Raw genomic sequence first — 57223 nt, 5'->3', positions numbered from 1 at the left:
GTTTCAAGGATTTCAGAGGGACTGAACATATTGCTGTTTATAAGAAAATTGTGAGTCTTTTAAAGCTTTCTTCCATTCCTCAACAAGGAACTATTGAGATCATGTATGATGAAAATGATCCGAAGAAGATTATGATTCCCAGAGGGTTGTAGAGAGTAAAAGACAAAACAGCAAAAAGCAAAAACGCTAAATCTGATAATAATACATCAGAATAATTACATGTTTTCAGACTTTAGATGTAAAGTCTCTGTTTGACATTGACCATTTAACATATAAAAAAATATTCAGATGAATTTTTTTAATGAATGCATTTTGTTTAAGTAACAGGATAAAAATCAATTCAATTTTATACAGAAATTTTTAAGTAAAAAATATGTTTTTATCAGATAAACAATTATTTAACATAATGAAAAATATCCTTCAGATGTGAGTTAGTTGTATATATTTGAGACTTAATTTAAAAAACATATTTTATGAAAAAAATTAAAAAATTGACTCGTGAAGACCTTAAAACTGTAAAGGCAGGTCAAGTTTGGTATGCTGAAACTTCTTGTGGAGTAAAAGCTACAACTACTCAAGATTGGACCGCTGAGCAAGCAAATGCTTGGATTGATGCTCTTGAAACAAATTATTGTAAGCCAGCTTCTCACTATGGACCTAGTAATAATCTAGCCTAATTAATGTAAATGCACTTATAGTAATAGTTAATACTATAAGTGCAATTTATAAAAAAAAATCTCTTATGCATTACCATAAAAAACTAATACAAATATTCATTTTATTTTATAGTGTTTTATTTTATACACAATCATACAAACAGGATACTCTGCGTGGGGAATTTACCTATCAATTAAAAGCAAAATTCGATACACGGACTGATTATCGGCATGAAGAACAATTCTCATTACAGATAGGAGATAACCGTGCATTTTTTGCAAGTGTTATATCGCTAAAAGGTGATTCGGTAATGGCCACTTCAGGAACAAGTACAAAGAATGCTGATGGCAGTATAACTCTTGGCTGGAAAAAAGGGGTAGTGATTCCAAAAACAGGTTTATCTTTTGCCATAATTCAATCCAACGAAAATATACAATATTTTAGATCAGCTGGAATGTCTTTACTTACCTATAAAGAACCAATAATAAAGAACTGGAGGCTTGTGGATGAGACCAAAGTAATCAATACAATTATTTGTAAAAAAGCAGAAGTTACTTTTAAAGGTCGGAACTGGATAGCATGGTATGCTCCCGAAATTCCGTTGCCTTACGGTCCATATAAATTTAGCGGATTACCAGGACTGATTGTTAAAATAACAGATGATAAAGGAGATTTTGATTTTGAATTGGTAAAATCTATACCTGCATCTAAATTAAATGGTAAATTAATTACCATTAAAAAGAGCAGATATACAGATGCTATAGAAACCACACAACAAAAATTAAAACAAGCAGTTAGAAATAATGAAGCCAATGCCGCTGCTGTACTCGCAAGTTATGGAACAACCATTATACAAGGTCAAGAAATAATAAGGCAAAGACAAAAAGAACGGGAAGAAAATAAAAAATACGAAAACCCATTAGAATTAGAAAAAGATTAGTAACAGCTAATCTTTTTTTCGTTTGCTAATATCTATTCGTTTTTTTACCTTATTCATTATCTTTGTCTTCTTAGCTAAATCATATGAAAACAAAAATTGTCGATCTGACAAAGCCTATCCAATACAATGCAGGAGATCCGTGGTTTATGCGGGTGAAAATTAAACATAAAGCACATAGAAAATCACATTGGCTCATTCGTCTGGCATTAAAACTTCCATCAAGACTTTTTCCTAAAAACTGGACAGGCTGGGCTGATGACACGATCAAAAATATGGGGCTTCATGCTACAACACATATTGATGCTCCCTGGCATTATGGCCCTGTAGTGGAAGGAAAGCCTGCTAAAACGATAGACCAGATTCCACTGGAATGGTGCTACGGAGATGGAATTGTGATTGATTGTTCGCATAAAGAAGATTTTGTTGCTATCACTGTTGAGGATTTGAAAAAAGATCTCGATAAAAACGGAATTACCATTCAGGAAGGAAATATTGTTCTGATCAGAACGGATCGTGACAAAATGATGGGCACTCCGGATTTTGTGGAAAAAGGAACGGGAATGAGCAAAGAAGCTACAGAATGGCTGATTGACCAGGGTGTAAAAGTACTGGGAATTGATCAGTGGGGCTGGGATCTTCCTCTGAAATATATGGCTCAGAAAGCGAAAGTACTCAATGATCCTGAATTCTTCTGGGAAGGTCATCGTGTAGGAATCGAAAAAGAATATTTACACATCGAACAGCTTACAAATCTCAGTGCATTACCTCCATCCGGATTTAAAATCTGTGTATTTCCGTTAAAAATTGTTGGCGGCTCTGCAGCTCCGGCGAGAGTGGTGGCGATGATGGATGCATAAAAAGAAAAAATCATCTCTGACAAAAAATAAAAAGGGCGAATTTGAAGATTCAAATTCGCCCTTTTAAATGTAGCATCCTTATTTTCTCGGGTTAATTCTTCTTTCTGAAAAACAAGGCCCTGTTATATTCAAAATTCATTCTGGCAATATTCAGGACAGAAATTCCCTGAGGACATTCTACTTCACAGGCTTCTGTATTGGAGCAGTGCCCGAATAATTCCGTATCCATTTGGGTTACCATATCCAGTACTCTTTTGCTTCGCTCTTCTTTTCCCTGAGGAAGGAGTGCCATGTGAGTGATTTTTGCAGAGGTAAATAAAGCTGCACTTCCATTTTTACAAGTGGCAACACAAGCTCCACATCCGATACACGCAGCAGAATCAAAAGCTTCCTCAGCCGTCTGGTGAGTCACGGGAATTGCTGTGGCATCAGGAGCCTGCCCTGTATTCACAGATACAAAACCTCCCGAAGATATAATTCTGTCAAAAGCAGAACGGTCTACTTTTAAATCTTTCTTCACCGGAAATGCTTCAGCACGGAATGGCTCTATCAGAATCGTTTCCCCATCTTTAAAGGACCTTAAGTGAAGCTGGCAGGTGGTTGTATTTTTCAAAGGACCATGGGCAATACCATTAATCATCATCCCGCATTGTCCGCAGATTCCTTCACGGCAGTCGTGGTCAAACTCAACGGGTTCATCACCCTCAATAATCAGTTTTTCATTTAAAGTGTCCAGCATTTCTAAGAAAGACATGTGTGGATTCAACCCTTTAAGGTCGTAAGGAACCAGTTTTCCTTCACTTTTTCTGTCTTTCTGTCTCCATATCTTAAGATGTAAATCCATAATTTTCTGTTTTTATTTGTAACTTCTTACAGTTGGCTGAATTTCTTCAAAGATTAAAGGTTCCTTAATTAGTTCAGGTTCACCATTTTCACCTTTCCAGGCCCAGGTAGAAATAAATTGGTATTCTGCATCATTTCTCATGGCTTCTCCGTCCGGAGTCTGGAATTCTTCTCTGAAGTGAGCACCACAGGATTCGTTACGGGTTAATGCATCGTAGCACATCAGTTCTCCGATTTCGAAATAATCGGCTACACGGCCTGCTTTTTCCAGTTCGGTATTCATTTTATCTCCCTGTCCGGAAACTCTTACGTCTTTGTAGAATTCCTGTTTCAGTTTTCGGATTTTCTGAATGGCGTATTTCAGTCCTTCTTCATTTCTGGCCAGTCCGCAATAATCATACAGGAGTTTTCCTAATGTTTTGTGGAAATAATCAACGGTTTTGGTTCCTTTGATATTGATGAAGCCATTAATTTGATCTTTAACGGCCTTTTCAGCCTGTTCAAATTCAGGAGTATCCGGTGAAATTTTTCCGGTGTGAATTTCATCCGCAAGATAATTGGCAATGGTGTAAGGCGCAATGAAATATCCGTCAACTGAGGCCTGCAGAAGTGAGTTGGCACCTAATCTGTTGGCTCCGTGATCGGCAAAATTAGCTTCACCTAAAGCAAACAATCCCGGAACAGTAGTCATCAGTTCATAATCTACCCAAAGGCCGCCCATTGAGAAGTGCGCAGAAGGGGAGATCATCATAGGTTCTTTGTACGCATCATATCCTGTTATTTTAAGATACATATCGAATAAGTTTCCATATTTTTCTTTAATCTTATCTTTTCCCTGTTCCTGTATTGCTTTGGAAAAATCAAGATATACTGCATTTTTCAAAGGTCCGATTCCGAAACCTGCATCAATTCTTTCCTTGGCTGCACGGGAAGAAATATCTCTTGGAGCAAGGTTTCCGAAAGCCGGATATCTTCTTTCAAGATAATAATCCCTTTCATTTTCCGGAATGTCATTGGGTTGTCTTGTTTCCCCTTCTTTTAATGGAACCCAGATTCGGCCGTCATTACGTAATGATTCAGACATTAAGGTCAGTTTAGACTGATAATCTCCGGATTGAGGAAGGGAAGTAGGGTGTACCTGAATCCAGCTTGGGGAAGCCATTAAAGCTCCTTTTTTATGGGCTCTCCAGATGGCAGAGCCATTACATCCCATGGCAAGGGTAGACAGATAATAAATTTTTCCGTAACCTCCGGTTGCCAATATTACAGCGTGTGCTGCATGTCTTTCAATATCTCCCGTGTCTAAATTCCTTACGATAATTCCTCTGGCTTTGCCGTCAACAGTCACCAGATCCAGCATTTCATGTCTTGAAAATAATTGAACGGAACCTTTTCCAACCTGTCGCATTAAAGCCTGATAAGCTCCCAGAAGAAGCTGCTGCCCCGTTTGCCCTCTCGCATAGAAAGTACGGCTTACCTGAACTCCTCCGAAGGATCGGTTGTTCAGATATCCGCCATATTCCCGCCCGAAAGGTACACCTTGTGCAACAGCTTGGTCGATGAGGTTCAGAGAACATTCTGCCATTCTGTAGACATTGGCTTCACGGGCTCTGAAGTCTCCTCCTTTCAGTGTGTCTACAAACATTCTGTAGACACTGTCGCCATCGTTTTTATAATTTTTGGCAGCATTCACGCCTCCCTGTGCTGCCACAGAGTGTGCCCTCCTCGGGCTGTCCTGGAAACAGAATGATTTGACATTATATCCCATTTCTCCCAGAGAAGCAGCAATTGAGCTACCCGCCAGACCTGTTCCAACAACAATGACATCCAGTTTTTTACGATTGGCAGGATTAACGAGTCTTGCTTTCTTTTTATAATTTTCCCATTTATGTTCCAATGGGCCTTGTGGTATTTTTGAATCTAAAATCATGACCGTTCTGTTTAATGATAAGTAAAGAATACATAAATTGGCATCAATGCAAAGCCTGCACAGATAATAATTGAATAAGCAATTCCTATCGTTTTGAACCAATGTACAAACTTAGGATGATATAATCCCAGGGTTCTTACAGCACTGTGTATTCCATGAATCAGGTGATAACACAAAGCGATCATTGATACAACATAAATGATAACGTACCACCATTCTTTAAAGACATTCACTACCAGAATGTAGAGGTCTTTATTTCCGTTCTCATCCAAAGAAGGATTTCCGAATTTGTAGATATACCAGAAGTTCTGGAAATGGATCACCAGGAAAATCAGAATTAATGTTCCCAGGATTCCCATATTTCTGGAAGCCCACTTGCTAGCTCTTCCACGTCTGTCCGTTTGATAACCGCCTCCTGATTTTTTATTTTTTAAAGTAATCATCAGTCCGTCTACTGCGTGCAGAATAATACTGGCATATAAAACGTAAGAGACTATTTTGATAATGATATTTCCTGATAAAAAATGCGAATAAGCATTAAACTGCAGGTGCGCTTGTTCTTGTGGAAGAAAAAGCTGAAGATTTCCAAGGAAATGAATCAACAGGAAGAATCCCAGAAAGAGTCCTGTAAGGCACATCAGCATTTTTCTTGACAGTGTTGATAACATATTTTTGATGTATTGGTTAATAATATCCTAAGACTTTCATCCACAATCCTCCTACAACCATATAAATGATCAATAGAACGATTCCAATTTCAAGACCTCTGAGCCACCAGACTTTCAGGTCAACATATCCGCTTCCGAAGAATACCGGTGCAGGACCGTGGCCGTAATGAGTAAGTACCCCGTAAATTGAACCCATGAAACCAAGCATCATTGCCAGCAGCATTGGTGGGATTCCTAAAGAAACACCGACACCCAGCAAGGCAGCATACATGGCCGCTACGTGAGCAGTAGCACTGGCAAAAATATAATGGCTGAAGAAATATACTACAATAATAACCGGGAAAGCTACCTGCCAGCTCAATCCGCCAATCTGTACTTTGATAAGGTTACTGAACCATCCAATGAACCCCAACTCATTTAAAGAGCTTGCCATCATCACCAGTACAGCGAACCAAACGATCGTATCCCAAGCTCCTTTTTCACCTTTTACATCTTCCCAGGTTAATACTGAGGTTAGTAGTAATAATGTTAATCCGATAAAGGCTGTAGTAGTAGCATCAATAGAAAGTGCTCCTCCAAATATCCAAAGGGCTAACAGAATGAAGAATGCCAGCAGCATCAGCCATTCATTTCTTGAGATAGGCCCCATTTCTTTTAATTTCTGAGCTGCCATTTTAGGAGCATCACCCGTTTTTTTCAATTCAGGCGGATATAATTTATACAATACCAAAGGAACGATAAAGAATGCTACTGCACCCGGAATAAAACCTGCTGCTGCCCATGACATCCAGGTAATATCAATACCAAGGTTGGCTGCAAACTTCTGACACATCGGGTTACTGGCTGTCCCGGTAAGGAACATAGAAGAAGCGATGAGGTTCATATAGTAGCTGTTCAAAGTCAGGAATGATCCTAATTTTCTATGGGTTTCCGGCTTTTCAGGAACAGAATCAAAGCTTATGGCCATAGACTTCATGATCGGGTAGATAATTCCACCTCCTCTTGCAGTGTTACTAGGAATAGCAGGAGCAAGACAAACATCGGCAAGTCCTAATCCGTAAGCCAGTCCCAGTGAGCTTTTCCCAAAAACTCGGATGAATAAAAAGGCGATACGGTTTCCAAGTCCTGTTTTGATAAATCCTCTGGCAATAAAGAATGAAATCCCGATCAGCCAGATTACTTTATCTCCAAAACCGGAAAGCGCTTTGGTAATAGATTTTCCTGCATCTCCCGGAGCAACTACCTGCGTAAGGGCTGTAAAACCAATGGCCATCATACACATTGTTCCCATTGGTGCTGCCTTAAGAATGATTCCTAAAATGGTTGCCGCAAAGATGGCAAACAGATGCCAGGCATTCTCTGCAACACCTTCCGGAGCAGGAATGAACCATATGATCAACGCAACAACAAATGTGATCGCTACGTTTTTAATATTAATTTCTTTCATGATACTACTATTTAATCGTTAAAATCTACTTTGTACCTGTACAATGAATAGATTATTGTTGTATTGTGATGTATTTTCTATCTGATGTTTATAGCGGTCAAACTGAACTCCCAGCTGAATTCTTGCCCCATAATTTTTCAGGAATTCCAATCCGAACATCGGGGTGATCGTCTGTCTTGGGTTGGAAGCCATTCTGAAATTGGTATCAAGATATTCGTAACGGCAGGATAATTCGAAGGCGCTGAGGTTTTTGTGGTTGATCTCATATCTTAGGTTCGGAAGAAAATAGGCACCACGGATCAGATATTGATCTGGGTTTTCAGGACGAATTTCAGGAGCAATAGAATTGTACAGAACATGGTTGGTAGCCTGCTTAGCTTCCAGCTGCATATCAAGGCTCCATTTTGGATCAAACTGAATCAGTGAGCTCAGATCTACGCCCAGCGCATATACTTTTTTGCTGAAAACTTCCCCGATACCGCCATTCAGACCTACATTGAAATTGTATTTTTTTGATAATCCGAAAACAAGGCGGGTAGAATACTGTTTTCCGTTGTCATTATCATTAACCTGGTTTTTTCCGTTTCCGTTCACCACTGAAACCGCATATTGGAAAGGAATTTCTCCCAGCTGAAGCTGTCCTGTAGCAGACATTCCGATCTGGAAACTTGTCCAGCCCAGCTTTCCGAATTCCGTATACTGGTTAGACCAGTCTAAAGATTTAATAATATCAATAGGGTAAGTCTCTTCAATACCGAACCAGGGTCTGAACTGTCCTACAGTAATCGCTAATTTGGGATTGAAAGTATACTTCAGGTAAGCATTTTCAAGAACTCTGCTTTTGGGATCATTTTTAAAATCGGCAAGGTTGGCCAAAACTACAACTTCAGTACGTTTACTGATCTGCGCGCGAACCTGAACCCTCATGTATTTGAGCATGAAATTATTGTCAGTTCCGGAACCATCGGTGTGATGAAGTCCGTTTACGTCTACATCTTTACTCAACCCAACAAGGTAACGTGCCTGAAAAAGACCTTTGATCTGCAACTGCGGATATTTAACATCATTTTTTTCCTGTAGAGCAGAGGTGGTCTTAAGAGAATCCTGATTTTGTGCATAAGCAGATAACCCACAGGCCAGCATACACAGAATCAGGCTTTTCTTTTTAATCGAAAAAAAGGCCATATCTATTTTGTTTTTTTAATTGTGAATTTTATTTTACCACATGTATCTGATGCATTTTGAATGATCATACATTCACTCATAGTGCGGAATACTTAGGTCTTCATCTGCAGGGACCAGATTTACTTAAGCATAAGTAGTTTGTGGTGAAATATCTATTTTAATCCTAAGAATGTGAACGGAGCAGATTCTTTAAATTCTGCATTGGATTTTCCGTTGTAGGTGTGGTAATTACTAAGATCCAGTTTCATTACTTTACCTTTTGGACTTAAATCAAATTCTTTAAGATCTACCCAAAAAGTGTTTGGAGTAAAGACTGTTTCAAAATAATACACAAGGTTTTTCTGATCAGAAACAGAACGCCATCTTGTAGAAGAAATATTAGGCTCTGTGGCAGAAGTGATCCCGTAAGGAACAGAGCAGTTTCTGATTACGCTGAAAACACTGGCTACTGCTGTGCGGGTATCTGCAGTCTGAGGAATCGCGTTGATATAGTAAGAAGCTCTTACGAAGCGGTCTGCTGCCCGGTTGGTTCCCGGAAGCATAACGGTCCCCGGAATACCTTTCCAGTAATTGTTAAGGGCAAGCTGCTCCTCAAAAATAGGAGAATTGGTCATTACCGTGTAAGACGGGTCATGATGAATGACAAGCTTTCCGTCAATATATTCAAATACTGCATTGTCTCCTGAAGCATCCGAAATGGAAAGATGGACGGTTGTAAATCTTTCAGTTCCCGGAATATAATCACTAACAATTACGAAAGGCTCTTTGCGTGAAAATTCTACGGCTTCTTTTACTGTGGCAAAGTTATCAAGATAATATTGGGCCCATAATGAAATGGCAATACCTTTTTTACTACCTTTTCCATCAAATTTAGGATATTGAGATTCTCCCAGCCAAAGCAGGTTGGCAACCAGCCCTTTTTCGTTCATGCCGTCAGCTGAAGCAATATCCCATGAAGAGCTTACAAGGCTTCCATATTTGGCGGTCCATTTCACAGATTTAGAGCCTACCAGTCCATTTCGTTCTATCCCTTTTGGGAGAACCCAGAGATTGACAGGGATTTCGTCACGCCAGTCCATGGAACGGGCTGTAATAACGGTATTCTGGGGACCTTTGTACACTACTCTTGTACATGCTTCAGAAGGATTCCATAATCCTATAGAAAGGATCAGAGAAAATAAAATTAATGGGAACTTTTTCATAATAGTATTATTTGAATTTAAATTTTATATTGAATTTGTTGTGAATAATTCAATGTATTTTAATCATATTCATTATTTAGTGATATAAATTTAGCAAAATTTGTTTAAATAAAGTAATCATTTGGATTAATAATATGTAATTTATGTTATGAATCATGGTTAAAGAATGATAATTGGATAGTTTAATTTTTTTTTGTATATTTTAATGATATGATATAAAAGGGATGAAAAAATAAAGAATGTTTTAATGTTTTTTTTCTTCTGTATTTTCACTGTTTTGTGTTGTAAAGTGTTGGTATTGTGTGTTTTAAAATTAGATACCACAAAATAGAAAGCTGTTCAGAAAAATCGTTATATTTGATTAACAGACTGAAAAGATATATGAGTTTTATAGAATGCCATGAAGAGCCTATCCATATTCCGGGTTCTATACAAAGTTTTGGCTATTTGATTGGCATTGACGCAGAGTTCCGTACCATTACTTTTTTTAGCAGGAATATTTCGGATCTATTTAAAATTGAGCGCTCAGAGGAGCTGTTCGGAAGAAAGATTACTGACTTTCCGGAAAGTTTTCAGGGCATTATTGATTCAGAAATCTATACTTCACTGGATAAGTTTACCAGACGTAAGAATGAAACTTATTTCGATAAGATTTTTATTAATGGTACAGAATATCATTTCTCTGTTTTCAGAAGTGAACTTTATATTTTTCTGGAGTTCGAAGAGGTTATCATTAATCCCAATAAACGAATTTCCAATAAATATGATAACTTTTACATCATCGATAATGAAAAGGAACTCTGGAACCATCTTCTGGAAACTCTTTCAAAGGTGGTGAATTATGATCGTATGATGGTCTATAAATTCATGATGGACGGTTCCGGAAAAGTAATCGCAGAAAAGAAAAACGAAAATATGGAAAGCTTTCTGGGGCTTCATTACCCGGAGTCTGATATTCCGAAACAGGCCCGCGATCTTTATCTGAAAAAAAGAAAAAGAATCTTCAGCAATGTATATGCGGATACGGTTCCTATTTTAAGCAGAAGCCCTGAAAATATTGATCTTACTTACTCCGCATCCAGGGGAATGTCACCGGTTCATGCACAGTATCTGAAAAATTCGGGAGTGGCGTCCAGCTTCAGTGTTTCCATTATTATTGATGATCATCTCTGGGGCCTGGTAACCTGCCAGAATGTTGAAGCTAAACATATTGATCTTGAAGATAGAGTACAGGCCGGAATTTTTACGGCTCTGGCAGCGAATGCCTATTCTTCTTTTAAATCAAAAAACGAACTGAATTACCGGTTGGAACTCAATGAGAGAATGTCTCAGCTGAAAACGGAATTTTTAAAGCATAACAATCTCTTTGATTCTCTTATTGAATGTAAAAAAGAAATCAGAAACTTACCGGAAGCTGATGGTCTTGCCATTGTTTCTGATGAAAATATAATAACAGACGGAAGTACTCCTGATCATGAAAATATTGGACGAGTTGCAGCATGGGCTCTTAGTAATACCAATGAACGTATTTATGTGAGCCGAAACTTCCTTAAAGATTATGGCAAAGAACTTGAACTGACTGAAAATGCAGCAGGAATTGCCATCTATTTTATTGAAAGGGATAAAAATGAAATGCTGATCTGGTTCAGAAAAGAGTTTGATGAACATATCAACTGGGCAGGAAATCCGGAGAAGAAAGTAAGTGTGTTTTCTCAGAACGGAGAGGAAAGACAAATGATATCTCCCAGAACTTCATTCCGCATTTTTACAGAAAATATCAAAGGGCATTCAAAAAGATGGAATTCCAGAAATGTAAGTGCAGTACAGGCTGTAAGGGATCTGATCTTAGAAACTTCCCATAAAAATTACAATGCGATTAAAAGGCTTAATGATGAGCTTAAAAAAGTAAATGAGGAACTTGACAGTTTTTCCTACACTATTTCTCATGACCTGGGAACACCTCTCACCGTGATGAAACTGAATGCACAAATGCTTCTGGGAAATCTTGCTGATAATTCTGAAAAAAGTAAAGCCAAGATCAATGCAATTATTGAAGAAATTGATAATATGGCTGAAATGATGCATGACGTCCTGCAGCTGAGCCGTGCCAAGCACAGCGAAATTCAGCTTGAAAGTCTGAAAACAACGCATACTATTGAGAAAATATCTGAAAATGCCAAGATGACCTACGGAAGTGCCAACAGTGAGATTATCATCAAAGAGTGTCCGGATGTACTGGCTGATAAGACAATGCTTCATCAGGTGTTTCTGAACATCATCAACAATGCTGTGAAATATTCTTCCCATAAAGATCTTCCAAAAGTAGAAATTGAAGGGATAGAAGACGGGCAAACCATTATTTACAGGATCTCAGACAACGGTATTGGTATTCCTGTGGAGGAAAAACATAAAATGTTTAAAATCTTTAACAGGATGGATAATGCCAAAAAATTCAAAGGAAACGGAGTGGGACTATCTATTGTGCACCGCATTATGCAAAGACTTGGAGGAAATGTTGATTTTGAGAGTAATAATGAGGGGACTTCATTTATTTTAACGTTCAAAAAGCCTTACATTTGAGAAACTTTTAAAACGTTATTTATGGTATCAGAATATCTTAAACAGAATACAGCAGAGTATCACGATGCAGCAGAAAAACTTTTTAATTCTGAGAAGATTTTCAACAAAACCTTCACTTTAGAGGATTATAAAAAAATCATCCATACCAATTACCTGATGCTTCTTCACAGTGAAGATAAAATATTCAGCAGCCTTTCTGACAAGTATACAGAAAAACTTCAGCTTGACGCAAGAAAGAAGCTTTCCCTTATTGAAAAAGACCTGAAAAGCCTTTCCCTGAAAAATCAGGAAGTTTCTCATCCCCTGGATTTCGATAATGAACATGAAGCGCTTGGAGCGATGTATGTGATTGAAGGGTCTACGTTGGGAGGAAATGTTATTGCTAAACAGCTTTCTAAAACGGAAGGTTTTGACGACATTACTTTCAATTTTTTCGGATGTTATCAGGAAAATACAGGTCCGATGTGGAAAAATTTTAAAGAAGTTCTGGATACTGAGGTGGCAGAAGAATGCTACAATGAAGTGCTTTCCGGTGCAAAAAAACTGTATTCGTTTTTACTGAATGTCAACTAATTATTTTAATTCTAATTAAATTCCTGAAAAATTGCGCAATTTTTCAGGAATTATTAAATTTGGGGAGTTTCAAATTAAAATTTAACTAACAAAAAAATAATTTAAAAAGTAACAATATGAAAGTAACTGTAGTAGGTGCAGGCGCTGTAGGAGCAAGCTGTGCAGAATACATCGCGATGAAGAACTTCTGTTCAGAAGTAGTTTTGGTAGACATTAAAGAGGGGTTTGCTGAAGGGAAAGCAATGGATTTGATGCAGACAGCATCTCTTAACGGATTTGATACAAAAATTACGGGTACAACAGGAGATTACAGCAAAACTGCAGGTTCTCATGTAGCAGTAATCACTTCAGGAATTCCTAGAAAGCCTGGAATGACAAGAGAAGAATTGATCGGTATCAATGCTGGTATCGTGAAAGAAGTTACTGAAAACTTAGTAAAACACTCTCCGGAAGTAATCATCATCGTGGTTTCTAACCCAATGGATACTATGGCTTACCTTGTTCACAAAACTTCAGGTCTTCCTAAGCACAAAATCATCGGAATGGGTGGTGCATTAGACTCTGCAAGATTCAAATACAGATTGGCTGAAGCTTTAGAAGCTCCGATTTCTGATGTTGACGGAATGGTAATCGCTGCTCACAGTGATACAGGTATGCTTCCATTATTGAGCAAAGCGACAAGAAACGGAGTTCCTGTAACTGAGTTCTTAAGTGATGAGCAACAAAAATATGTCATCGAAGAAACGAAAGTAGGTGGTGCTACGCTTACCAAATTATTAGGAACTTCAGCTTGGTATGCTCCAGGTGCTGCTGTTTCTGTAATGGTTCAGGCCATTGCATGTGACCAGAAGAAAATGATTCCTTGTTCTTTAATGCTTGAAGGAGAATACGGGCAAAATGATATCTGCTTAGGAGTTCCGGCTATTATCGGAGCGAATGGAGTAGAATCAATCGTAAATGTAACTTTAACTGCTGAAGAGCAATTGAAATTTGCTGAAGCTGCTAACGCGGTAAGAGAAGTGAATGGAGATCTTAAATTTTAATGATTTACCCGCTTTTAAGCAGGAATTAAAATAGATAAAATCCGGCTGTTTCAAATTTGAAATAGCCGGATTTTTTTATGAATGTTTGAATGGTGGAAGTTTTCGGCGCGGCCGGAGGCCGCGCCGAAAACTTTTCATAAAATAAACAACTGTTATTACTTCGTTGTTTTCCCTTTTGCTGGCGCGAGCGTCCCGCTCGTGTCCACAATCATAAATTAACATCTATTTCAAGAATCTCATCATAATCATCACAATAATTCCTGGCACTACTGTGTTTCCATTCCCAAGGCTCCATGACAAAGCCCGCCTTCACAGGGTTTTGATGAACGTAATTTAGTTTTTGCTCAAATACTTTCAACGTCCATATTTCTATTGGATTATTATTCTGCTGCCAAAACTGGTATTTTTTTATATTAGAATTTTGGCTTCCTGCTTTTTTGAACATCCACAATAACCATTCTTTTCTGCTTTCCTGATTATTTTCTTCTATGGCCTTAAGCAACTTTTTAGCAGTAAAACCCTTAAAATCTCTTATTAATTCTGAAGGTTGACCTTTTTCTGATCTGAAAATTAAATGTATATGACTGGGCATGATACAATATGCGAAAATAGTCATTCCTTTATTCTTTCTACAATAATTTAATGCTTCAATAATGATATTGAAATATTCAATTCTTGTAAAAATATCAATCCAAAATACCGTAGCAAAGCTTATAAAATATGCTCCTTCTTTTTCATGAAATTTGTGTTTTCTGCTCATAATCTAAAAGTAATAAAAACTCACATTATTATTTTTAGAAATTAAATTTTTAAAAATAAATTATTGTGGGGGAGACGCTCGCGCCAGCGTAGGGAAAGTTTTTGGCGCGGCCGGAGGCCGCGCCAAAAACTGATTATAAAAATAAACAGCTGCTATTACTTCGTTGTTTTTACGAAATAAATAACAGCCTTCACAAATTCTTTATTTTTTTCGTAGTACAAAAGATGTCCGCCAACAATAGGAACTACTTTTTGATTGGGAAACCGGAAGGTTTTATAATGCTGAGTTCCGACTGCTTTATCATTTTTTCCGGTAATGATAAGTACCGGAACACGAATGTCTCTGGTGATGGGTGCATAATCGGCATAATATTCCGGGAATTCTTTGGGTTTTGAGATCACTGCCATTCCAAAGTCGATGATGCGGGGATGAAGAGAATCTATTTTATCAGACTTTTTTATGGTTTCAATATCTTCGGTCAGGAATTTATATCCGATTCTTTTCTTTCTTAAAGCGCTGCTGACTTTTGAAAGCTCTGAAGAAAGACTGTCTTTAGGAATCACTCTGTTTTTTAACTGTAAAAGGCTGTTTCCGTATTCAATCTGTTCTTTCACAGATTCATCATTCAGAAAATGAAGGGTAACGTTCGCAAGAATAAGTCCTTTGGTATACTCTGGATATTTTTTTGCATAATTGACTGCTATGATTCCGCCAAAGGAATGAGCCAGCAAGAATACCTTTTTCAATTTCAGATGCTGTCTCAATTCTTCAATATCCTGAATCATTTTATCAAGATGATAGTTGTCCGATGTGCCGGATTTTCCGGAACCCCGCTGATCCATATAGATCATCCGTAAGTTTTTTTCCAGATTATTTCCACCCATCAGCTCAAAAGATGGATATCCCTGTCCGGGACCACCTGGAATATAAATACAAGCTTCTCCTTTTCCGGAGACTTTATATTTGATCTTTACGTGATCTGAGGTTTCAAAGAACCCTGCTGATGGCCTATTCTGAGCGGAAACGACAGTCAGGAAAGTGAGAAAAAAGAGTAGGATAGCAATTGTTTTCATACTATTATAACAATTGTAAGGGGTTATTTATTACTAAAATAGCCAATTATCTTCCTTTGCTTTATCACCTCTTAATTCTTATGGTATTAAAGTTCTGCAATCTTTTCAAACAATTCAGGGTAGCAGGTGACTAATCCACTTTCGTCCACCGAAATTTCAGCCTTAAAATCGGTTTCGATATTTTCATACAGGTATTTATTAACAGCTGTCCGGGTATATTGTTGTTGAACAGGTCTGATCTCATGTTTTAACACGTCAATGTACAGAACATCAATTTTTTGAGAATCCCTCTCAGGAAGTTTTAAATTGTTGATTGGTAGAGTGTTGGTGAACGGAGTGAGCGAAATGTCTATGAAATTGAAATAATCAAATTCAGGATTTACAACACCATTGATTTCCCATTGACCTTGATTTCTTTTACCCAAAGAAGTTCTTTTAATTGTATTGACCTCGGATTCGATCAGAAAATCCTGAACGATCCAGTTTTTATCAGAATGGATTTTATACTCTACATTGTATATTTTATCTTCAATACAACCGATGATTTTTGATTCTATAGTGTAATTTTTATCATCGGATAATAAATTGAAATATTCAAGGGACTGATAATAGATTCCTTTCCAGATTAATGTCTTCATAATGATATTCTTTGATGTATTATTAAGAGATGCAAGTTAATGAATGCTATGGCTGATTGCAAAAAAAGAGCAGTAAACACCGCTCTTCCAAAATTTTATCTAACAAAATGCATTTACATATAAACACATCCACATCCTGTTTCCCATTCCTGGCACAGGCGCATTGGCTCATTACATCCGGGATTACTGCCACCACCCGAAACTCTGTAACAGGTACCATCACTGCAATAGTAGGAACCTATTGTCGGAGGGCAGTTGCCATCCAGATCACATAAAGCATAGGGAGTGTCACCACCACTGATCAGCACCAGCTGATTTCTCTTTAGTTTTTTAAGGTTTTTCATAGTAATTATTTTTAATTTGTTGATTACTAATGTATAAAAATTTTAACACACCAGCAAGTGTTTTAATGAATAGGATGAAATTACTCTATATCCAAAGTCATGAAAAGCGCAATTTCCTCTGTATTTTCATACAACCTTGTGTTGAGCCCGGTAATATTAAATCCCATTCTTCTGTAAAATTGTATCGCAGGATAATTGGTATTTTGTGTTTCCAGTTCAATAACCCTGCAATTTAATCTCCTGGCCTCTTTAATGGCATTTTTAATCAGCATGATGCCGATTCCCTGCCGTCTGTGTTTTTCGTCAACCAGAATGTTTTCTATATAAAAACTATTGTTCCACGTTCTGTGTTCGCAGATGATCCAGCCTGCCAGCTCTTCATTGACAAAAGCACCAAAGGAATTTCCCTGTTCAATGATGGTATTCATTTCTTCAAGGTCTTCGGAAGTCGTTTCCCAGATTTTGGTATAAGGCAAAGACTTTTCCTTTATAATAAACTCAAAAGAACCTTCGAATTCAATAAATGAAACTACATATCGTATGTCTGTTGTATATCCGTTATGTCCCCATCCTGAGCTGGGATTGGAGGACAGCTGCTGTAATTTTTTTATTTCCACCTTTACATTTTATTGCATTTCAGTACAGATTTCTACCAGATAATTGCTGGGATCTTTGATATAAGCTGTTTTTTGTCCCCATGGTTTTACCGCGATATCTTCGTAAAGAACAGACCCGTTTTTTAGTGCCTTTTCTACCAAGGCTTCCACATCATCCGTAGTAAATCCCAGTTCCATTCCAAAAGGTTTGTCTTCTTTTTTTGCAGTTAAAAAGCCCTTTTTGATATTGGAATTGGCCAGGCTCACAGAAGCAAATGAAAGACTTGTTTCCCCGGTCAGCAGTTCGCCATAATCTTTTTCAGGAGTGATGAATTTTATTTCGGAACCAAAGGTGTTTTTATAAAAATTCATGGACAGTTCTACATCTTCCACGTACAGAATAACATATTTGAATTTGATCATAAGATTGAATCTGAAAGGTTTATTTCTTGTTTACAATATATTCTTCATCTACTATCAACACTGAATGGGGTCCTTGTAAAGGATATTCCTTAAAGCTTCCGAAATGACCGAAATGAAGAGGGTATTTCCGGCTAAGCTGCCTCACTTTACGTCCAAATGAATTGATGTCAACCTTTTGCAAGGAATCTTTTTTCTGTCTGCCATTGGTGAAAAAGAGCATCAGATTACAATGATCTTTACAATCAAAATCATTATAGTAAAATACATGTAGGTTTTCTTCTCTGGAAATCCGGGTCAGGTCATCAATCAATTCTTTTTTATGCTGTAAAGGCAGATTACAATCTATTCTGGCTGCATAATTTTCTGCATTACTTTTTTTGAAGTCAGAACCCACCATCTGAATGAAGCGGTGTTCTATATTTTTGAATTCCTCCTTTTCCGGAGGATAGTTTTTGCTGGATTGAATGGCAAAAGGAAGACTTGTATCCAATAATACTGCATTTTCACGGATCAATAGCTCTTCAACCTCTTTAGCAAACTGAAAATGAAAATCAAAAAGCATATGGTCTCCAATATTGATGATGATTTGATTTTCATCGATATTCAGGTGTAAATATGTTTTCTTGAAATCTGATTTTAGTGCTTCCAGTTTAGGAATAAAGTCATCTGTATTTTCCACTTGTACTCTGGCAGTCAGTTCAGCAGGAGTATCGGCATGTCCTCCAAGTCCAGGATAAAATTTGAAAAACTGGAAGTCATATAAATGGTCTGGGAATTTGAAATACCAGTATACACCTAAAATCATAGAAGATTGGTTGATAATTGTACAATAATCAAAATTAAATAAAATTTCACACTCCAAAACTTTCAAAACCCTTAAATTTGTCAACAATAAAAATTTACTTGGATGCTTAGGAACATTTCAATTGCGGCAGCTACTTTATTCTCCGTAGTTACAATCAATGCACAGAAGAACAGAAATACTCAACTGGAAAGACCTAAATTAGTCGTTGGTCTGGTAGTAGACCAGATGCGTTGGGACTATTTATACCGTTTTTATGGTAAATATGGAAATGACGGTTTCAAAAGACTTTTAAATACAGGATATTCTTTGAATAATGTACATATTCCTTATGTTCCTACCGTTACAGCGTTGGGACACACATGTATCTATACGGGATCTGTACCTGCTATTCACGGTATTGCCGGAAATGACTGGACAGATAAGGAAACAGGTAAAGGTGTTTACTGTACTGCAGATGAGAACGTTCAGCCGGTAGGTACTACCAATACAAAAACAGGAAGCCACTCTCCGAAAAACCTTTGGTCTACCACAGTAACTGACGAATTGAGACTGGCAACAAATTTCCAGGGAAAAGTAGTCGGTGTCTCTTTGAAAGACCGTGCTTCCATTCTTCCTGCAGGACACACTCCAAACGGAGCTTTCTGGTTTGATGACAGCACAGGAAATTTCATTACCAGTACGTGGTATATGAATGATCTTCCTCAGTGGATAAAATCATTCAACTCTCAGAATCTCCCTGAAAAATTAGTAGCCAATGGCTGGAATACATTACTTCCAATCAACGAATATACTGAAAGTGCACCAGACAATTCTCCTTGGGAAGGTCTGTTGGGAAGTGCAAAAACACCTACTTTCCCCTACAGTAATTTAGCAAAAGATTATCAGACTAAAAAAGACAATATCCGTTATACACCTTTTGGAAATACATTGACTTTAAAACTGGCAGAAGCTTCTGTAGAAGGTGAAAAGCTGGGTGGAGATAATATTACAGACTTTTTAGCCATAAATCTGGCATCTACGGATTATGCAGGACATAAATTCGGGCCGAATTCTATTGAAGTAGAAGATGTATATATCAGATTAGATCAGGATTTAGCTGAGTTTTTCAAGTATCTTGATTCAAAAGTAGGAAAAGGCGAGTACACGGTTTTCCTTTCTGCTGACCACGGTGGAGCACACTCTGTAGGATTCCTTAAAGAACATAAAATCCCTACAGGCTTCTTTGGAGAAGATGCGGAAAAGAATCTGAACCAGAAACTGAAAGAAAAATTCGGAGCCGATAAACTGGTCAACGCCATTGATAACTATCAGGTTTATTTCGACAGAAAAGTATTGGCAGACAACAAGCTTGAATTGGATGATGTTAGAAATTTCGCTATAAAGGAAATTGAGAAAGATCCTACCGTTTTATATGTTGTTTCTGTGGACAAAATTCAGGAGTCAAGCATTCCAGAGCCAATCAAACAAAGAATTATTAACGGGATCAACAGACAGAGAAGCGGAGATATTCAGTTAATTTCTCACGATTCTATGCTTCCGCCATATTCTAAAACAGGAACTACACACAGTGTTTGGAATTCTTACGATTCTCATATTCCACTGATCTTTATGGGTTGGGGAGTGAAGCAGGGAGAAAGCAATAAAGAATATCACATGACGGATATTGCACCTACAGTATCTTCTTTATTGAAAATTCAATTCCCAAGTGGAAATGTAGGAAACCCGATTACTGAAGTTATTGGTAGATAAATGAATGGTTCACTGAACATTTTATTGATAAATTAAACAATTACAGTATAAAAAAAACATTCCAACCCGGAATGTTTTTTTGTTTTCATGGCTTAAGTTCTTCTTATCATCTGCTGTATCTCATGATGAAACTTCTTATTTTGCTTTCTGATTTTTATAATAAGATATAACAGTAGAATTATAAGAATACCTCCCAGGAAAACAGAACCTATTTTAATATAACGATCATCAGATTTTAGTTTCTCACTTTTTAAAACGGTTTCCCTGTTATGATTGTCGATCACCTGATTAATAGACTTCAGTTCATTCTGCTTTCTTTGAAAACGCATTTCCAGGTATTTTTTATTATACTGCTGATAAAGATCCTGTTGTCCTAAAGCAAGATAATTTTCAGCCAATTCCTTGTAAAGCCCTTCATTCAGAATGATATCTCCGGTATTTTTACAAAGTTCCCCGGCTTTTAGTAAGAGATCTATTGCGGCTTGATTTTCATGCTTTTGTTTGTGTATTTCAGCAATTCCTTTCAAAGCAAATGCTTCCAGACTTTTACCATAATTCTTCCGGGCATAGCTGACAGACTGTAAAAATGACTCTTGTGCTTTGTCAATCTCATTAAGGTTCAGATAACAGTATCCAATATTGTAGTATACCACACTCATATTGGAGTAAGTGGTTTTCTTTACAGGAACCTTTTCATAATTCTGTATGGAAATCAGGAACTTTTCCAAAGCAATTTCTGAATTAGACTGGCTTTTGTAAACCATTCCTCTTATCGCATAGCTTGCTGCAGTCTCACTATATTTTTCAGGATTTTTTTCAGGAATTTTTGCAATATACTGTTCAGCCTCATTCAGTGTTTCAAGACATTTGTTAAAAAGTTCCATTTGCTGATACTGGATAGCGACTGAAATGAGAACCCCGGCCTGGCTTCTGGGATCATTGGTTTTTTGTAGAAGTTCTTTTGCTTTTAAAATATATTGTAAAGATCCCTCAAAATTTCTTTTAGCAATATTGGCTGTTGAAAGCAGCATATAGAGATCAATGGAGGTTTTTATATCATGAGATTTTTTTAATAATTGTTCTCCGATTTTGATGGTGTTATCGGGGTTGTCATATATTTCAAGTTTTGCCTTTTTTATTAAGACACTATCGGGTGTCTTTTGGCCTTTCACACAATGACAAAAAACAGCCAGCAGCAGTACTATTTTTAAAATTGATTTCATAAGACTTTTGTTTTACTGATTTCCTGAATATAGGTGTTGGGAGACATGCCGGTAACAGATTTGAAAACAGTTGTAAAAGCACTGTGTGAAGAAAACCCGGAATATTCTGCAAGATAGCTCACTTTATAATTAAGAAAAGTAGAATCAGTTCTTAATAGCTGTACAATATGATTGATTCTAAGTTTATTAATGTATCCATTGAAGTTTTTTTCCTTACTGTTAATAATTTCGGAAAGGTACTTTGTATTGATTTCCAATTGAGAAGAAAGCAGCGACAGAGACATGTTTTTATTGAGAAACCTTTCGGATTTTTCAAATTCTTCTAGCTTTTGGAGAATTTCATCTTCTTTTTCCTTTGATATTTTTGGCACCCCGCTATCTTTTATTGTATTTGTTTTTTTTAATAGGGTTGATTGGGTCCTTTGACTGGTCTGTTTTTCAAAGAAATCAAACTGTTTTTTTAAGTCTTTATTTTTATTTCTAATGACTAAAAAGTAAGCAAGTAAGCCTAAGATTATCAAGGATAAAACGAGGATCAAAGACCAGGAAGATCTTATAAGCAGATGTTTCTGAAATTCAATATTTTTATTCTGATTGGTTTCCACAAGCTTCACGAGATATCGTATCCCTTCTTTTGAACCGGAATCTGTTTTTGTTTTTAAATCAGTGTAAAGTTTATTGTACTGATGATATTTTGCATCATTATGTACCGCGTAATAATTACGGGACAGTGATTCGTAAATTTTAATTTTTAAATTATTAAACGGAAGATTCTCGATCAATCGAAGACCTGCCTCCAGTTTTTGAATAGAGGTTACATAATCCTGTTTCAGGAAATAGTATTGGGACAGATTCTCATAAGCCAAACCTAAAAGAAACGGCTGGTTTTTCTGAGATTCAAGATCAGCAATCACATTTTCTATAAGTGTTTTATACTCTATTGATTTATTCTGCTTCAGCAGATAAGAAGAGCGAAAAATTCTGTTTTCTATTTTTAAAATTCTGTTCTCTTCATTATGATTCCCAAGGTATTGGTTGCTTTTATCAAGATTTTGTAAGGCTTCAGGATAGTTTCTGTTGATTCCTGAGTTTAATGTCTGAAGCTGATACAATTTTGCAGTGGTGATTCTTAATGCCGGATTACTACTTTTAAGAAGCTTCTGATCATACAAGAGATGAGAAATAATTCTTTTCGATTGATTGTACAAACCCAGATTCTGATACTGATCAGCAAGATTATAACCACTGAAGACCTGCATACAATATGAAAGGTCATTGTTCTGATCACTATCTTCTTTTTGAGCAAAAATATTGACAGACTGTACATAGTCTCCCTTCAGGGCAAAAGCTTGTGAAATAATATTTTGAAGTACAATTTTGTGCTCTCTGTTTTGATCACTTACAAGAATTCCCTGGGTATAACTGATGCATTCGTCGGGATTCTGATACAATTTCAGAAATGCTTTATCTGCTAGCATATTGAAGTCGGGGCCAGACTGTCCTTTGGTAATAAGGAAGCAGAAAATAAACAGTAAGATTTGAAATAATTTTTGTCCTGATAAATTGTTTTTTGTGTTTTTTTGAATAATTTCGGTAAAATCCATATTCAAAATATTGTTTTATATCTGCTTGATTATTAGTGTTTTGAAAATTAAACTCTTTTAAAATTCACGAATTATGAAAGTCAATTTCTTTTAATTGAGTGAATGTTGTATTAATATTGTTTTCACCAATTCGAAACGCTAAATATAATAAAATATGAAAAATTTTTACAGAATGTCAATGAAAATATTGATAGCTTGTCTTTTCCTGAAATTTGGTTTTGCAGAAGCGCAGCTTACTGTAATAGGCCTGGGAAATTATAATGTAGGCGCAGTATCGGATAATGGAGTAGTAAGCTTGCACACCAGTGCAGGAAGTATATATAAATGGAATGCTGCAGGAGGGCTCGTACAGATAGGTTCTATAACAAATGGATATCCGGCTGCAGGCAGAACCATTGTTTCGAATGACGGAACCAAAATATCGTCCTCCGTTACCAATGCCGCAACAGGATTCAATGAAATATCTACCTATGATGTCGCTACGGCCACATGGGTAAACAGAGGCGGGCTTGTACCTACAGGATGGGATGGCAGCGTAAGCTCTACCTGGGGAATGTCGACTGATGGAAATACTATAGTTGGTCTTGGTTTTCTCACCGCAGCGAATGCGCATGCTGTGAAATGGGATGAAGTAAACGGAATGGTAGATCTGGGAAGTATAGTTCCCGGACGCAGCTCCAGAGCAAACGCAATCAATGCAGCAGGAACAGTGATCGTAGGCTGGCAGGATGAATCAACCGGAACAAGAAGCGGAGCAAAATGGCAGGATGGAGTGGAAAGTTTTATTACAGATAATAATGGGAATCATGTAGGAGAAGCAGGAGGAATTTCTGCAGACGGAAATACAATAATAGGTTCGGCAAACCCTAATCCTTATGTATGGAATGCTGTGAGCGGACTTACTTATATAACGCATCCTAATGCTTCTTTCAGCTTCAAAGGAGGTGCCACCGGGATTTCTGCTGATGGGAAAAAAGTGATCGGGTATTACAGAGCATTTGGGGCTCCTCCCATGTCAGGAGAAGGCTTTATCTGGACCTCTGCCGCCGGGAGAATTAACCTGAATGATTATGCGGCATCTTTAGGAATTGCCACTAATGGAGTAACAATGGGACTTCCTCTTGCGATTTCACAGGACGGAAAGAAAATTGCCGGGGCAGGGACGAATGCTTCAGGGCAGATGATTGCTTTTTACCTGGATACTTCTGAATTTTTATCGGTGAGTGATGCTGTGAAAGAGAAAAACAATACAGGTATCTATCCTAATCCAGTGGCTGACATCCTGTATTTTAAAGGAAAAGGAAAAATAGAGAAAGCAGAAATTTATAATATGGTTGGACAAAAGGTAAAATCATTGGATACTGTAGAAGGACAGATTGATGTTTCATCTCTGTCAAAAGGAGATTATATTTTACAATATTCCGTAAAAGGAGTACAACAGGAGTCTTATAAATTTATTAAAAAGTAACATATATAAATAGTAAAGTAGTGGGATGAATGGCTGTTTTCAATATTGAAAGCGGCCGTTCTTTTTTGTGTATATAACAAAAGGATAGCATGTTTTGTATAGAAAAGTCTGGTTTTTGGCAAATACATATAAAAAACTATCTTTGCAAAAATTTTGGTTTCCAGTATTTTGGAATGAAAAGGGAATCGGGTGTAACTCCCGGACTGTCCCCGCAACTGTAAATCGCAACACAAGTTTCTGCAAAACGCCACTGTGTAAAAACGGGAAGGAGCAGAATGCGAAAGTCAGGAGACCTGCCAGGATTATAATTAAAAAACATATTGCTTTCGGAGGAAAAGTAAAAAAGTATGGATATAAAAAGATCTTTAGTACTGCTTTTTTCATCTTATGGGTGTTTTCTTTTTGGACAAGAGAAAACCATTGACACTATTTATGTCTTCGACAACCAGATGAACAGGGTGAAACTTTTTCATCCCGTAAAAACAATTACAGCAGAAGATGCTGAAAAAAACTCCGGTAATCTTTCGGAGCTTCTGAGGTTTCAGTCGCAGGTTTTTATTAAAGAAAATGGCCGCGGAGCCGTGTCTTCACCTTCTTTTAGAGGAACTACCGCCCAGCAGACTGCATTCGTGTGGAACGGAATTAATATCAATTCTAATTTTTTAGGGCAGGGAGATATCAATAATATTGCTTTGTTCGGCTATGATCAGATCGGTATCAAAGCTGGTGGAGGAAGTGTAGTGTACGGAAGCGGTGCCATCGGGGGAAGTATTCACCTGAATAATACCCTTGATTTTAATAAAGGTTTCCATGGTTCTTTATTTTCTGAAGTGGCTTCCTTTAATACCTATAATAATTTTGTGAAAGGGTCTTACAGCAATGATAAGTTCAGTTTTAAAGCCTCCGGAAATTATTCTGTAAGTGAAAATGATTATAAGGTAAGCGATCTGAATTACATCAACAGAAACGGGAATTATTACAATACGACATTCAATGTAGGAGCATCCTATAAAATTACAAACGATCATAAGGTTTCGTGGCAAAGCCAGTTTTTTGATTCTTCACAGCATTATCCTGTGTATGAGGAAACGGGAACAAAAACAAAATATACAACTCAAAGTGTAAGAAGTCTTCTTTCTTGGGACTGGAACAAAGCGAAGTTCAGCAATTCCCTTAAAGCAGCCTACACGGAAGAGAATTTTCAGTATTTCGGTTCGTTAAGCCAGCCTAAATCCAGTGGAGGAACCGGGAAGAATTATATCTTTAAAAATGATTTTAATTATTTCCTGAATTCAAAATGGAATTTTAATATCATCGGAGAATTTCAGATTAATAAAGGAGAAGGGTACGAGAGCGGAATATCCAATGTCAGCAGGAATATAGGTTCTGTTTCAGGATTATTGCGGTATTTTGCAACAAAAGATCTGCGTTTTGAAGGAGGATTCAAAAAAGATTTTGTAGAAGATGTAAAGTCTCCTTTTATGTATTCATTCTCCGGAAAATGGAACGCCGCAAAATGGTATGATCTGAGTATTAACGTATCCAAAAACTTCAGATATCCTTCATTTAATGATATTTATTATGAACCGGGAGGAAATAAAGATCTGAGACCGGAAACCTCTACTCAGGTGGATATGACCAATGAGTTCAAAGCGGGAGATTTCAAACTTACTCTGTCTCCCTACTATATGAACATCACAGATCTTATTGTATGGCTTCCAACGGCTATGGGATACTGGCAGGCATACAATGTCAATAAATCCGAATCTTACGGGCTGGAATCTCAGTTGTCTTTCAGCAAGCACTGGGGAAATCATAAATTCAGAGCCAATGCAGCATATTATTATGCAAAAGCTATCGATAAAGAAACGAAGATGCAGAGACCTTACGTTCCCATGCACAGGGGAAATGCCGGTATAGATTACGAATATGGTTTCTTCAGGTTTTATGCACAGGGACAGCTGAACGGTGTTACCTACACCACAAGTGATGAAAAGAGATCAGAAGCTATAGATCCTTATTTTCTTTTAAATATGGGAGTTTCTACCACCTTAGCAAAAAAATATACCTTAGGGTTTAAAGTGAATAATCTAACCAATACCTACTATAAAACCGTTTCTTTCTATCCTTTACCAAAAAGAAACTATAGTGTGTATGCAGCAATAAATTTTTAATAAATTAAAATTGAATAAATTATGAAAATAACTAAACTTTTAACTGTCTTATTTGCAGTTGTACTATTGTTTAATATGTCTTCATGTACAAGTGACTCTGCCGAGTTTGAAATTTCTCCGATCACTTACCAGAACGGATATTTTATCTCTAATGAAGGGAATTTTAACAGCCAGGGTGCTAAAGTAACATTCCTGACAAGAGATTTAAGCTTGAAACAGGATGACGTATATGGGTACAATAACAATAAAGAAATTCTGGGTGACGTTCTTCAGACCATTGGTCTTAATGGAAATAAGGCTTATCTTGTGATCAATAACTCAAACAAAATTGTTGTTGTAGACCGTTATACATTTAAGAAATTAGGAGTAATCACCAATCAGATTGATAACCCGAGAGGAATTGCTTTTGCCAATGACTTTATCTATGTTGCTAACCTAAACTTCTCTACGAATGCAACAAGTGTAACGAAATATAAGGCTTCCGACTATTCATTTGTAAGCAAAATCACGATGACAGGCGGGGCTGATAAAGCAGTAGAAGCAGGTGGAAATATTTTTGTACAGAATGCTACTTCAGGATATGGAAATATGATTACTTATATCAATACTTCTAATGACAGTAAAACTGAACTTACTGTTCCGAATGGTAAGATCAACAGTACTATTTCATACAAATCCAATGTATATACAATTTCTTCTACAGCTACTGATTCTTATATCTATAAAATCTCCGGCACAGGGACTATGACGTCGGTAGTTACATTGACAGGAATTCCAAGTGCTACCAATCTTCAGATTGATAATGATAAAATCTATTTCAGTTCTGCCAATAAAGTGTATACAACAAGTTTAGCTACACCAACAGTTCCTGCAAGCCCGCTATTAACAGCTGCAGATGGTGGTCCTTATTTTACGCTTTATGGATTTAATGTTATTGATGGTAGAATTTTTGCATCAGATGTTAAACAATTCACTCAGGAAAGCGAAATGACTGTATATTCAGCAACTACGGGTACCAAGCTTACTTCCCTTAAAACAGGTGGTCTTGGTGCTAACGGAACTTTTCTTAACCCGCAATAATTATTACTTCTAAAAATAATTTTTTATTTTTTCATCATTTGTGTTTTTTTCCGGCCGGTTTCGAAGAAACCGGCCGGCTTTGTTTCCTTAAGAAAAAAAATTCCGGCGGGATGGAACATCCCGCCGGAATTTTTAATATTTTTCTAAATTGAATTATAAGGTTAATCCCAGTTTCTCAGCTTCAGCAATGACAAACTTCGTCGCTTCTTCTTTTTCATTGGGAATTTCACCTTCAAGAATAGCTTCTTTCACTTTCTCTTTCAGGATACCAATTTCACGGCCCGGCTTAAGATTAAACATTTCCATAATTTCTTCTCCGGTGATAGGCGGCTGGAAGTTTCTTACCTGATCTTTTTCTTCCACTTCCTTGATCTTGACCGCTACATATTCAAAGTTTCTTTTGAATTTCTCCTGTTTTTTAGAATTTTTAGTGGTAATATCTGCCTTGCAAAGGGTGAAAAGGTCTTCCAGATCTTCTCCTGCATCAAATAAAAGTCTTCTTAATGCAGAATCTGAAGCATCATCCGTAATCAGCGCAATTGGCCTTGATGAAAGCTTGACCATTTTCTGAACATATTTCATGTCACTTCCCAAAGGTAATTTCAATCTCTGGAAAAGTGTTTTTACCATTTTTGAACCTAAAAATTCATGCCCGTGAAAAGTCCATCCTGTTCCTTCTACAAACTTTTTCGTCGGAGCTTTCCCAATGTCATGAAGAAGGGCAGACCAGCGAAGCCAAAGATTATCGGTATTCACAGAAATATTATCCACTACTTCCAGCGTATGATAAAAATTATCTTTGTGAGTTTGTCCTTCCACTTCTTCCACGCCTTTCAGTTCGATCAGTTCAGGAATAACAAGCTTCATAAGACCGGTTTGTTCCATCAGTCTCAATCCGATAGACGGTTTTTCAGACATCATGATTTTGTTAAACTCTACCATGATTCTTTCCATGGAAACAATCCTGATTCTTTCTGCTTCCTGTTGGATCGCTTTCAGAGAATTTTCCTCAATTTTAAAATTTAAAGTGGAAGCAAAACGCACTGCTCTCATCATCCTTAACGGATCATCAGAATAGGTTTGTGCCGGTTCCAGAGGAGTTCTTAAAATTTCTTTTTCAAGATCATCAATCCCATTGAAAGGATCAATCAATTCTCCGAAATTATTTTTATTTAAAGAAATAGCCATCGCATTGATGGTGAAATCTCTTCTTTTCTGGTCATCTTCAAGACTTCCGCCTTCCACTTCCGGCTTCCGGCTGTTTTCTGTGTAGCTTTCCTTTCTTGCTCCCACAAACTCAAGTTCAAGTTCTTTATACTTGATCATAGCCGTTCCGTAAGTTTTGAATACGGAAACCTTCAATTTCGGATCTATATCCTGCGCTACATGCTGAGCAAGCTCAATTCCGCTTTGTTCCGTTACAAAATCTATATCGGTAGATGCTTTTCTGTTCATCAGCAGATCTCGCACATAACCACCCACAATGTATACGGACTGGTTATTCCTTTCTGCTGCTTCAGAAATGATTTTAAATAGTTTTAAATTCTTATTTTGATTAAGATTAATTTTCATCGTTGATAATAGTGACAATTTCTACGTATGTTACCCATTAATCATAATGAGCATACATTCTACTAATTTTTCCCTCTTCATTAAAAAACATGACTTCAACGGCATGTTTATCCATAATCGACTTATAAAATAATGCTACCGAATCTACTCCTGCTGTGGAATGGATCAGATCAAAATGGAGGTCCGGAAATTTATCCAATGCCTTTCTCCAATATTCACGAACAGCTTCTTTTCCTTTTAAAGAACTTTCTTTACCGCCTGTAGCCAGTGCAATCATAGGAGTTGTAATCTCAATATCATCTGAATAGTGGGAAAGTACATCCTCCAGATCATGAGAATTCCACGCATTGATCCACATTTGGGCAAATTCGTGATGATTCATAGCAAATAGTTTATGAGTTGAGTTTGCAAAGATAGAATTAAAAAAAAGAAATCCTGCCGATATGAACTGGCAAGACTCTAAAAAGTAAACATAAAAGTTCAGAATTCTTATTCCCGAAGAACTTTTATTCTGTTGTCATTCCATATTTTGATCACCGAAGAACCTGAGTATTTTGAAACTTTTTCTCTGTCTTCTTCCACTGCATAATCTACAAGGCTGATTATTTCCTCAGAAATATCAGAGAATTTCAATGGACTTTTTTCACCGCTGAAATTGGCAGAGGTAGATACCAATGGTCTGTTCAGTTTTGTAATCAGTTTTTTACAGAAATCATTTTTTACAAGACGAATTCCGATACTTCCATCCTCTGCAAGAAGTTCTTTAGGTAAACCTCTTGGGTTTTCATAAACAATGGTTACCGGTTTCTCACTAAGATCAATAATTTCCCATGCCATCTCAGGAACGTCGACAAGGTCCTGAAGTCTTTTTTCTGACTCTACAAGGATGATCATGGATTTGTTTTTTTCGCGCTTTTTAATGTCAAAAATCTTATTGACCGCTTCTATATTGGTGGCATCACAACCAATTCCCCAGATAGTATCAGTAGGGTAAAGAATTGTTCCGCCGGATTTTAATATTTCGATAATATGTTCCATAATTGTAGTGAATTCAAAGAATGGATAAAGGTAGAAAATATAAGAATTTCAGGCAAAAAAATGGGGTTTAAATATGATTTTTCAGCTTGATTATTATGACAAGATGCAAAGATTATAATCCATGAAAAAATGAATTAAAATAAGTTGTACGCTTAATAGGCTCAATATAATCTGGATGTAGTATTTTTTTGAAATCTTTTTTGGTAAGATGTTGTGAAATCAAGACAGGGAAATTTGATCTTGAACCTTCTTTAATTAAAGTATAAAGAATCGCATTGTTTTTAAAAAATACAATGGTTGTCTGTTCATAATCTTTACCCAAACTGTAGAGATCTGTCGGTTCATTAAGGAAAATCAGATTCCCAGAAATCTTTGAAATTCTATGATGATGTTTTTTTCCATACTCAATGATTCTGCTTTTAGCTTCTTCTTTAGGAATTTCAAACTTAATTTCTTTCAAATGTTTTTCGGTGTATTTACAATACAGCACATATACGCTACAGATGAATAAACTTATAAGAATTGCACACTCGAAGCTGTTATTAAAAGAAAAATCTACTTCTTTTAATAACAGCAGAGAAGCTCCTGCCAATGCAGAAAATCCAAAATAGATCGAGATCGTATCAAACTTATCGTATGAACTTTCTTCAAAAACTAATTTTTCAGTTTGAATACTTTCTGTGATTCTTAAATTTTTTATAGATCTCATTGCACATCAGGATGAGAATTTATGATTGATAAATTTAGATTTTATGGATAAATATAATGAGCCAGCTATTAAAAATGCAATAGAAGCTATCCACAAAAAATAACCTGTTTCCAAGCTGTATATTCTTCCCATTCTTCCATTTTCTGCAGCCAGAATTTCCTTCCAGAAAAAAAATGTTCCTGCAATTAAAAAAGCTATTGCAGCCAATATCATAGAAATTAAAAAATATTTTTTATAACAGAATACCACTGCAATAAAGAACCAAATATTAGCTGTCCATACCAGAAATTCAAATAAGCCCCCGCCTAAAAAGCTAATCGAACCTATAAGAAAAGTTTCAAATGATTTATAATCTTTAATCTCTCCCATATCTTCAACTTTAAAAGCTGTAAAACAAAAAGAAATTATGAAAATTAACAGGCTGGCAAGGGGAATTCGTTTTCTTACATCCATCCCAATTTCGATAAATACCTTTCCTCAATAATATTCAGGTGGTGATAATTGTGCCCTACAATTAGTTTTCCTATGGTTTCTACAGATATTTCATGGCCATTGGCTGTCCCTGTGTTTTGTAGAGCAGAAGGTTGAAGAGTTTCTAATAAAATCTGTGAAGATTTTCTCACCAGTTTGTATTCTTCCAAAAGTGATTCAAGGGTTCTTTTACCTGCAAAAGAATTTTCTGCATATTCATCTTCATCAAATCCGGGAAGATTGTTTTTTTCTCCTCTCGCAAAAGCTAATATTCTGTATTGGAAGACTCTTTCTGTATCAGATAAATGGAGTAGAAGTTCTTTTAAAGTCCATTTTCCTTCTGCATAAGCAAAATTGGATTGTTCTTCGGTAAGGTTGGAATAAATTCCGATGGTTTTGTCTGCTGATATCTGCAGTTCATTGATCCAGTTTCCTGATGGAATCTGATCTAAATATCTTTGGATGTATTTTTGAAAGTCGGTCATATTATTTTTTGTTTGGGTTACGGGTTTTCGGGATTCGGGGTCTTGAGATTCGGGATGGTGAGTGTAACGCATCAATTACTCATTAATCATGATTCGTCCACTCGTAGAAATTTACAGAGTCATAAAGCTCAAAACCGCTGGCTGGATACAATTGGTTTCCAATATCATTGCTTTTTCCTGTTTCTAAAAGAATTCCACATGCTTTTGAGGAACGGCAGAGTTGCTTAGATTCTTCAATCAGTTTTTTAGAATATCCTTTTCCTCTGTGACTTTCATTTACATACAGGTCGTTCAGCAGCCAGTAACGCTGCATTCTTGTAGATGAAAATATAGGATATAGCTGTACAAAACCTGTCAGGTTACCATTTTCTTCCGTAACAAAAATTTCGGAATCTTTGTTTTCAAGTCTGTCCTGAAGAAAGGTTGTAGCAGCAGGAATATCTGATTCTTTGTGATAAAATATCCTGTACTGATCAAATAATTCTGCGAGTTGTGGTAAGTCGGAAATAGTTGCTTTCCTTGAGTTTTTCATAATATCAGTTGGTGTTATAATAAATGAGAAGGATTATCAAAACCCTTCTCATTTAATGTATTGTATGTTAAGAAAAAGCTTTCTCAAGATCTGCAATAAGATCCTCTGCATCTTCAATGCCTACGCTTAAACGTACAAGGTCGTCCGTGATTCCCAGTTCAGCACGTTTTTCTGCCGGGATTGAAGCGTGAGTCATCAACGCAGGGTGGTTAGCCAAAGATTCTACACCTCCTAAAGATTCCGCAAGGGTAAATACTCTTACTTTTTCCAAGAATTTGACAGCATCTTCTTTCTTACCGGATTTAAAAGTGAATGAAACCATTCCCCCTGATTCCTTCATCTGGGATTTTGCCAGTTCATACTGTGGATGAGATTCCAATCCCGGATAAATTACCTTATCCACAGCTGGATGTGTCTCAAGGTACTTCGCTACAGCAAGACCATTGTCCGAATGTCTCTGCATTCTTAAGGCCAGTGTTTTAATTCCTCTCAATACAAGATAAGAATCGTGAGGACCTAAAATACCACCGCTTGCAAACTGAATAAAGTGAAGTTTTTCTCCCAGTTCGGCATCTTTAGCAATAAGAGCTCCTGCAATCACATCAGAATGGCCTCCTAAATATTTCGTTGCGGAGTGCATTACAATGTCAGCTCCCAAATCAATAGGTCTCTGGATATAAGGCGTAGCAAAAGTATTGTCTACTGCTACCAGAATATCTTTCCCTTTTGCAACTTCTACTACTGCTTTGATATCTACTAATTTCATCAAAGGGTTCGTAGGAGTTTCTACCCAGATCAGTTTTGTTTTATCTGTAATGACATCAGCAATTTTAGAAACATCGTCAAAATTTACGAATGTGAATTTCAGCTGATATTTTTCGAAAAGTCTCGTGAACATTCTGTAAGTTCCTCCGTAAAGGTCATCTACAGCAATCACTTCATCACCTGGGTTTAATAATTTCAAAACACAGTCGATGGCTGCAAGACCGGAACCGAAAGCCAGACCTCTCGCTCCGTTTTCAATACTTGCCAAAGAATCTTCCAATGCCTGTCTTGTAGGATTGGCAGCTCTTGAATATTCGTATCCGGAATGTACTCCCGGACTCTTCTGTGCAAACGTAGAGGTTAAAAATACAGGTACATTTACAGAACCTGTTGCAGACTCGTGGTGCTGCCCTCCGTGAATTACTTTTGTATTAAAATTCATAATTTTTTGCTTTAGGCTTAGCATTAAACAATAAAGTATATTGCTTAAGCGGATTGTTTTATTAAAATTTGCTCTAGCTGAATACAAAAAGCTTACCGCTTACTGCCTGCAGCTTACTGCAATTATATTTTTTTACTTAATAGCGGATTTTACCGCAAATTCTTCTGCAATTTCTTCCATCCACTGTGCAACATCTTCTTCTCCTGTTGCTCTCTGATACGTATTTCCTAAAGATATTAAAATCTGGTGGATAAACATCTTCATCTGGTCTACAGGCATTTCTTTGGTCCAAAGATCAATTCTTAACGCTTCTCTTGTTTTATCATCCCATACGGAAATCATGGTTGCTTTGGTATCTTGTTTTTCAATACCGCCATCCTGAGCGTTCCATGTAATATTTTCCGGTACGTGATTTTCATCAAGCTCTACATCTATCGTAATCTGAGTCTTTCTCATTTTTCTATTTTTTCTAAATTCTAAAATTTCTGTTATTTAAGTTTCGGTTTATAACCGGATTGATTAAAAATTGTGGTAGCATCCATTTTCAGGAACTCTGTTAACTTTGTTTCAGGCTTTTCCTTAAAGTATGTTTTACAGATCTGCCAGCCTGTAAAAATCCCGATTTGTGGTGAAGATTCATTGTCAATTTCTGTATAAAACTTCGAAAATGGGCCTGGTGAAATAAAACGTTCTCCCAGTCTCGGATCATCTCCGAAGATCAGATTACTTTCTACAAAATAATTCCAGATATTCGCCTCATTACTGGTTGCCCATTCATACTGCTTTTGAGTATAATTCATTTTCAGATAATCGGGAGTATCCGGAAGAAAAGCATCCTGAAGGATCATTACTTTTCCGTTCAGAATCATCTGATCAATGAATTTCTGATGATCAGGAGATTCCGTTACAATATTTTCTGCAAACAACTGTGATACTTTAGGAACAATATTCTGTGGATTCATAGATTTTTGGAAATATAGTTCCAGTCCTTTGTAATTAGGATTTCCATCACCCATAAAACCGGTTACATCTATGAATAACAGATTGCCTTTTTCATCATAAAATATAGGATCCTGTACCATCTGTAGAGCAGATGAGAACAGATATACTTTTGGATTTTTAAATTGGGGAAAGTAATATTTGATATGAGAAAATAAGCTTTGAAGCTCATTTTGCAGCTTTGCCTGATCTATTTTCCCGATAGCTTCCTTGTAGATTTTTATCTCTTCAGCATCTGCTCTTCTTTTTTCGAAATCAGCATCAGAAACACTTCCCTGGAACCATGGAAATTGAGCTTTAAACTGATCCAATGGAATGTTCTGATTGTAGAATTCTTTGGAAATATCTGTAATGTCAACTTTTTCGGCAGTTTGTTTGACTTCGATCTTCCATTGATTTTCAGGTTCTTTTTTGCAGGAAACAAGCCCTGCAGCTAAAACGGAAGAAAGCGCAATATATCTAAAAATCTTCATTATTTTTACATGGAATTTAAGTTTACAAAAATAAGGATTAAATACACAATTCATGATGAAAATTAAAATATTTACAGCGGGTTGCCTTATTTCCGGGCTTTCTTTTTTCTGCGGGCAAAACCTTGAATTTAAAGATAAAAACTTTGAAAATGCAGTGCTGGAAAATTTTGATATGAATAAAAACGGAATACTTGAATCTCTGGAAGCAGGTAGGGTTACCAATCTGTTCCTGGTTCAGAAAGGAATTACCTCAGCAGAAGATCTGTCACTTTTTAAAAACGTGAAAATGGTTGTTCTTGATGATAATAGAATTTCCAGCATTGTACTTAATGACCTGTCTCAGCTTGAATTATTTTCATGTACGGGATGCAAAATTTCTTCATTCAAAGCCGAAAATCTTAAAAATTTAAGTTCATTATATCTCGATAATAATTTGTTGGAAAGTATTTCGCTGATGGAGATTCCGAAAATTGATCAATTAACATTATCTTTAAATCAATTAAAAACAATACATCTGCTTCAGCTTAAAGTATTAAGAAAGCTGAATGTAGAACATAACAAGCTTCAGAAAATTGATATTTCCGGCAACCCGGCTTTACAAACCCTTAATATAATGGGAAATAAGATAAGAGAAACAGATATAAAGAAGGGTGCTAAAACTAACGTAACCATTTTTGGAGCTGAAGAATAAACTAATAATTATGATGATAGAAACAGAACGACTGATTTTAAGAAAACTCGAAGATGAAGATTTTGAACGCATATTTTTGCTGGATTCCAATCCTGAAGTTATGAAATACATTGGTGTACCGGCTTTGACGGATATCAATGAATCAAAAAAGGTCATCAGCATGATTCAGAAACAGTATGAGGAGAATGGAGTAGGAAGGCTTGGAGTGGTAGAAAAAGAGAGCGGACTTCTGATAGGATGGAGCGGCTTGAAACTGCTTACCCATGAAACCAATGGTTATAAAAATGTGCTGGAACTGGGATATCGTTTTCTGCCGGAATCATGGGGAAAAGGATATGCTGTGGAATCCGGAATAGCTTCTGTGGATTATGGTTTTAATGACCTGAATGCGGAAGTCATTTATGCCTATGCCCATTCTGAACATGATGCTTCCAATCATATTCTAAGAAAATTAGGATTTGAAAAAAACAGCGAATTTGAAGAACCTGATGGCATTTGCTTTTGGTACGAACTAAAGCGTGAAAATTACGGTAAAAAATGATAACAATACGAAAAGAAGAAAAAGAAGATCATCAAAAGGTCTTTCAGCTGACGGAAGAAGCTTTCAGAGAAATGGAATACAGTGATCATCAGGAACAGTTTCTGGTAGAAAAACTAAGACGTTCAGAAGCTTTCATCCCGGAATTATCATTGGTGGCCGAAGATGAAAAGGGTACAATTGCCGGACATATTCTGTTTACTAAAATTAAAATTGTCAATGAAGAAAAATCGTTTGATTCCCTTGCACTGGCACCCGTTTCCGTAAAACCTGAGTTCCAGAATCAGGGAATCGGAGCGAAACTGATTCTTGAGGGACATCGTATTGCGGAAGAACTGGGATATGAATCGGTGATACTGATCGGGCACGAAAAATATTATCCGCGCTTTGGTTACAAAAAAACAAGTAATTTTGGAATTTCTTTTCCATTTGATGTTCCGGAAGAAAACGGAATGGCTGTAGAATTGGTAAAAGACGGATTAAAAGATAAAAAAGGAGTGGTAAAATACCCTCATGAATTTGGAATAGACTAAAAAATATAAACAATGCAGACACAAAAAGTAATAGATCATATTGTAAGCTGGTTAAAGGATTATGCTACAAATGCTAAGGTAAACGGATATGTAATCGGGGTTTCAGGAGGAGTAGATTCCGGAGTAGTTTCTACTTTAGCAGCAATGACAGGCATGAAAACATTACTGATCGGAATGCCGATCCGCCAGAAAGCCGATCAGGTAGATCGTGCACAGGATCATATGAATGACCTTAAATCCAGATTTCCCAATGTAGAAACAATATCCGTCAATCTTACGCCGGCTTTTGAAGAGATCTATAAAACCTTCCATGTAAATGATGAGGTATACCCAAATGAGAATTTGACTTTTGCCAACACAAGAGCACGTCTCAGAATGCTTACACTTTATTATTACGGACAGCTGAACGGGCTTCTTGTTTGTGGAACAGGAAACAAAGTAGAAGATTTCGGAATTGGATTTTATACGAAATATGGAGATGGCGGGGTAGATGTTTCACCGATTGCTGATCTTTATAAAACTGAAGTATATGAACTTGCTAAAGGATTAAATCTTATCAAAAGTATTCAGGAGGCTATTCCTACAGACGGGCTTTGGGATACGGAAAGAACAGATGAGCAGCAGATTGGCGCTACGTATCCGGAACTGGAAAAAATCCAGAAAGAATATGGAACGAAAACGGCTGATGACTACGAAGGAAGAGATAAAGAAGTGTTCCTGATCTTCGACAGAATGCATAAAGCTGCCAGACATAAGATGGATCCTATCCCGGTTTGCGATATTCCTGAAGAATGGAGAGCATAACAATACTATTCATTGGTAAGCTGAATAATACATCATATAGTAAATAATAGTTATGAACGGAAAAATAAGATCTGTATTTTTTATATGTCTGGGACTCCTTTTCGGAATGTCTGTAATGTATGTCTACAGAAACTTTATTGAAAATAAGAAAGATCGGTCAGATTCTGTAAAAAAAGAAACAGTGAGTTACGGAAGTACTTCTTCCGATGGAAGTTCATCTGGTCAGGTTTCTATAGATCAGCTTACAGAAGAGAAAACGGTAATCAGCTATGTAAAGCAAAATCATAAGCTGCCGGATTATTATATCACTAAAAAAGAAGCAAGGAAACAAGGTTGGAATCCTTCTCAAGGAAATCTTTGTGATGTACTTCCCGGAAAAGCTATCGGCGGAGATCATTTCGGAAACAGAGAAGGACGTTTGCCGGATGGAGAACGATACTTTGAAGCAGATGTAAACTATCATTGTGGTGGAAGAAATGCTGACCGTATCATCTATACTCAAAATGGCGATGTATACCTTACCAAAAACCATTATAAAAGTTTTGAAAAACAATAATGCGTAAATAGCATCAGGTCATTGCTTCGTCACTTTGTTCCTCGCAATGGATAGTGCATAATTTGTATTTAAATAATGATAAGTCGTAATTTTGAAAAATAAAATATTGTATGAGTGGCTCTGAAAAGATCCGCAAAAAATGCAAGACTTTTTTAATCAATAAAAATTGGAAATTTAATTCAATATGAAGACAGTATATATAGATTTTACAGACATAGGTGACTATGAAGATTTTTACACCCAGCTAAAGGAGAAAGTTGAGCTTCCTGAGCGTTTTGGGGATAATCTTGACGCCCTTTTTGATACCATCACCGGTAGTCTGGAAATGCCGCTCCATTTAGAATTCGTCAACATGACTGTAGATCAGCTGGAGATATTCGAAGATCTTCTGACGACGCTGGAGGATGCGGAAGAAGAAGTGGATGATTTTAGTTTTACCTATTATCTCGAGCAGTATGAAGACGAAGATGACGATGTAGAATCTGAAGAATAATAAAAAAGAAAGGCTGTTCCAATACAGGAAACAGCCTTTTTTATGCTGATCCTTATTCTATAGTATTGAAATCTTTATTCTTTATCATACAAACCTAACAGGTTTTCAAAACCTGTTAGGTTTCTTATTTTATTTCACTGTAACGTTTGTTCAGGACTAGCCGATGTTAACTTTTTGCTTCACAGCCTGTAAAAGCTTCAAACTTGGACGGTGTTTAAAATATCAAGTTTACTTTAGTTAAAAATCTCATCTTTTCAATTTGCTATCTCGCTTTAGTTACAAAAACGTCGAATCAAAATAAAAAGGAAGCAGATCTTTCACTGCATGTACTTTTACAACCTCCTCATTCATGCTTGAGAAATAAAGATCGATGTTTTCATTCTGTTTGGTTTCATACTCAATTAAACTCTGGCGGCATGCTCCACACGGAGGAATTGGAGGGTTTTTCTCATGAAATTCTTTAGGTCCGCCCACAACGAAGATCTTTTTTATTTTCACATCCGGAAAGTTGGCAGCTACCCAAAAAACTGTCGTTCTTTCTGCGCACAATCCTGACGGATAGGCTGCATTCTCCTGATTGTTCCCGGAATAGATTTCTCCGTTTTCCAGTAATACGGAACATCCTACCAAAAATTGAGAATAAGGTGCATATGCATTCTCACGAGCCTCTTTGGCTCTCTCAAATAATTGTTTTTCTATATCGCTCAGCTCACTGCTATTTTTAAAATATTCGTAACCGATCTGTATGTCTTTTTTCATATATTGTCAACTAAAAAAGGGGGGTAAAATTAGTTCTTTTTAATGAAGTGGGCAATATTTATTCTTCCCCTGAAAAGTTCAATTTTTTAATGTTTAAAAATGTTATACACACCGATAAAATTCAGAAATATAGAGTTGAAAAACAGATGGGTAATGTCACCCATGTGTATGTATTCATGTGAAAACGGAGAGGCTAACGACTTCCATTTTGTACACTACGGAAGCAGATCGCAGGGCGGTACCGGTCTTTTGATGGTAGAAGCTACAGGAGTAGAACCCAAAGGAAGAATTACCAATCACTGCATGGGAATCTGGAATGATGAACAGGCAGTGAAACTGCAAAGAATCGTAGAATTTGTACACAAAAATTCAGAAAGTAAAATAGGAATTCAACTGGCCCATGCCGGAAGAAAAGGATCAACATGGAATAATATACAGATTCCTGTGGAAGAAGGTTGGGAAACGGTGGCACCAAGTCCTATTCCTTATCACCCTACGGAAAGAATTCCGCATGTACTGAGTACAGATGAGGTAAAGGACATTGTTCATAATTTTAAAAAAGCAGCCCGAAGAGCTGTAAAAGCAGGATTTGATATCATCGAAATTCATGGAGCTCACGGATATTTGATCCATCAGTTTCTGTCGCCGCTTTCCAATATCCGAACGGATGAATATGGAGGCAGTTTTGAAAACAGAATCAGATTTCTGATCGAAATTGTAGATGCTGTTAATGAAGAACTGGACGAAAATACTGCCCTTTTTGTAAGAATTTCAGGAACGGAATATGCTGAGAATGGCTGGGATATTCAGAGTAGTGTAGCGCTGGCAAAAATTTTAAAAGAGCATTCCGTAGACCTAGTAGATGTATCCAGCGGTGGAAATATTCATGGAGCGAAAATCCCGGTTTTCGATGGTTATCAGGTTCCTTTTTCTTCGCAGGTGAGAAATGAGGCTGAAGTAAAGACAGGTGCGGTAGGATTGATTACCAGGGTAGAACAAGCCGAAGAAATCCTTCAGAAAGGGGATGCTGATCTTATTTTCATAGCACGGGAGATTCTTAGAAATCCTTATATTGCTGTTCAGGGATCTTTTGAAATGAAAGAAGACTGCTTTTTCCCGCATCAGTATACCAGAGCCAAAATCTCTTCTTAGTTACCCCAATAATCTGTAAAACCACAGAAATGAATATTGATGATTTCATGCTTACCTGCCCCAGTAAAAAATTCCTTGGGGTAGAATGTCTGGGATGTGGCGCTCAGAGAGCGATCCTGTTGGTATTTGAAGGGAAGTTTTCGGAAGCGTTTCAAATGTATCCGGCTGTATACACTTTATTATTATTCTTTTTGATCCTTGGGGTAAGTTTTATCGATAGAAAAAGAAAATACAGTAAAATTTTAATGATTATGGTGGTCGTTAACCTGATTATTATGGTAATCGGGTATATGTACAAACATTGTTAACTATTAGAATCAACGGTAACTGTTTGATTATTAGTTGATTTTGTGTTTTGATCTTCTTCGGTGTTATATAGAAAAATTTTAATAAAAAATATAATTTATTAGATTAAAATTCCTGTATTGTTTTGTTGTGTAGAATTTTAAAATGTCGTAGAACTACTACAATTTATGAAACAGTGCCTTAAAAACTTTTTAAATTAGAACATGAACTTTATCTTTGTTATATAAATCCTATAGCAGGGATCTCGTTAATGATTAAAATTTAAGAATATGGCAGGAAATTCAAGAGGAATCTTAAAATTCAATGGAGGTGAAGGTCAGAAGTTGTTAAAGCTTAACTATAGTGTGTCAAGATCTACAGATGTTTCAGGACGTGTAGCCTCTGACCCGTCAAACGCATTGATCAAAGTAACAATTGAAGCAACAGAAAAATCTGATGTTTTAGAAAGTTTATTAAACAGTAAATACAAACCGACTAGCGGAGAAATCAACTTTAATAAATCTCACGAAGAAGGAACATTGATCTCTCTGAAATGGGAAAACGGATATGTTATCCAGCATGAAGTAGACTTTGATGCCATTGATAGCAATAATATGCTGATCAGCTTTGTAGTAAGTGCTGAAAGCATCACATATGGAAATTCATCTTATGACGGACTTTGGCCGATGAGCTAAGTCTTTCATGAGCCAGAAATAAAAGACTGTCCTTACAAGACGGTCTTTTTTTACCTAGGACTATATTCTGCAGGATTTTTGTTTTTAATTTTTAAACTCTCTTTCTGTTGGATAATCGTTTAAAAAACAAATCAAATCACTAAAAATATGTCAAATACACCTGGAAACTCACAAGCGGCGTCTTTTCGTCCGACGCAGAATGCAGATGGTATTTCCGAAAACCATCACACAGGTATCAACCGTCTGGTAAAGCTTTCTCTTGTCATAGAAGGGAAAATTATCAAGTACTACAAGCATTTCAGGCTTAAACAAAGTACCAGACGACATCACGAATTTACACTGACACTGGCACACGATACTCTGGGAGACAGACAGACCCACTCACTGGAGGAAGCTAATAAATTTCTCGGAAAAAGACTTACGGCGGTTATTTCCTATAAAGATATAGATAACAGTCCGGAACGAACTTTTGTGGGAGTGATTACCGGAGTAGGATTCAGTCAGGAGCATATGAGTCTGGGAAATATTGTACTCACAGGATACAGTCCGACCATCCTTCTTGACGGGGCACCGCATATCCAGAGCTTTGGAGGAGGCCAGCCGGTTAATATCGGAATTATTGCAGAAGAAGTGATCAAACAGGGGATTGATAAAAGCCGTTTTGATATCAGGGTAGATGCCAATAATTTTTCTCAGATCATCTATAGCAGCCAGTATGATGAAACCCATTATAACTATCTGGCAAGAATGGCTGAAGCCTATGGTGAGCAATTTTACTATGACGGTGAAGTTTTACATTTCGGAAAACTTCCGGCTCAGAATAAACCTATTACCCTTACGTACGGAAGCAGCGCCAACGAAATAAAGGTTGAGCTGAAAGCGGTACACACCAAACCACAATTTTACGGTTATAACAGTAATAAAAATGAAAGGCTGACTTCAGGGTCTACACCCATCAAACACGTAAGTGATCTTGCAAAAACAGCATACAGTCATAACGACACTATTTATAAGACTCCGGCTCTGCAGATTGCTCCCATTAAAGCCACTACACATCTGGATGTGGAATATTCGCAGAAAAGCGCTTCAGGAAGTGAGGCAGTAAATGTTTTTTCTGTTTCAGGAAATACAACGGTTCCTTTCCTTCACCCGGGGTGTGTAGCAGACGTCCAGATGCGTAAACAGGATTCTAATGAAACTTCATATTTCACTAGAATCATGATTACAGAATCAGAACATGAAATTGACACCATCGGTCATTATAAAGGAAGCTTCGTAGGAATAGCAGCAGATACAGGGTTTCTTCCAAAGCCGGAATACACCATTCCGAAAGCTGAGCCACAAACTGCCACCGTAATTTCCAATACGGATCCCGAAGGACAGGGAAGGATACAGGTAAGATTTGACTGGCAGACCAACGACACCACTCATTTTATCCGTATGATGAGCCCTGATGCCGGAGGAACAGATCAGATTACCCAAAACCGTGGATACGTAGCAATTCCGGAAGTGGGAGATCAGGTGATGGTTAATTTTGTGCACAGCCATCCGGACAGACCTTTTGTAATGGGGGGAATGTTCCATGGAGGCGTAGCGTTAGGAGGTGGCGTTAACAATCATCTTAAGTCTATTCAAACCAGAAGTGGAATCAGGATTCTGATGAATGACGAAGAAGGAAGTGTAACCATTCTTGATCCGAGTGGTAATACCTATTTTATGGACGGACAGGGAAATATCAGTATGAAAGCCCCTAAAAACTTTACGTTGAATGCGGGTGATAATATCAATATCACCGCAGGAAAAGAAATTTCTATAGGCGCAGGAGCAAGTATTACCAGTACCGCAAACGATAATATTGTTTCCATCGCAGGAAAAGATATGAAACTTACGGCTTCGGGAGATATTACGGAAACTTCCGACACCAGAACGGAAATGATTGAAAAAGAATTCAAAAGACAATCTGAAACCTCCAATGAAATTGCAGGGGAAATTTCCATGTTCAGTCAACTGGAAAATATGACCATGCAGAGCGGAAAGATTGTAGAATTCAACAGTGCTGAAAAATCAAAACTCTTCTGATATGGCAATCATCAAAACAGCAACTAACCTGCGCATAACAGTTAAAGATTCTTACCATCTGAGTGTAGGAAAAAAGGTTGAGAAAATAGCAAAGAAAATCAATGTGGAAGCCTATAGAGATAACCTGGTTTTAGCAAGTAACAAGAAGATTATGTCCCATGGCCATAAGTAAATATAAACTGCTGATTCTTTTTATATGGTGTTTTTCATTAACGAATTGTCAGAATAAAAAAATGGAAGAAAAATACAGTTGGCTGGGAACCGTTTCTGCCCCGGAGGAGTACCCGATGGAAGTCTATGAAGGAGCTATTGTTGCAGATGGTTTTACTTACAGTTTTGATGCCATCTGGGGAACACAGAATACAGGCTGGGGTAAAGAAGGCGGTACCATGAACGTCAATACCGAAAGTATGAGTGCGCCCCATAAACTGGAATTTACATGGTACTCTTTGGTAGAAAATAAATTCTACACCGGAAAATGGGACCTGGATAAAGAAAAGATCAAAAAACTTTTGGATGAGGGGTTTGTAGATCAGGACACAAAAAAGAAAGCCACTTACAATTCCTTTGTGGTAGGATTAGCTCCACAGGGAAGAGTTGTGCTTTGGATGAAAGGTCCGGGAAACCAGAAAGAAGTAGGTGCTTTTCAGGCTCATGATACCATTATCACCAAAGAAAAAGCATACGATAATGCTCAGTATATGTTGAATGAAGGCTTTGCAGAAAGAATGTTGAAAGATCCGTCTTATAAGACATTCAAGCCGGAAATTCGTGAGAAAATTGAAAAAGAAGGTTATCCGCCAGCAGATATTTATAACGTATACCGGGAAAAATACAGCTGGAAACCTTCCGTGATTCTCCCTGAAGGAGCCACCTGGATAGATTTTGGTTTTACCAGTTACAACGGCGAGCAGGAAAATCTTTTTGACCAGAGCTTAAAAGTGAATACGTACAAAAGCAGGGCTATACCACGATTCTGCGGTTTTTACTGGAAAGACAAAAACAACAACAGGTATGCAGTATGGATAGACGCTTTTGATGATAAAGAGATATTTGATCTGTTTCAGAAATCAGGAAAAGACAAAAATATTGATCTGACCATTAAAGTAAACGAAGACAATACAAAGGTCCTGGTCTCTTTAGAATCTGAAAAAGAAAAGCTGGCAGTTACCAAAGCAAAAATAAGGGTGTCCCGAAAGATAGAATGATAATATTCACTCAGTCAATTTAAAAACAAGAACGATGCACAACAATCAATTTGGAAGTTATACACCATCTGTATCCAAAGAGGAAGTACTGGATATTACCATTGGGATTTTTTTTGACGGAACCCTGAATAATAAAACCAATACAGAGGAAAGAAAAAAGGGAACAGATGCCCACAAAAAACATGGTGGTGGAGCTAAAGACAATACCAGTTATAATAATGACTGGAGTAATGTAGCCCGCATGTGGGATAACTATGATAAAAACTTCGGAATTTATATAGAAGGTATCGGTACACTGGATAAAGAAGGAGATGCTACGCTGGGATATGCTTTCGGAACCGGAGAAACCGGGATCAGATCAAAAGTGAGAAAAGGCTGCGAAGAAATTGTAAAAAAGGTGAAAACCATTAAAGCAGAAAAGAAAGCCGATAAAATTGCTGTTCTTACTTTCGATGTATTCGGATTCAGCCGTGGAGCTGCTGCCGCACGGAATTTTGTATATGAAATTGGAAAAGCAAAATATAAAGCCAGTTCACGCACCGTCGCAAATGAAGCTGTTTCAGTGACTACCTATTCAGATGATGACGGGAAAAGTGTAGACGCAGAAGAACTTCCGAAATGGGGGCACCTTGGCCTTAAGCTCGAAGAAGCAGGATTAAAGGTAGATGTTTTAAAAGTAAGGTTTCTGGGGATTTACGATACCGTTTCTTCCTATTCAAAATATCTGTCACCAGTTCCCAATTTCAGCAATGATGTAGAAGAATTAAGCCTGAATGAAATTGGAAAAGCCCAGACTGTAGTTCACTTTATCGCAGCCGATGAACACAGAGAAAACTTTGACCTGACAAGGGTACATATCGGAACTGAAAAAACTTTTCCGGGTGTACACTGCGACGTGGGTGGTGCCTATGAAAACGGACAGGAAACGTGGGAAGAAGTGGAAACATCCTGGACAACCAGTTCCAAATTAGAAGCATTAAAAGCAGAACTCGTATCAGAAGGTTGGTACGAAAACGATATGCTTACCATTACCCCCGGGTTCTATTTATCATTGAGAGGTTCCCGTTATCTGCTGAAAACTTACAGCTATATTCCTCTACATTTTATGGCTGAATACGGCATTGAAAAAAATCTTCCTATCACCTTGAAAAAAATGACTGATGATAAATATTCCATTTTGAATGATCAGTTTTTAATAGGAATAAAAGACCGTCTCAGAACTTATGTGATGGGAAATGGCAAACCTTATGCCTTCAAACATTTTAAAGCGCTGCGTGATGCTTATGGTGGAAACGAAGTCCCGGAAGACCGTCAGGATGCTTATCAGAAAGAAGTAAAAGAACAGAACGATTTGAGATTCCTTCGTCTTCATTACCTTCACTGGTCAGCAAGAAGAGAAAAAATAGGTATGGATCCGAGACCGAACAGAACAAGAGTTATCCATTAGAATTAAATTTAAAAAAAATGCCATCCAAAGAAAGAAATTGAAGCAGGAACATTTATGCAGAAATATAATATACATACCGTTCAGAAAGATGAAACTTTAAAAAGTATAGCCTCGCTGTACGGGCTGGATAAAGATGCATTAAAACTTTTCCATAATAACCACTGTGCTGTGAAAGATATGATTCTGATCAATCTCAACGGGCAGAAAGAGCTTTTTGTTCCGAGAACAGCGGTTGCTGATCAAAAGAGTCTGGTTAAATTCGGAAAAGGAAACAGCCTTACTCTTCAGCCTGAAAACAAAGTGCGAAGATACAGTGTCGTTATTACCATTGAAAAAGGAGAATCGAAAAACGAATTAAAATATGAAACATCAGTTCGCTGGCTGAAAACAGAAAAAGGACATCATTTTTTTGAGATAGACAGAACATCAAAACTCTATCTCAACGAAGAAGAAGTAAATGAAATTGCAGATCTGCTGGCTTACAGAACCTCCGGGGTTTTATATCCTTTACAGATCAGTGCAGATGAACATGGAAAGTTTGAAACCGTAGAAAATGCAGAGGTCTTTTCCAAAAGATGGGCCGCTGTAAAAGAAGAACTCTATAAAGAATTTGAAGGCGAAACGGTAGACGAATACTGCGGAAAGATTGAAAAAGTGATCAGCCAGCCCGAAGCCATCAATATGTATATTAAAAATGATTATTTCATCCGCTCTTTATTTTTTGGAATATATCAGCGTTTCGGAAATGAATATAGAACTGAGATGACAGAAACCTTTCCGGTAACAGATAATGCCATTGAACCTGCATATAAACTCACACTGGAAACAGATCCGGTGAAAGGAGAAACAGGTCTGATTACCATAGAAGGATATGGAAAGTTATATGAAGAAAGAAATATTGATGATTTTATAAGAAAATCACCTTTTTCATTGATTATAGAAGATCATCCTGTGATGAATGAAGAAGGAACTTTCAGACTCATAGGCTATCTGAAAGGAGAAACTTCACTTCCGGAATCTCTTTACCTCGAATGCAGTATCATGCTGCAGGAAGAGAAAAAGATTTCAGTATCAGTTTCAGGAATTGATGAAAACTAAATTACCATTTCACTAAAGATAAAATTAATATGGCAGAAAAACATATTGTAGTACAGGGCGCCCTATGCAAATGCCAGTTCGGACAGGTTCCGGACAAGCTGAAAGTACTTACACACCAAAAAGAATATGCCAATGATAAAAGCGCTTCCAAAAAACTGATCGTTACTACGAAAGAAATAGGAGCAGCCACATTTGAAAAAAACACATTCGGAAACTGTACCAAAATGGGAGGTCCGCCTCCACCATGCAAAATTATGGTTACAGAATGGCAGAATTTTTATGATAAAGTACAGCTCAGCAATGGCGGATATATCATTGTGGAAGACAGCAAAGCCGTGTGTGCTGTTGCCGGAACGCCATGCATCGAGATTATAGACCACGGGCAAAGAGCAGAAGCCAGCCAGCAGAACTTTAAAAATGCCGACAAAGATGTTCAGCAGCAGATCAATCCGCTGGTAGATTCCGAAGAAATGTATAACGACCAGCCTTCAGGAGGAGGGCAGGATGGTGCAATCTAAATGATAAGAAAATGGCAAAAGGCGTAAAAAAAATAAAAGTTGTAAGCGGATTGTATTACCCCAAAATGTCTGTATTAGGGCAAAGGATTACCATAAAACCGGATCAGTGGGTGCAGTTTGGTGTGGATGAATGGCTGCCGGGCACCACAGATGCCGACAAAAAGAAACCTCTTACCTGGATGAGGCAGAACAGCAGCAAAAAAATTATCATCAATCAGATAACCTCTGCTACCGGATATAAATTTTTAATTGGTAAGCAGTACTGCGGAAGCTATCAGTTTTATATTGAAGCCAGTCTTTCAGGAGTAAGAGACCCTAAAGGTAATACAGGGCTATATGTAAAAGGCTGGTGTGAACCCAAAATTGTGAGCAGCAAATGGTCTACCCAGAAGAACAGCAAAAGCATTAAAAACAATAAAAAAGTTGATTATATTTCCTATGGACATATTGTTCATCTGAACCTCGTGACAGAAGGACTCAATGGAAATACAGTCAGCATTGAATTGTGGAATCAGCAGTCCGCAAAAGCAGATAAACTAGTACATACCTATAACAATGTACAGGTAATAGACGGTGAAGTGAATCTGAAAATAGAAAACACCTTTGCCTGGATGGCCTTTGTAGACAATATCCAGAATGTAGAGGAGTTCTATGTTAAAGTAAAAGATGTTGCATCCAAAAAGTACATTAAAGACAAGCTTGGAGATGACCTTCATGCCATCTATCTGAATGTAAAAAATAAAGTAGTTACTACCAATACCAACGGAGCCCAGAACCAGACACCAACTAAAGTGTATAAGCCGGATGTAAATTCCGTCAGGCTGGAACCTTGTAAGTTTGAAGTGATCAAAATCACAGAAAGTGAAATAAAAGACGGAAAGGCTAATAATATAACCGTTAAAGTTTTTGATAATGGTAATGGTATAAAGCAAATACAGTCACCGGCGCTTCAGGAACATATTAAAAGAACCATCTTTTATAAATTCGATTCTACAGAAATTGATAAAGATGGAGTCGCCATCCTGAATAATGTACTCAAATTCCTTTTAGAACATAAAGATGCCACCATGAATCTGAGTGGCTACGCTTGTGTAATCGGAAAACAGAATTACAATAAAGGTCTTTCCCAGAGAAGAGCGGATGTTGTGAAAAAATTCTTTGCAGACGGTGGATTAGATCCAAGAAGAATCATCTCTGTGGGAAAAGGAGAAGTAGATCCTACTGACGATAAAAAAGGAAGAGATAATATAAAGTATAAAAATGAGAAAGACTACGAAAATAACCGTAGAGTAGACATCTCATTTGTATTCAATGCCCATGATGCACAAACGGTTAACTATGAAGTGACAGCACCTAGTGTATCCATGAAGAAAGATATAACGATTGATGTTACCGGTTTTCAAACCAATGAATGCTTCAGAGACAGCAAAGGGAAACATAAAAAACAGGTCCTGATGGTAGATGTAGGTCAGGCAATAGATAAAGGAGATACTGTAAAGACATTTACCACACCATCATTTAATTATGGAGTATACTCAGATCTATCACAATTCAATGCTTTTCCTATACAATATATCTGGCCGATGTGGACCACCCCCAATCAGTTCCATCTTCACGCACATTCCTGCAGGTATTTTAGCAATGAAAAGAGAACAACCGTATTAATCAAAGCTTACCCGGACATTAAATGGACACTCACTTTCTTTGTTAATCTTACCAATGAACTGAGTGTGAAATGGCAGAACCAGCCAGCGGCAAAACATAAAGACCTACAGGCTAAAGCCGGTAAAATAGGTGCTGAAAGAAGATGGAAACAAAAGGATGCTTCCTTCGGATTCAGCCTGAAAAGTGAATGGGAAAAGAACAGAAGCGGCAGTTTTCAGAAAAGTAAGGAAGTTAAAGGAGAATACGAGACAAAATTCAAAAAGCTTTATGATCTTTTCGGATCAATGGGAGCAATGTCTGACGGTATTACCAACAAAACTAAAGGACAGGTTAGAAATATAGGTTTTAAAGGTCTTCCGGTAACTTTCGCAATCAAGCCTCCCAATATTAATCTGAAAGGTGAATGGTGTTTGGAAAGAGCCAAACAGAAAAATACCGAAATAGAAAGATTAGGAACAAAGGTTGATATATCTTTTAATGCAGAACCCCTGATAGGATTAGAAGTTACAATAGACCTCCTTTGTACAGCTGTAGGACTGGTGGCAGGAGCCGTGAGTGGTGGAACCGCGGCACCAGGTGCTGTAAGGTTGTATGGAGTGATCAAAGACCAGATGAATACAGGAGTTGAGTTTGGGAATGATGATTTCGGAGCTAAACTGAGTTCAGATGTTTACATTGATCTTGTTATTTCAAGTGAAATCAAAACATCAATTGGTTTTTCATTCAATACCGTAAGTGAAAAAAGTGATAAGCAAGGAAAAATAGAAGCTAAAAATACCCTTAAAATTGAATTAAAAGCAGGGGTTTGGGCAAAAGCAGAAGCCAATCTTGTCATTGTGAAAGTAGAAGGATATTTTGAAATGAGCGGAAAGGGATCAGCTTCCATTACATTCGGGCATGGTGTGAAATTTGATGATAAAGGATTAAATTACCGCCCGGAATTAGGATTTGATGGACTCAACGCTGAGTATGTGATTAAAGGAAAAGTAGGAATGTCTGCAAAAAAGAAAATACCTAGAGGTGGCAGTAAAAAACCGGCAGAACTAAAAGGAAGTTCAGAAGACGATGGTATTATCGCAGAAGGTAAATTTAACGAAATTGTACCTAAATTTGATGTCATCAAAAGTCTTGAAGAACTTTTCGGATTCAGTGCCGATATTCCGTTAATAAGAAATTAGATCATATGAAAAAGATAGTTTTAATAATTTTGTGTTTTATCATGTTTGTATCATGCCAGTCACAACAAAAAACAGATCTGGAAAAAATAGATTTTTCCAAAGGATATAAAGAAGTTCTGAAAGATACCAAATATCAGACAGAAGCGAGGGAAATTGTAACTACATTGCCTGTAGCTTATACCAAAGATGTTTCCAGATATAAATTCGGAAATATATCGTTTCCCGAACACAAAGAAAATAATGTAAAAAACTCCACCGTAGGATTACTCATTAACAATACTACAGAAAGGCTTACTAAAGGCGTGAAAATAGAACTGGAAGATACTGCTGCAGGTAACGATCTTTTAGCCTATCTCAAATCACAATACAAAAATCCTAAAGTTCTTGCAGGAGTTCCTGCAAAGAACAGTGAAGGTAAAATATTGGGGAATGCAGCCTATGCCTGGGATTTGAAAGGTAAAACAATGGTATTGGTACAATATTATGAATACACCAATAATAAACCCAATACTTCCTCTGTTCTCTATATTGTAGACAATCAGGTGAAGACGGCAGACGGGCAGGAAACAGCAGCATCACACCTGCTAAAAACGTATACTTCATAGCAGATTCTTATTGATGGATAATTATGATTATTATGCAGAAAAAGTAATTACGTATTTACCGTTAGTTATACTTTCTGTCATTGCAGTTATTTTACTACTTCCTAATTCTAGAAAAAGATTTTTAAGAATTCAGGCATCATTACCCACATCCAAAATAAAATCTGTGGCCATGGGGCTGGTAGAAATTCAGGGAAAACTTATTATGAAAGAACCTTTGATTTCACCCGTCGCGAAAGAAGAATGCATAGGATATTATTATACAATTGAAGATGTGACCAGAGATAAAGAAGGGAAAAATTCTTATAAAACAATTCATAGAGAAACCCAGTGCAATCTCTTTCTGATGCAGGACGATTCAGGAACCATTGAAATACATCCCGAAGGCATAGAATTGATATTCATCGAAGAAACCAATGTAAGTTATAACGGACAGAAAAGATACAAGGAAACATTGCTTAAATCCGGCCAGGAAATGCTTCTGGTGGGAGCTGCCGATTCAAGAAACGGGGAAGCTTTCATCAGAAAAGATACAGGGCATAAGATTTTAGGAATTACTACTGTTGCAGGAATTTCAGTCTGGAATAAATACCAGCCCCTGTTGAGGTCATTTATTGTCACCTGTATTGTTATACTTATCGTAATGATTTTAATCTTATCACAATAATGAATCAACTTGTAGCAATTGTTATCGCCGTTTTTCTTATCGTGGCCATCGTGGCTTTTTTCATCAGTTTGTATAACAAGCTTGTCATGCTGAAATTCAATGTGGAAAAAGCGTATGGGAATATAGATGTTATTCTGAAGCAAAGAGCAGACGAAATTCCAAACCTTGTCAATGTAGCCAAACAGTTTATGGCACATGAAAAAGACCTGCTTACCAAACTGACAGACCTAAGAACTTCCTATAATAACACCAATGATTCCGACAGAAAAACAGAGCTTGCCAATGAGACATCAAAAGCACTTTCATCATTTTTTGCTGTTTCAGAAAACTATCCCGGCCTGCTGTCAAACAATAACTTCCTGGAACTACAGAAAAGAGTTTCCGGAATGGAAGATAAAATAGCAGACAGAAGAGAATTTTTCAATGACAGTGTAAACCTCTATAATATAGGAATTCATGAGTTTCCCAATGTTATATTGGCAAAAATGCTGGGCTATAAAGACAAAACCCTATTAGACGTTTCAAATCAGGAAAAACATTATGAAGGAGTTCAGTTTTAATACATTTTTCGGATATGAAAATATATTGATGGAAAAACCCGAAATTGTTTTGTTTGGGGCGATGCTTCTTCCTATAGGACTGATTATGATGGTGAGTATCATAGGATGGGTGTTCAGGAAACTGAAATTCAATATGTATATCATTCAGGCAATACTGTATACCTTGCTTTTCACCTTCTTTTTTGGAACGGTTACCATGCTCATTCTTTTTTTTATAACAGATAAAAACGGAGTTAAACTTGCGTGGTGCTGGAGCTCTATTTTCCTTGGAATGTTTTGTTTTAGCATCATCAATACCAATACCATCAGTAAAATGTTTACAGACTGGTCTAAAATCATTAAAAACTAAAATTATGATACAACAACCTTATTATATGATCGACTTCAGTGCATCAGCCTGTTTGTTTGAAATAAGGATTAATGATTATCCTGTGATTCATATGAATGTTGAGGGACAGGTTGCCACCAATATTCCTATCAATTTTGCCATATTGAAAAGTGGTGTTCAGACGATATCAGCAACCATTTTACCTAATATTGGCGATGTTCAGCTGCATCCTAAATCAGAACTGAAATTTAATGTCAAACTTTTTGATGTGGCTAATGATTTTGTTTTTGATAAACAGTTTGGAGACTATCATTCAGAGGCTATTGAAGACAAAAAGAAACAGGTTATCAAATATGTTGGCTCCTTTAAAGCAGAAGTTCCTTATCAGCTTTCGGCATGGCAGAACGGGAGAAACCTGCAGGATATTAAAGACAGCAGAAAAAAACTGGAGCAGGCTTATGATCATATATCAAGATTAATAAGAGAAAATAAATTTGAAGATTATAAGAAATCAATTTCCAGAAGAGAAGAAAATATGGCTGCTTCTATGTATCTGTCAAAAGCAGAATCGGAAGAACGCTTTACTGATCTTGTAAAAGATTTCAAGTCCGGATTTAAAATACAACCTGTTTCTAAAGATGCCGTTATGTTTGTATGTGCGGAGAATAGAGTTGCCTTTTTAAAAAAAGTAAACGGGGAGTCTGCTTTATATCTGGAAAATCCTGAAACAGAAGAAGAACTGATGCTTGATATTTCATTTTATATACCTGAAGGAAAAGAAGAATTTGAAATAATATAAGCGTTTTATATTCATGCAAACAATAGGAATTTGAAGTTAAAAAATGAATAAAAAACGTTTTCCGGATACTTGAATCATTTTTTTTCTGTTCTATTATTGATAACCGCTTACTAACACTAACATTATGAAAAGATTGAAATATATAGTAATACCAATGCTCTGTCTGGCAGTTACTTCATGCGGCCATCAGAAAAATAAAGATACTGAGTCTTTGGTTGAAACACAGGGAAGTACCCAGACCGAACCTTTCAATCTTGCTAAACTGAAAGCAGGACAAAATATCAACGATATTTTAAAATCTGCCGGAGCAACAGCAAAAGAAGCTGTCCGTACCAGTGAAGTTACCCTGATCGGAAATGAAAAGCTGGCTTTTGCTTCAAAAGAATTATTGCACTTCAATGGAATTGATCTGGAAGGAAAAAATAATAAAAATACAAACAAAGTAATTTTACATTTCGGAAAAGTAGATCAGGAAATTGGCCCGCTTGCCAATGAAAAAGAAGACGAACTGGGAATGTATCAGCTTGATATTTATACAGAGGAGGAAAAAACAGCACTTCTGGAAAACTTAAACAAAACACTTCAGAAACCTAGCTTTGATACCATTCGGGAAGGTTTTGAATCAGAAGTTAAAGATAATGAGATCATTCGGACACATAACAAACTCAGACAGGAAGTCGCGATCTGGAGAAGTAAAGATATGCTCTATTATTACTGCGAAACCAAAATAGATAACAGACCGGACGAATACCGCTGCAACCTCTTCGTGTTCAGAAATAAAGAATGGAAAGACCTTTTAAAAGGGTCAGGATATCCGGACCTGGATAAAATTTCTGCGAATTAATTAAGATAAAATAAACAGAGAATTTAGAACATTCGCTTAGTCAAATCAGCTTGCTGATTCCTCTCTGCCCTCTAAAATAAAACATTAGAAAAATAAAATCTCTGCGTTAAAATCTCTGCTCAATCAACAAAATCTGCGAGAGTTTAAAAAAATAAATGCCAGTCTAAAAAGACCGGCATTTTTTATATCAAATTACTATTTGAACTATTTCACTATAAACTGCATCGTCACCTGATCCAGTTTCAAAATATAAACTCCCTGACCAAGATTTCTGGTTTTAATAGAATTTCCATTTCTGAAAGGCTGGTCAATTGTCTGAAGAGTTTTCCCCTGAAGGTTATAAATCTCGGCTTTTTTTACTTTCTGAAGATCTCCTTTTACAAAAATCTCCTGATTGGTAACAGGGTTAGGAGAGATCTTAAAGCTGTTGGATGTAGTTTCTGCTGCTGTATTTTGAGCCATTCTTGCTGTTGATCCTGAATAACAAGTCCATGAAAGATCATCAATAGCCACTCTGTTACTTGATGAAGTATTAACCAGGCTTACCACTACATTTCCGGAAATATTGATATTATTGATAGTCGTGGTTGTAGATGAAGTACTGTAAGGAATAGTTCCTACGGTTGTTCCATTTACTTTTACATCAAAAGTACCATTGGTTCCTGAGAATTTAAGCTGTGTAGTTACTGTTAAAGAACCAATACCGTTTGCAGAACTGCCGGAAGTTAAAGAACCGTTTCTTACCGTAATTGCTTTATTATTAATAGTCTGGTCTGTTCTTGCATCCGTTGCGGTCCAGGAAATGCCGCCATTGCTCCATGTTCTGGTTGTATAAGTAGAGTTGGCTGCAGGAATGGTTTCAAAATTTTCATTGGCACAGCTGGTTCCTGGAGTAGTCCCGCCAGAAGTAGTAGTACCGGAAACTGTTGAACTGTTCGATGAAGAATTTCCAGCTGCATCTTTTGCTACCACGTAAAAACTATAAGTTGTAGAAGGCGTAAGCCCTGAAATGGTTGCTGAAGTTGAACTTGTCGTAGTTTGCAGAATTCCGTTCATGTAAACATTATATCCTGTTACTCCTACATTATCGGTAGAAGCATTCCATGCAAGAGAAATACTGCTGGAAGTTGTTCCTGAAACATTCAGACCTGTTGCTGTAGTAGGCGCCTGTGTATCACCTGAAGGCTGCTGGGAACCCCAGATAAGGTTAACATAATTTGGATTGTCGATAAAAGGGTTTCTGTTCCCCTGAAAAGTATAGGAAGCATTATTTCTTTTGATCTCAGCCTGGGAAACCGGATCCTGATTGTGCCATGCCAAAAGGACATTAAGTTCCCATGTCTGTAATCCCGGGAACGCAGAACTTCCTAACATATTTCCTGACGAAAAAGAAGAAAGCTTGCTTTGATAACGGGTTACAAAATAGAAAATCATACGGGCCACATCTCCTTTAAACTCGTCAATAGGCTCAAATACCGTTCCTGAATATCCTGAAGAAGCAGATGTTCCCAGCTTGGATCCGTTCTGTGAAGTAAAAGAAGCACTTCCTACCTTTCCGAAAGGATAATTACTTCTCATTCCGTTTACCTTTCCGTCTGTAGCTCTGATAAAGTGAATATCCGACACCATTGGAGAGGCCTGATTAAAAAAACTTTGAGGAACAATGTGCTCTCTGTTATAACAGTTTCCTTCACTGGAATAGGTACCGCACTGATCGGTTCCGGGAGTATAGTTATACGGGTCAGCCCCTGCAGGCTTTTCAGAATAAATATCAAGGATAGTTCCGTCATTTTCATAATCTTTGTCAATATCAGTAGTTTTATAACCTGTCCAAAGTCCACTGTATCCTTTATCAATATGTCCGTTGGTGATAATGCTGCTTAATTCAGTTTTCAGTGCTGCACCACTCAGTCCGTTGGCAGAATTGTAGTATCCTGCAGGAGCCTGGGCGTGGGCAAGTCCCGCAAATACAGAAAATAAAATGATTTTTTTCATAATTAATATTTAATACAAAGTTTCAGCAAGAATACCACAATTTTTGTGAATAAAAAATTACAAAATTGTTAATTTTAAACACACTGTATGTAATGCATAATGAGTGATAAATGGTGGATGATGAATGATGATGAACGATGAGGTTTCGTATGTGATTCAGTTTTTTATATCTTGAATTATGATTTTTCTATAATCTATCCTCAGTATTGTAAATTCAATAGGAACGGACTTTAGTCCGTTTAAAAAAGGTGAAACGTCAATTGGCTTCAGATTCTGTGTTAACTTCCAAATATTTTTTATACATTTATATTTATAAAAGCGACCTTGAGTTAGCTTGCGTAGGGTGAACGTCTTTGATTTTTACCCTACTTTCTTCAAAAT

The 57223-nt window shown here is 37.1% G+C and carries 60 protein-coding genes and 1 riboswitch (1 of these 61 cut by a window edge); of the genes, 33 read left to right on the top strand and 27 right to left on the bottom strand.

The window, feature by feature from the left end:
- The 4 genes from FFS26_RS18975 to FFS26_RS18960 form a co-directional block, all read left to right on the top strand.
- On the top strand, window positions 1-152 hold the final stretch of the coding sequence (locus FFS26_RS18975) for a hypothetical protein (protein ID WP_110011331.1). Its footprint begins 811 nt before the window's first position; only the last 152 of its 963 coding nucleotides appear in the window; the start codon falls outside the window, past its left edge; the stop codon is at window positions 150-152.
- Between the two features lie 321 nt (window positions 153-473).
- Window positions 474-677 carry a bacteriocin-like protein gene (locus FFS26_RS18970; protein WP_110011332.1) on the top strand — a complete coding sequence of 68 codons (204 nt, stop codon included), beginning with the start codon at window positions 474-476 and terminating at the stop codon, window positions 675-677.
- 65 nt (window positions 678-742) lie between these two features.
- Window positions 743-1597, top strand: a complete 855-nt coding sequence (locus FFS26_RS18965) for a GLPGLI family protein (protein WP_110011333.1) — start codon at window positions 743-745, stop codon at window positions 1595-1597.
- Window positions 1598-1680: 83 nt separating this feature from the next.
- The gene (locus FFS26_RS18960) at window positions 1681-2454 is read left to right on the top strand and encodes a cyclase family protein (RefSeq protein WP_137905807.1); all 774 of its coding nucleotides are present in this window, start codon (window positions 1681-1683) and stop codon (window positions 2452-2454) included.
- 91 nt (window positions 2455-2545) lie between these two features.
- On the opposite strand, the gene FFS26_RS18955 is transcribed toward FFS26_RS18960, so the two are convergent.
- The 6 genes from FFS26_RS18955 to FFS26_RS18930 all read right to left on the bottom strand — a co-directional run bounded on the left by FFS26_RS18955 (window position 2546) and on the right by FFS26_RS18930 (window position 9729).
- Window positions 2546-3298, bottom strand: coding sequence for a succinate dehydrogenase/fumarate reductase iron-sulfur subunit (locus tag FFS26_RS18955; protein ID WP_137905806.1), 753 nt, complete (start codon window positions 3296-3298; stop codon window positions 2546-2548).
- Between the two features lie 12 nt (window positions 3299-3310).
- Entirely contained in the window at window positions 3311-5227 is a 1917-nt protein-coding gene (locus FFS26_RS18950) for a fumarate reductase/succinate dehydrogenase flavoprotein subunit (protein ID WP_110011336.1), read from the bottom strand.
- 11 nt (window positions 5228-5238) lie between these two features.
- A complete protein-coding gene (locus tag FFS26_RS18945) occupies window positions 5239-5895 on the bottom strand; it encodes a succinate dehydrogenase cytochrome b subunit (protein WP_137905805.1) in 657 nt (218 codons plus the stop codon).
- 16 nt (window positions 5896-5911) lie between these two features.
- A complete protein-coding gene (locus FFS26_RS18940; RefSeq protein ID WP_062674169.1) occupies window positions 5912-7342 on the bottom strand; it encodes an anion permease in 1431 nt (476 codons plus the stop codon).
- Window positions 7343-7360: 18 nt separating this feature from the next.
- A complete protein-coding gene (locus FFS26_RS18935; protein WP_137905804.1) occupies window positions 7361-8527 on the bottom strand; it encodes a porin in 1167 nt (388 codons plus the stop codon).
- A gap of 152 nt (window positions 8528-8679) precedes the next feature.
- A complete protein-coding gene (locus FFS26_RS18930) occupies window positions 8680-9729 on the bottom strand; it encodes a linear amide C-N hydrolase (RefSeq protein ID WP_137905803.1) in 1050 nt (349 codons plus the stop codon).
- A gap of 381 nt (window positions 9730-10110) precedes the next feature.
- On the opposite strand from FFS26_RS18930, the gene FFS26_RS18925 reads away from it, so the two are divergent.
- From FFS26_RS18925 to FFS26_RS18915, 3 genes are all read left to right on the top strand, one after another.
- Entirely contained in the window at window positions 10111-12309 is a 2199-nt protein-coding gene (locus FFS26_RS18925; protein ID WP_137905802.1) for an ATP-binding protein, read from the top strand.
- A 21-nt stretch (window positions 12310-12330) separates the two neighbouring features.
- Window positions 12331-12882 (top strand): biliverdin-producing heme oxygenase, encoded by a 552-nt coding sequence (locus FFS26_RS18920; RefSeq protein ID WP_137905801.1) that lies wholly within the window; start codon window positions 12331-12333, stop codon window positions 12880-12882.
- Between the two features lie 116 nt (window positions 12883-12998).
- On the top strand, window positions 12999-13925 hold the full coding sequence (locus FFS26_RS18915; RefSeq protein ID WP_034699354.1) for a malate dehydrogenase: 927 nt from the start codon (window positions 12999-13001) through the stop codon (window positions 13923-13925).
- A 208-nt stretch (window positions 13926-14133) separates the two neighbouring features.
- Here the strand turns inward: FFS26_RS18915 and FFS26_RS18910 are convergent, their stop codons facing one another.
- The 7 genes from FFS26_RS18910 to FFS26_RS18880 all read right to left on the bottom strand — a co-directional run bounded on the left by FFS26_RS18910 (window position 14134) and on the right by FFS26_RS18880 (window position 18564).
- Entirely contained in the window at window positions 14134-14685 is a 552-nt protein-coding gene (locus FFS26_RS18910) for an REP-associated tyrosine transposase (RefSeq protein WP_137905800.1), read from the bottom strand.
- Between the two features lie 155 nt (window positions 14686-14840).
- A complete protein-coding gene (locus FFS26_RS18905) occupies window positions 14841-15758 on the bottom strand; it encodes an alpha/beta fold hydrolase (RefSeq protein ID WP_137905799.1) in 918 nt (305 codons plus the stop codon).
- A gap of 86 nt (window positions 15759-15844) precedes the next feature.
- Window positions 15845-16396 carry a putative glycolipid-binding domain-containing protein gene (locus FFS26_RS18900; protein ID WP_110011345.1) on the bottom strand — a complete coding sequence of 184 codons (552 nt, stop codon included), beginning with the start codon at window positions 16394-16396 and terminating at the stop codon, window positions 15845-15847.
- A gap of 113 nt (window positions 16397-16509) precedes the next feature.
- On the bottom strand, window positions 16510-16740 hold the full coding sequence (locus FFS26_RS18895; RefSeq protein ID WP_110011346.1) for a hypothetical protein: 231 nt from the start codon (window positions 16738-16740) through the stop codon (window positions 16510-16512).
- A gap of 80 nt (window positions 16741-16820) precedes the next feature.
- Window positions 16821-17357, bottom strand: a complete 537-nt coding sequence (locus FFS26_RS18890; RefSeq protein ID WP_137905798.1) for a GNAT family N-acetyltransferase — start codon at window positions 17355-17357, stop codon at window positions 16821-16823.
- 9 nt (window positions 17358-17366) lie between these two features.
- A complete protein-coding gene (locus tag FFS26_RS18885; RefSeq protein ID WP_137905797.1) occupies window positions 17367-17759 on the bottom strand; it encodes a VOC family protein in 393 nt (130 codons plus the stop codon).
- 19 nt (window positions 17760-17778) lie between these two features.
- Window positions 17779-18564 carry a hypothetical protein gene (locus FFS26_RS18880; RefSeq protein ID WP_137905796.1) on the bottom strand — a complete coding sequence of 262 codons (786 nt, stop codon included), beginning with the start codon at window positions 18562-18564 and terminating at the stop codon, window positions 17779-17781.
- A gap of 102 nt (window positions 18565-18666) precedes the next feature.
- On the opposite strand from FFS26_RS18880, the gene pafA reads away from it, so the two are divergent.
- A complete protein-coding gene (pafA, locus tag FFS26_RS18875) occupies window positions 18667-20313 on the top strand; it encodes an alkaline phosphatase PafA (RefSeq protein ID WP_137905795.1) in 1647 nt (548 codons plus the stop codon).
- A gap of 92 nt (window positions 20314-20405) precedes the next feature.
- Here pafA and FFS26_RS18870 read toward each other — a convergent pair whose 3' ends face one another.
- Both FFS26_RS18870 and FFS26_RS18865 read right to left on the bottom strand, forming a co-directional pair.
- Window positions 20406-21536, bottom strand: a complete 1131-nt coding sequence (locus tag FFS26_RS18870; RefSeq protein ID WP_110011351.1) for a tetratricopeptide repeat protein — start codon at window positions 21534-21536, stop codon at window positions 20406-20408.
- Window positions 21533-23140, bottom strand: coding sequence for a helix-turn-helix domain-containing protein (locus FFS26_RS18865; protein WP_137905794.1), 1608 nt, complete (start codon window positions 23138-23140; stop codon window positions 21533-21535). The genes FFS26_RS18870 and FFS26_RS18865 overlap by 4 nt, the downstream gene beginning before the upstream one ends.
- A gap of 154 nt (window positions 23141-23294) precedes the next feature.
- Here FFS26_RS18865 and FFS26_RS18860 point away from each other — a divergent pair, with 154 nt between their 5' ends.
- The 3 genes from FFS26_RS18860 to FFS26_RS18850 all read left to right on the top strand — a co-directional run bounded on the left by FFS26_RS18860 (window position 23295) and on the right by FFS26_RS18850 (window position 27862).
- Complete coding sequence (locus FFS26_RS18860) at window positions 23295-24608, top strand: T9SS type A sorting domain-containing protein (RefSeq protein WP_137905793.1); 1314 nt, start codon at window positions 23295-23297, stop codon at window positions 24606-24608.
- Between the two features lie 137 nt (window positions 24609-24745).
- A riboswitch (cobalamin riboswitch) is annotated at window positions 24746-24924 on the top strand.
- Window positions 24925-24955: 31 nt separating this feature from the next.
- Window positions 24956-26782: a TonB-dependent receptor plug domain-containing protein gene (locus FFS26_RS18855; protein ID WP_110011354.1), complete on the top strand. Its 1827-nt coding sequence runs from the start codon at window positions 24956-24958 to the stop codon at window positions 26780-26782.
- Between the two features lie 21 nt (window positions 26783-26803).
- On the top strand, window positions 26804-27862 hold the full coding sequence (locus FFS26_RS18850; protein WP_137905792.1) for a YncE family protein: 1059 nt from the start codon (window positions 26804-26806) through the stop codon (window positions 27860-27862).
- A 153-nt stretch (window positions 27863-28015) separates the two neighbouring features.
- Here the strand turns inward: FFS26_RS18850 and FFS26_RS18845 are convergent, their stop codons facing one another.
- From FFS26_RS18845 to FFS26_RS18800, 10 genes are all read right to left on the bottom strand, one after another.
- Complete coding sequence (locus FFS26_RS18845) at window positions 28016-29434, bottom strand: CCA tRNA nucleotidyltransferase (RefSeq protein ID WP_137905791.1); 1419 nt, start codon at window positions 29432-29434, stop codon at window positions 28016-28018.
- A 37-nt stretch (window positions 29435-29471) separates the two neighbouring features.
- The gene (locus tag FFS26_RS18840) at window positions 29472-29816 is read right to left on the bottom strand and encodes a nuclear transport factor 2 family protein (RefSeq protein ID WP_110011357.1); all 345 of its coding nucleotides are present in this window, start codon (window positions 29814-29816) and stop codon (window positions 29472-29474) included.
- Between the two features lie 107 nt (window positions 29817-29923).
- On the bottom strand, window positions 29924-30472 hold the full coding sequence (locus tag FFS26_RS18835; protein ID WP_110011358.1) for an L-threonylcarbamoyladenylate synthase: 549 nt from the start codon (window positions 30470-30472) through the stop codon (window positions 29924-29926).
- Between the two features lie 112 nt (window positions 30473-30584).
- On the bottom strand, window positions 30585-31181 hold the full coding sequence (locus tag FFS26_RS18830; RefSeq protein ID WP_110011359.1) for a hypothetical protein: 597 nt from the start codon (window positions 31179-31181) through the stop codon (window positions 30585-30587).
- A 6-nt stretch (window positions 31182-31187) separates the two neighbouring features.
- On the bottom strand, window positions 31188-31634 hold the full coding sequence (locus FFS26_RS18825) for a hypothetical protein (RefSeq protein ID WP_110011360.1): 447 nt from the start codon (window positions 31632-31634) through the stop codon (window positions 31188-31190).
- Window positions 31625-32137 carry a DinB family protein gene (locus tag FFS26_RS18820; RefSeq protein WP_137905790.1) on the bottom strand — a complete coding sequence of 171 codons (513 nt, stop codon included), beginning with the start codon at window positions 32135-32137 and terminating at the stop codon, window positions 31625-31627. Before FFS26_RS18820 ends, FFS26_RS18825 begins: the two co-directional genes overlap by 10 nt.
- A gap of 82 nt (window positions 32138-32219) precedes the next feature.
- Window positions 32220-32669 carry a GNAT family N-acetyltransferase gene (locus FFS26_RS18815; RefSeq protein WP_137905789.1) on the bottom strand — a complete coding sequence of 150 codons (450 nt, stop codon included), beginning with the start codon at window positions 32667-32669 and terminating at the stop codon, window positions 32220-32222.
- A gap of 67 nt (window positions 32670-32736) precedes the next feature.
- Complete coding sequence (locus FFS26_RS18810; protein WP_137905788.1) at window positions 32737-33876, bottom strand: cystathionine gamma-synthase; 1140 nt, start codon at window positions 33874-33876, stop codon at window positions 32737-32739.
- A 132-nt stretch (window positions 33877-34008) separates the two neighbouring features.
- Entirely contained in the window at window positions 34009-34332 is a 324-nt protein-coding gene (gldC, locus tag FFS26_RS18805; RefSeq protein WP_002977443.1) for a gliding motility protein GldC, read from the bottom strand.
- Window positions 34333-34364: 32 nt separating this feature from the next.
- Complete coding sequence (locus FFS26_RS18800) at window positions 34365-35348, bottom strand: gliding motility protein GldB (RefSeq protein WP_110011364.1); 984 nt, start codon at window positions 35346-35348, stop codon at window positions 34365-34367.
- Window positions 35349-35400: 52 nt separating this feature from the next.
- Here FFS26_RS18800 and FFS26_RS18795 point away from each other — a divergent pair, with 52 nt between their 5' ends.
- The 6 genes from FFS26_RS18795 to FFS26_RS18770 all read left to right on the top strand — a co-directional run bounded on the left by FFS26_RS18795 (window position 35401) and on the right by FFS26_RS18770 (window position 38963).
- A complete protein-coding gene (locus FFS26_RS18795; RefSeq protein ID WP_110011365.1) occupies window positions 35401-36039 on the top strand; it encodes a leucine-rich repeat domain-containing protein in 639 nt (212 codons plus the stop codon).
- A gap of 10 nt (window positions 36040-36049) precedes the next feature.
- Window positions 36050-36580, top strand: coding sequence for a GNAT family N-acetyltransferase (locus FFS26_RS18790; protein WP_110011366.1), 531 nt, complete (start codon window positions 36050-36052; stop codon window positions 36578-36580).
- Window positions 36577-37110: a GNAT family N-acetyltransferase gene (locus FFS26_RS18785; protein ID WP_110011367.1), complete on the top strand. Its 534-nt coding sequence runs from the start codon at window positions 36577-36579 to the stop codon at window positions 37108-37110. The genes FFS26_RS18790 and FFS26_RS18785 overlap by 4 nt, the downstream gene beginning before the upstream one ends.
- Before the next feature lie 12 nt (window positions 37111-37122).
- Entirely contained in the window at window positions 37123-37914 is a 792-nt protein-coding gene (gene nadE / locus FFS26_RS18780; RefSeq protein WP_110011368.1) for an NAD(+) synthase, read from the top strand.
- Window positions 37915-37966: 52 nt separating this feature from the next.
- A complete protein-coding gene (locus FFS26_RS18775) occupies window positions 37967-38470 on the top strand; it encodes a ribonuclease domain-containing protein (protein WP_110011369.1) in 504 nt (167 codons plus the stop codon).
- A 184-nt stretch (window positions 38471-38654) separates the two neighbouring features.
- Complete coding sequence (locus FFS26_RS18770) at window positions 38655-38963, top strand: barstar family protein (RefSeq protein WP_110011370.1); 309 nt, start codon at window positions 38655-38657, stop codon at window positions 38961-38963.
- A 276-nt stretch (window positions 38964-39239) separates the two neighbouring features.
- Here FFS26_RS18770 and FFS26_RS18765 read toward each other — a convergent pair whose 3' ends face one another.
- Entirely contained in the window at window positions 39240-39722 is a 483-nt protein-coding gene (locus tag FFS26_RS18765) for a cytidine deaminase (RefSeq protein WP_110011371.1), read from the bottom strand.
- A 99-nt stretch (window positions 39723-39821) separates the two neighbouring features.
- Between FFS26_RS18765 and namA the strand changes: the two genes are divergently transcribed.
- The 16 genes from namA to FFS26_RS18690 all read left to right on the top strand — a co-directional run bounded on the left by namA (window position 39822) and on the right by FFS26_RS18690 (window position 54847).
- The gene (gene namA, locus FFS26_RS18760) at window positions 39822-40874 is read left to right on the top strand and encodes an NADPH dehydrogenase NamA (RefSeq protein WP_110011372.1); all 1053 of its coding nucleotides are present in this window, start codon (window positions 39822-39824) and stop codon (window positions 40872-40874) included.
- 29 nt (window positions 40875-40903) lie between these two features.
- Window positions 40904-41182 carry a DUF2752 domain-containing protein gene (locus FFS26_RS18755; protein ID WP_110011373.1) on the top strand — a complete coding sequence of 93 codons (279 nt, stop codon included), beginning with the start codon at window positions 40904-40906 and terminating at the stop codon, window positions 41180-41182.
- 267 nt (window positions 41183-41449) lie between these two features.
- A complete protein-coding gene (gene tssD / locus FFS26_RS18750) occupies window positions 41450-41854 on the top strand; it encodes a type VI secretion system tube protein TssD (protein WP_002977458.1) in 405 nt (134 codons plus the stop codon).
- A 147-nt stretch (window positions 41855-42001) separates the two neighbouring features.
- Window positions 42002-43933 carry a type VI secretion system Vgr family protein gene (locus FFS26_RS18745; protein ID WP_137905787.1) on the top strand — a complete coding sequence of 644 codons (1932 nt, stop codon included), beginning with the start codon at window positions 42002-42004 and terminating at the stop codon, window positions 43931-43933.
- A 1-nt stretch (window position 43934) separates the two neighbouring features.
- Window positions 43935-44105 (top strand): hypothetical protein, encoded by a 171-nt coding sequence (locus FFS26_RS22615; RefSeq protein ID WP_171006349.1) that lies wholly within the window; start codon window positions 43935-43937, stop codon window positions 44103-44105.
- 61 nt (window positions 44106-44166) lie between these two features.
- The gene (locus FFS26_RS18740; protein WP_262710327.1) at window positions 44167-45141 is read left to right on the top strand and encodes a DUF2931 family protein; all 975 of its coding nucleotides are present in this window, start codon (window positions 44167-44169) and stop codon (window positions 45139-45141) included.
- 34 nt (window positions 45142-45175) lie between these two features.
- Window positions 45176-46588 (top strand): T6SS phospholipase effector Tle1-like catalytic domain-containing protein, encoded by a 1413-nt coding sequence (locus tag FFS26_RS18735; protein ID WP_137905785.1) that lies wholly within the window; start codon window positions 45176-45178, stop codon window positions 46586-46588.
- A 54-nt stretch (window positions 46589-46642) separates the two neighbouring features.
- Window positions 46643-47686 carry a hypothetical protein gene (locus FFS26_RS18730; RefSeq protein ID WP_137905784.1) on the top strand — a complete coding sequence of 348 codons (1044 nt, stop codon included), beginning with the start codon at window positions 46643-46645 and terminating at the stop codon, window positions 47684-47686.
- Between the two features lie 29 nt (window positions 47687-47715).
- Window positions 47716-48204 carry a DUF4280 domain-containing protein gene (locus FFS26_RS18725; protein ID WP_110011378.1) on the top strand — a complete coding sequence of 163 codons (489 nt, stop codon included), beginning with the start codon at window positions 47716-47718 and terminating at the stop codon, window positions 48202-48204.
- A gap of 11 nt (window positions 48205-48215) precedes the next feature.
- Window positions 48216-51047, top strand: coding sequence for an OmpA family protein (locus tag FFS26_RS18720; protein ID WP_137905783.1), 2832 nt, complete (start codon window positions 48216-48218; stop codon window positions 51045-51047).
- A 5-nt stretch (window positions 51048-51052) separates the two neighbouring features.
- Entirely contained in the window at window positions 51053-51652 is a 600-nt protein-coding gene (locus FFS26_RS18715; RefSeq protein ID WP_137905782.1) for a hypothetical protein, read from the top strand.
- A gap of 13 nt (window positions 51653-51665) precedes the next feature.
- On the top strand, window positions 51666-52316 hold the full coding sequence (locus FFS26_RS18710; protein ID WP_137905781.1) for a hypothetical protein: 651 nt from the start codon (window positions 51666-51668) through the stop codon (window positions 52314-52316).
- Entirely contained in the window at window positions 52316-52876 is a 561-nt protein-coding gene (locus FFS26_RS18705; protein WP_110011382.1) for a LemA family protein, read from the top strand. Before FFS26_RS18710 ends, FFS26_RS18705 begins: the two co-directional genes overlap by 1 nt.
- Entirely contained in the window at window positions 52857-53225 is a 369-nt protein-coding gene (locus tag FFS26_RS18700; RefSeq protein ID WP_110011383.1) for a hypothetical protein, read from the top strand. The genes FFS26_RS18705 and FFS26_RS18700 overlap by 20 nt, the downstream gene beginning before the upstream one ends.
- A gap of 4 nt (window positions 53226-53229) precedes the next feature.
- Window positions 53230-54003 (top strand): hypothetical protein, encoded by a 774-nt coding sequence (locus tag FFS26_RS18695; RefSeq protein ID WP_110011384.1) that lies wholly within the window; start codon window positions 53230-53232, stop codon window positions 54001-54003.
- 124 nt (window positions 54004-54127) lie between these two features.
- Entirely contained in the window at window positions 54128-54847 is a 720-nt protein-coding gene (locus FFS26_RS18690) for a hypothetical protein (RefSeq protein WP_137905780.1), read from the top strand.
- Between the two features lie 204 nt (window positions 54848-55051).
- Here FFS26_RS18690 and FFS26_RS18685 read toward each other — a convergent pair whose 3' ends face one another.
- Window positions 55052-56842 (bottom strand): endonuclease, encoded by a 1791-nt coding sequence (locus FFS26_RS18685; protein ID WP_137905779.1) that lies wholly within the window; start codon window positions 56840-56842, stop codon window positions 55052-55054.
- Between the last annotated feature and the right edge of the window lie 381 nt (window positions 56843-57223).

The sequence above is a fragment of the Chryseobacterium sp. 2VB genome (genome assembly GCF_005503635.1).
Classification (GTDB): domain Bacteria; phylum Bacteroidota; class Bacteroidia; order Flavobacteriales; family Weeksellaceae; genus Chryseobacterium; species Chryseobacterium cupriresistens.
The sequence above is the reverse complement of the archived record's forward strand: the minus strand, read 5'-3'. Positions and strand labels throughout refer to the sequence as shown.

What these genes read in the sequence shown, in the direction of transcription:
- FFS26_RS18970 (WP_110011332.1), top strand. Translation starts at nt 474, where the DNA reads ATGAAAAAAATTAAAAAATTGACTCGTGAAGACCTTAAAACTGTAAAG.
- FFS26_RS18965 (WP_110011333.1), top strand. Translation starts at nt 743, where the DNA reads ATGCATTACCATAAAAAACTAATACAAATATTCATTTTATTTTATAGT.
- FFS26_RS18960 (WP_137905807.1), top strand. Translation starts at nt 1,681, where the DNA reads ATGAAAACAAAAATTGTCGATCTGACAAAGCCTATCCAATACAATGCA.
- FFS26_RS18955 (WP_137905806.1), bottom strand. Translation starts at nt 3,298, where the DNA reads ATGGATTTACATCTTAAGATATGGAGACAGAAAGACAGAAAAAGTGAA.
- FFS26_RS18950 (WP_110011336.1), bottom strand. Translation starts at nt 5,227, where the DNA reads ATGATTTTAGATTCAAAAATACCACAAGGCCCATTGGAACATAAATGG.
- FFS26_RS18945 (WP_137905805.1), bottom strand. Translation starts at nt 5,895, where the DNA reads ATGTTATCAACACTGTCAAGAAAAATGCTGATGTGCCTTACAGGACTC.
- FFS26_RS18940 (WP_062674169.1), bottom strand. Translation starts at nt 7,342, where the DNA reads ATGAAAGAAATTAATATTAAAAACGTAGCGATCACATTTGTTGTTGCG.
- FFS26_RS18935 (WP_137905804.1), bottom strand. Translation starts at nt 8,527, where the DNA reads ATGGCCTTTTTTTCGATTAAAAAGAAAAGCCTGATTCTGTGTATGCTG.
- FFS26_RS18930 (WP_137905803.1), bottom strand. Translation starts at nt 9,729, where the DNA reads ATGAAAAAGTTCCCATTAATTTTATTTTCTCTGATCCTTTCTATAGGA.
- FFS26_RS18925 (WP_137905802.1), top strand. Translation starts at nt 10,111, where the DNA reads ATGAGTTTTATAGAATGCCATGAAGAGCCTATCCATATTCCGGGTTCT.
- FFS26_RS18920 (WP_137905801.1), top strand. Translation starts at nt 12,331, where the DNA reads ATGGTATCAGAATATCTTAAACAGAATACAGCAGAGTATCACGATGCA.
- FFS26_RS18915 (WP_034699354.1), top strand. Translation starts at nt 12,999, where the DNA reads ATGAAAGTAACTGTAGTAGGTGCAGGCGCTGTAGGAGCAAGCTGTGCA.
- FFS26_RS18910 (WP_137905800.1), bottom strand. Translation starts at nt 14,685, where the DNA reads ATGAGCAGAAAACACAAATTTCATGAAAAAGAAGGAGCATATTTTATA.
- FFS26_RS18905 (WP_137905799.1), bottom strand. Translation starts at nt 15,758, where the DNA reads ATGAAAACAATTGCTATCCTACTCTTTTTTCTCACTTTCCTGACTGTC.
- FFS26_RS18900 (WP_110011345.1), bottom strand. Translation starts at nt 16,396, where the DNA reads ATGAAGACATTAATCTGGAAAGGAATCTATTATCAGTCCCTTGAATAT.
- FFS26_RS18895 (WP_110011346.1), bottom strand. Translation starts at nt 16,740, where the DNA reads ATGAAAAACCTTAAAAAACTAAAGAGAAATCAGCTGGTGCTGATCAGT.
- FFS26_RS18885 (WP_137905797.1), bottom strand. Translation starts at nt 17,759, where the DNA reads ATGATCAAATTCAAATATGTTATTCTGTACGTGGAAGATGTAGAACTG.
- FFS26_RS18880 (WP_137905796.1), bottom strand. Translation starts at nt 18,564, where the DNA reads ATGATTTTAGGTGTATACTGGTATTTCAAATTCCCAGACCATTTATAT.
- pafA (WP_137905795.1), top strand. Translation starts at nt 18,667, where the DNA reads ATGCTTAGGAACATTTCAATTGCGGCAGCTACTTTATTCTCCGTAGTT.
- FFS26_RS18870 (WP_110011351.1), bottom strand. Translation starts at nt 21,536, where the DNA reads ATGAAATCAATTTTAAAAATAGTACTGCTGCTGGCTGTTTTTTGTCAT.
- FFS26_RS18865 (WP_137905794.1), bottom strand. Translation starts at nt 23,140, where the DNA reads ATGGATTTTACCGAAATTATTCAAAAAAACACAAAAAACAATTTATCA.
- FFS26_RS18860 (WP_137905793.1), top strand. Translation starts at nt 23,295, where the DNA reads ATGAAAAATTTTTACAGAATGTCAATGAAAATATTGATAGCTTGTCTT.
- FFS26_RS18855 (WP_110011354.1), top strand. Translation starts at nt 24,956, where the DNA reads ATGGATATAAAAAGATCTTTAGTACTGCTTTTTTCATCTTATGGGTGT.
- FFS26_RS18850 (WP_137905792.1), top strand. Translation starts at nt 26,804, where the DNA reads ATGAAAATAACTAAACTTTTAACTGTCTTATTTGCAGTTGTACTATTG.
- FFS26_RS18845 (WP_137905791.1), bottom strand. Translation starts at nt 29,434, where the DNA reads ATGAAAATTAATCTTAATCAAAATAAGAATTTAAAACTATTTAAAATC.
- FFS26_RS18840 (WP_110011357.1), bottom strand. Translation starts at nt 29,816, where the DNA reads ATGAATCATCACGAATTTGCCCAAATGTGGATCAATGCGTGGAATTCT.
- FFS26_RS18835 (WP_110011358.1), bottom strand. Translation starts at nt 30,472, where the DNA reads ATGGAACATATTATCGAAATATTAAAATCCGGCGGAACAATTCTTTAC.
- FFS26_RS18830 (WP_110011359.1), bottom strand. Translation starts at nt 31,181, where the DNA reads ATGAGATCTATAAAAAATTTAAGAATCACAGAAAGTATTCAAACTGAA.
- FFS26_RS18825 (WP_110011360.1), bottom strand. Translation starts at nt 31,634, where the DNA reads ATGGATGTAAGAAAACGAATTCCCCTTGCCAGCCTGTTAATTTTCATA.
- FFS26_RS18820 (WP_137905790.1), bottom strand. Translation starts at nt 32,137, where the DNA reads ATGACCGACTTTCAAAAATACATCCAAAGATATTTAGATCAGATTCCA.
- FFS26_RS18815 (WP_137905789.1), bottom strand. Translation starts at nt 32,669, where the DNA reads ATGAAAAACTCAAGGAAAGCAACTATTTCCGACTTACCACAACTCGCA.
- FFS26_RS18810 (WP_137905788.1), bottom strand. Translation starts at nt 33,876, where the DNA reads ATGAATTTTAATACAAAAGTAATTCACGGAGGGCAGCACCACGAGTCT.
- gldC (WP_002977443.1), bottom strand. Translation starts at nt 34,332, where the DNA reads ATGAGAAAGACTCAGATTACGATAGATGTAGAGCTTGATGAAAATCAC.
- FFS26_RS18800 (WP_110011364.1), bottom strand. Translation starts at nt 35,348, where the DNA reads ATGAAGATTTTTAGATATATTGCGCTTTCTTCCGTTTTAGCTGCAGGG.
- FFS26_RS18795 (WP_110011365.1), top strand. Translation starts at nt 35,401, where the DNA reads ATGATGAAAATTAAAATATTTACAGCGGGTTGCCTTATTTCCGGGCTT.
- FFS26_RS18790 (WP_110011366.1), top strand. Translation starts at nt 36,050, where the DNA reads ATGATGATAGAAACAGAACGACTGATTTTAAGAAAACTCGAAGATGAA.
- FFS26_RS18785 (WP_110011367.1), top strand. Translation starts at nt 36,577, where the DNA reads ATGATAACAATACGAAAAGAAGAAAAAGAAGATCATCAAAAGGTCTTT.
- nadE (WP_110011368.1), top strand. Translation starts at nt 37,123, where the DNA reads ATGCAGACACAAAAAGTAATAGATCATATTGTAAGCTGGTTAAAGGAT.
- FFS26_RS18775 (WP_110011369.1), top strand. Translation starts at nt 37,967, where the DNA reads ATGAACGGAAAAATAAGATCTGTATTTTTTATATGTCTGGGACTCCTT.
- FFS26_RS18770 (WP_110011370.1), top strand. Translation starts at nt 38,655, where the DNA reads ATGAAGACAGTATATATAGATTTTACAGACATAGGTGACTATGAAGAT.
- FFS26_RS18765 (WP_110011371.1), bottom strand. Translation starts at nt 39,722, where the DNA reads ATGAAAAAAGACATACAGATCGGTTACGAATATTTTAAAAATAGCAGT.
- namA (WP_110011372.1), top strand. Translation starts at nt 39,822, where the DNA reads ATGTTATACACACCGATAAAATTCAGAAATATAGAGTTGAAAAACAGA.
- FFS26_RS18755 (WP_110011373.1), top strand. Translation starts at nt 40,904, where the DNA reads ATGAATATTGATGATTTCATGCTTACCTGCCCCAGTAAAAAATTCCTT.
- tssD (WP_002977458.1), top strand. Translation starts at nt 41,450, where the DNA reads ATGGCAGGAAATTCAAGAGGAATCTTAAAATTCAATGGAGGTGAAGGT.
- FFS26_RS18745 (WP_137905787.1), top strand. Translation starts at nt 42,002, where the DNA reads ATGTCAAATACACCTGGAAACTCACAAGCGGCGTCTTTTCGTCCGACG.
- FFS26_RS22615 (WP_171006349.1), top strand. Translation starts at nt 43,935, where the DNA reads ATGGCAATCATCAAAACAGCAACTAACCTGCGCATAACAGTTAAAGAT.
- FFS26_RS18740 (WP_262710327.1), top strand. Translation starts at nt 44,167, where the DNA reads ATGGAAGAAAAATACAGTTGGCTGGGAACCGTTTCTGCCCCGGAGGAG.
- FFS26_RS18735 (WP_137905785.1), top strand. Translation starts at nt 45,176, where the DNA reads ATGCACAACAATCAATTTGGAAGTTATACACCATCTGTATCCAAAGAG.
- FFS26_RS18730 (WP_137905784.1), top strand. Translation starts at nt 46,643, where the DNA reads ATGCAGAAATATAATATACATACCGTTCAGAAAGATGAAACTTTAAAA.
- FFS26_RS18725 (WP_110011378.1), top strand. Translation starts at nt 47,716, where the DNA reads ATGGCAGAAAAACATATTGTAGTACAGGGCGCCCTATGCAAATGCCAG.
- FFS26_RS18720 (WP_137905783.1), top strand. Translation starts at nt 48,216, where the DNA reads ATGGCAAAAGGCGTAAAAAAAATAAAAGTTGTAAGCGGATTGTATTAC.
- FFS26_RS18715 (WP_137905782.1), top strand. Translation starts at nt 51,053, where the DNA reads ATGAAAAAGATAGTTTTAATAATTTTGTGTTTTATCATGTTTGTATCA.
- FFS26_RS18710 (WP_137905781.1), top strand. Translation starts at nt 51,666, where the DNA reads ATGGATAATTATGATTATTATGCAGAAAAAGTAATTACGTATTTACCG.
- FFS26_RS18705 (WP_110011382.1), top strand. Translation starts at nt 52,316, where the DNA reads ATGAATCAACTTGTAGCAATTGTTATCGCCGTTTTTCTTATCGTGGCC.
- FFS26_RS18700 (WP_110011383.1), top strand. Translation starts at nt 52,857, where the DNA reads ATGAAGGAGTTCAGTTTTAATACATTTTTCGGATATGAAAATATATTG.
- FFS26_RS18695 (WP_110011384.1), top strand. Translation starts at nt 53,230, where the DNA reads ATGATACAACAACCTTATTATATGATCGACTTCAGTGCATCAGCCTGT.
- FFS26_RS18690 (WP_137905780.1), top strand. Translation starts at nt 54,128, where the DNA reads ATGAAAAGATTGAAATATATAGTAATACCAATGCTCTGTCTGGCAGTT.
- FFS26_RS18685 (WP_137905779.1), bottom strand. Translation starts at nt 56,842, where the DNA reads ATGAAAAAAATCATTTTATTTTCTGTATTTGCGGGACTTGCCCACGCC.